Source organism: Streptomyces hygroscopicus subsp. hygroscopicus (assembly GCF_001553455.1).
GTDB classification, from domain to species: domain Bacteria; phylum Actinomycetota; class Actinomycetes; order Streptomycetales; family Streptomycetaceae; genus Streptomyces; species Streptomyces hygroscopicus.
The window spans coordinates 1-40,619 of the sequence record NZ_BBOX01000244.1 but is presented as its reverse complement, the minus strand read 5'-3'; the positions used below and the strand labels follow the sequence as shown (position 1 = coordinate 40,619).

The 40,619-nt window shown below is 72.0% G+C and carries 32 protein-coding genes and 2 pseudogenes; 20 read left to right on the top strand and 14 right to left on the bottom strand.

The genetic code is table 11. The features are described 5' to 3' along the window. The 5 genes from AXW62_RS23975 to AXW62_RS23965 all read left to right on the top strand — a co-directional run. Positions 1 to 1,617, top strand: a 1,617-nt coding sequence (locus AXW62_RS23975) for an acyl--CoA ligase family protein (protein ID WP_306305068.1), incomplete at its 5' end; no start/stop codon positions are given. Between the two features lie 88 nt (positions 1,618 to 1,705). Then, positions 1,706 to 1,912: a transketolase-like TK C-terminal-containing protein gene (locus AXW62_RS47480; RefSeq protein WP_060946322.1), complete on the top strand. Its 207-nt coding sequence runs from the start codon at positions 1,706 to 1,708 to the stop codon at positions 1,910 to 1,912. A gap of 69 nt (positions 1,913 to 1,981) precedes the next feature. Beyond that, positions 1,982 to 2,131: a hypothetical protein gene (locus tag AXW62_RS47475; RefSeq protein ID WP_208972936.1), complete on the top strand. Its 150-nt coding sequence runs from the start codon at positions 1,982 to 1,984 to the stop codon at positions 2,129 to 2,131. Between the two features lie 528 nt (positions 2,132 to 2,659). Next, entirely contained in the window at positions 2,660 to 2,782 is a 123-nt protein-coding gene (locus tag AXW62_RS46735) for a hypothetical protein (protein WP_289306022.1), read from the top strand. Between the two features lie 11 nt (positions 2,783 to 2,793). After that, positions 2,794 to 3,456: an adenylate kinase gene (locus AXW62_RS23965; protein WP_060946328.1), complete on the top strand. Its 663-nt coding sequence runs from the start codon at positions 2,794 to 2,796 to the stop codon at positions 3,454 to 3,456. 320 nt (positions 3,457 to 3,776) lie between these two features. On the opposite strand, the gene AXW62_RS23960 is transcribed toward AXW62_RS23965, so the two are convergent. Together AXW62_RS23960 and AXW62_RS23955 are read right to left on the bottom strand one after the other, a co-directional pair. Next, positions 3,777 to 4,604: an SDR family oxidoreductase gene (locus tag AXW62_RS23960; protein ID WP_060946321.1), complete on the bottom strand. Its 828-nt coding sequence runs from the start codon at positions 4,602 to 4,604 to the stop codon at positions 3,777 to 3,779. 72 nt (positions 4,605 to 4,676) lie between these two features. Further along, positions 4,677 to 5,151, bottom strand: a pseudogene (locus AXW62_RS23955) (hypothetical protein). 235 nt (positions 5,152 to 5,386) lie between these two features. On the opposite strand from AXW62_RS23955, the gene AXW62_RS23950 reads away from it, so the two are divergent. The 3 genes and pseudogenes from AXW62_RS23950 (at position 5,387) to AXW62_RS23940 (ending at position 9,094) form a co-directional block, all read left to right on the top strand. Then, complete coding sequence (locus AXW62_RS23950; RefSeq protein WP_060946320.1) at positions 5,387 to 6,154, top strand: hypothetical protein; 768 nt, start codon at positions 5,387 to 5,389, stop codon at positions 6,152 to 6,154. Between the two features lie 245 nt (positions 6,155 to 6,399). Beyond that, positions 6,400 to 7,119 (top strand): annotated as a pseudogene (locus AXW62_RS23945) (MMPL family transporter); the annotation flags it as partial. 205 nt (positions 7,120 to 7,324) lie between these two features. Next, positions 7,325 to 9,094 carry a multicopper oxidase family protein gene (locus tag AXW62_RS23940; protein ID WP_252368704.1) on the top strand — a complete coding sequence of 590 codons (1,770 nt, stop codon included), beginning with the start codon at positions 7,325 to 7,327 and terminating at the stop codon, positions 9,092 to 9,094. Positions 9,095 to 9,321: 227 nt separating this feature from the next. Here the strand turns inward: AXW62_RS23940 and AXW62_RS23935 are convergent, their stop codons facing one another. The 4 genes from AXW62_RS23935 to AXW62_RS47210 all read right to left on the bottom strand — a co-directional run bounded on the left by AXW62_RS23935 (position 9,322) and on the right by AXW62_RS47210 (position 14,553). Further along, on the bottom strand, positions 9,322 to 11,220 hold the full coding sequence (locus AXW62_RS23935; protein WP_479685798.1) for a tetratricopeptide repeat protein: 1,899 nt from the start codon (positions 11,218 to 11,220) through the stop codon (positions 9,322 to 9,324). A 740-nt stretch (positions 11,221 to 11,960) separates the two neighbouring features. After that, on the bottom strand, positions 11,961 to 13,118 hold the full coding sequence (locus tag AXW62_RS23930) for an LLM class flavin-dependent oxidoreductase (RefSeq protein WP_060946317.1): 1,158 nt from the start codon (positions 13,116 to 13,118) through the stop codon (positions 11,961 to 11,963). Positions 13,119 to 13,361: 243 nt separating this feature from the next. Further along, entirely contained in the window at positions 13,362 to 13,922 is a 561-nt protein-coding gene (ssuE, locus tag AXW62_RS23925) for an NADPH-dependent FMN reductase (RefSeq protein ID WP_030843416.1), read from the bottom strand. A 550-nt stretch (positions 13,923 to 14,472) separates the two neighbouring features. Further along, positions 14,473 to 14,553 carry a putative leader peptide gene (locus tag AXW62_RS47210; protein ID WP_354671515.1) on the bottom strand — a complete coding sequence of 27 codons (81 nt, stop codon included), beginning with the start codon at positions 14,551 to 14,553 and terminating at the stop codon, positions 14,473 to 14,475. A 206-nt stretch (positions 14,554 to 14,759) separates the two neighbouring features. Here AXW62_RS47210 and AXW62_RS23920 point away from each other — a divergent pair, with 206 nt between their 5' ends. Next, positions 14,760 to 15,680 (top strand): LysR family transcriptional regulator, encoded by a 921-nt coding sequence (locus tag AXW62_RS23920; protein ID WP_060946326.1) that lies wholly within the window; start codon positions 14,760 to 14,762, stop codon positions 15,678 to 15,680. On the opposite strand, the gene AXW62_RS23915 is transcribed toward AXW62_RS23920, so the two are convergent. From AXW62_RS23915 to AXW62_RS46730, 4 genes are all read right to left on the bottom strand, one after another. After that, positions 15,667 to 16,632 carry an LLM class F420-dependent oxidoreductase gene (locus AXW62_RS23915; protein WP_030843421.1) on the bottom strand — a complete coding sequence of 322 codons (966 nt, stop codon included), beginning with the start codon at positions 16,630 to 16,632 and terminating at the stop codon, positions 15,667 to 15,669. The two genes, AXW62_RS23920 and AXW62_RS23915, sit on opposite strands and share 14 nt — an antisense overlap. A 385-nt stretch (positions 16,633 to 17,017) precedes the next feature. Further along, positions 17,018 to 18,568 carry a GMC family oxidoreductase gene (locus AXW62_RS23910; RefSeq protein WP_060946316.1) on the bottom strand — a complete coding sequence of 517 codons (1,551 nt, stop codon included), beginning with the start codon at positions 18,566 to 18,568 and terminating at the stop codon, positions 17,018 to 17,020. Positions 18,569 to 18,947: 379 nt separating this feature from the next. Then, the gene (locus AXW62_RS23905; RefSeq protein WP_060946315.1) at positions 18,948 to 20,417 is read right to left on the bottom strand and encodes an aldehyde dehydrogenase family protein; all 1,470 of its coding nucleotides are present in this window, start codon (positions 20,415 to 20,417) and stop codon (positions 18,948 to 18,950) included. A gap of 334 nt (positions 20,418 to 20,751) precedes the next feature. Further along, positions 20,752 to 22,914, bottom strand: a complete 2,163-nt coding sequence (locus AXW62_RS46730) for a transcriptional regulator (protein WP_060946314.1) — start codon at positions 22,912 to 22,914, stop codon at positions 20,752 to 20,754. 243 nt (positions 22,915 to 23,157) lie between these two features. Here AXW62_RS46730 and AXW62_RS23895 point away from each other — a divergent pair, with 243 nt between their 5' ends. Together AXW62_RS23895 and AXW62_RS23885 are read left to right on the top strand one after the other, a co-directional pair. After that, the gene (locus AXW62_RS23895; protein ID WP_060946313.1) at positions 23,158 to 23,841 is read left to right on the top strand and encodes a hypothetical protein; all 684 of its coding nucleotides are present in this window, start codon (positions 23,158 to 23,160) and stop codon (positions 23,839 to 23,841) included. Positions 23,842 to 24,510: 669 nt separating this feature from the next. Beyond that, positions 24,511 to 25,191, top strand: coding sequence for a GOLPH3/VPS74 family protein (locus tag AXW62_RS23885; RefSeq protein ID WP_060946311.1), 681 nt, complete (start codon positions 24,511 to 24,513; stop codon positions 25,189 to 25,191). 213 nt (positions 25,192 to 25,404) lie between these two features. Here AXW62_RS23885 and ssgD read toward each other — a convergent pair whose 3' ends face one another. Further along, on the bottom strand, positions 25,405 to 25,818 hold the full coding sequence (ssgD, locus tag AXW62_RS23880; RefSeq protein ID WP_030840558.1) for a spore wall synthesis regulator SsgD: 414 nt from the start codon (positions 25,816 to 25,818) through the stop codon (positions 25,405 to 25,407). A gap of 228 nt (positions 25,819 to 26,046) precedes the next feature. Here ssgD and AXW62_RS44570 point away from each other — a divergent pair, with 228 nt between their 5' ends. Next, positions 26,047 to 27,549 carry a hypothetical protein gene (locus tag AXW62_RS44570; protein WP_169808171.1) on the top strand — a complete coding sequence of 501 codons (1,503 nt, stop codon included), beginning with the start codon at positions 26,047 to 26,049 and terminating at the stop codon, positions 27,547 to 27,549. Positions 27,550 to 27,683: 134 nt separating this feature from the next. After that, on the top strand, positions 27,684 to 28,406 hold the full coding sequence (locus AXW62_RS23870; RefSeq protein WP_060946325.1) for an endonuclease V: 723 nt from the start codon (positions 27,684 to 27,686) through the stop codon (positions 28,404 to 28,406). Positions 28,407 to 28,548: 142 nt separating this feature from the next. Here the strand turns inward: AXW62_RS23870 and AXW62_RS23865 are convergent, their stop codons facing one another. Next, positions 28,549 to 29,040: a DUF1203 domain-containing protein gene (locus AXW62_RS23865; protein WP_060946309.1), complete on the bottom strand. Its 492-nt coding sequence runs from the start codon at positions 29,038 to 29,040 to the stop codon at positions 28,549 to 28,551. Here AXW62_RS23865 and AXW62_RS44085 point away from each other — a divergent pair. From AXW62_RS44085 to AXW62_RS23850, 4 genes are all read left to right on the top strand, one after another. Next, the gene (locus AXW62_RS44085; protein ID WP_159060946.1) at positions 29,039 to 29,176 is read left to right on the top strand and encodes a hypothetical protein; all 138 of its coding nucleotides are present in this window, start codon (positions 29,039 to 29,041) and stop codon (positions 29,174 to 29,176) included. The genes AXW62_RS23865 and AXW62_RS44085 overlap by 2 nt on opposite strands. 497 nt (positions 29,177 to 29,673) lie before the next feature. Then, positions 29,674 to 30,822, top strand: coding sequence for a CaiB/BaiF CoA transferase family protein (locus AXW62_RS23860; protein ID WP_174556422.1), 1,149 nt, complete (start codon positions 29,674 to 29,676; stop codon positions 30,820 to 30,822). Positions 30,823 to 30,925: 103 nt separating this feature from the next. Next, positions 30,926 to 32,143, top strand: a complete 1,218-nt coding sequence (locus AXW62_RS23855) for an acetyl-CoA C-acetyltransferase (protein ID WP_030840545.1) — start codon at positions 30,926 to 30,928, stop codon at positions 32,141 to 32,143. Between the two features lie 74 nt (positions 32,144 to 32,217). After that, positions 32,218 to 34,533: a 3-hydroxyacyl-CoA dehydrogenase NAD-binding domain-containing protein gene (locus AXW62_RS23850; protein ID WP_060946308.1), complete on the top strand. Its 2,316-nt coding sequence runs from the start codon at positions 32,218 to 32,220 to the stop codon at positions 34,531 to 34,533. A gap of 126 nt (positions 34,534 to 34,659) precedes the next feature. Here AXW62_RS23850 and AXW62_RS23845 read toward each other — a convergent pair whose 3' ends face one another. Next, a complete protein-coding gene (locus AXW62_RS23845) occupies positions 34,660 to 35,403 on the bottom strand; it encodes a MerR family transcriptional regulator (RefSeq protein ID WP_060946307.1) in 744 nt (247 codons plus the stop codon). 251 nt (positions 35,404 to 35,654) lie between these two features. On the opposite strand from AXW62_RS23845, the gene AXW62_RS46725 reads away from it, so the two are divergent. Together AXW62_RS46725 and AXW62_RS23840 are read left to right on the top strand one after the other, a co-directional pair. Further along, positions 35,655 to 35,783: a hypothetical protein gene (locus AXW62_RS46725; RefSeq protein WP_280142967.1), complete on the top strand. Its 129-nt coding sequence runs from the start codon at positions 35,655 to 35,657 to the stop codon at positions 35,781 to 35,783. A 19-nt stretch (positions 35,784 to 35,802) separates the two neighbouring features. After that, entirely contained in the window at positions 35,803 to 36,663 is an 861-nt protein-coding gene (locus AXW62_RS23840; RefSeq protein WP_060946306.1) for an oxygenase MpaB family protein, read from the top strand. A gap of 381 nt (positions 36,664 to 37,044) precedes the next feature. Here the strand turns inward: AXW62_RS23840 and AXW62_RS23835 are convergent, their stop codons facing one another. Continuing rightward, positions 37,045 to 38,535 carry a M1 family metallopeptidase gene (locus AXW62_RS23835; protein WP_060946305.1) on the bottom strand — a complete coding sequence of 497 codons (1,491 nt, stop codon included), beginning with the start codon at positions 38,533 to 38,535 and terminating at the stop codon, positions 37,045 to 37,047. Between the two features lie 266 nt (positions 38,536 to 38,801). On the opposite strand from AXW62_RS23835, the gene AXW62_RS23830 reads away from it, so the two are divergent. Continuing rightward, the coding region (locus AXW62_RS23830; protein WP_060946323.1) for a Xaa-Pro dipeptidyl-peptidase at positions 38,802 to 40,619 on the top strand (1,818 nt) is incomplete at its 3' end.

Sequence of the window (40,619 nt, the reverse complement as noted above, 5' to 3'; positions counted from 1 at the left end):
ACTCCGCCAGTTCCAGATCACGGCCGGCGTCCCGGCACCCGGAGCGGTGCGGTGACCCGCGACCTGGACTCCCTGTCCTTCGAGCCGTTGACTCCGACGTCGTATCTGGACCGTGCGGCGGCGGCGCATGGGGATCGGGTCGCGGTGGTGGACGGGCGGTCCCGGTGGACCTATGCGGAGCTGCGTGACCGGTGTCAGCGGTTGGCGGGCGGGCTGGCCCCGTTGGCCGGCGGGCGACCGGTGGCGGTGCTGGCACCGAACACGCATGTGTCGCTGGAGGCGCACTACGGGGTGCCGTGGGCGGGGGTGCCGCTGGTCGCGGTGAACACCCGGCTGTCGGTGGGCGAGGTCGCCTACATCCTGGAGCACTCCAAGGTGTCCGTGCTGATCCACGACCCGTCGTTCGACGCGTTGGTGGACGAGGCCCTCGCCCGGCTGGCCGCCCCACCGCACCGCATCAGGGCGGGGCGGGAATACGAGGATCTGCTGGCCGCGTCGGAGCCACTGCACCTGACCCCGACCGACGAACGGGCGCTGCTGTCGATCAACTACACCTCGGGGACCACGGGCCGCCCGAAGGGCGTGATGTACCACCACCGGGGCGCGTTCCTCCAGGCCGTGGCGATGGTGGGACACACCGGCCTGACGCCGTCGAGCGTGCACCTGTGGACGCTGCCGATGTTCCACTGCAACGGATGGACGTTCCCGTGGGCGGTGACCGCGGCGGCGGGGACGCACATCTGTCTGCCGAAGGTGAATCCGGCGGAGATCTGGCGGCTGCTCCGGGAGGAGGGCGTCACACACCTCAACGGGGCGCCGACGGTGCTGTCGATGATCGCCTACGCCCAGGAGGCCGCACCACTGGACCGCACGGTGCGGATCGCCACCGGTGGGGCGCCGCCGTCGCCGGCGATCCTGCGGCGGATGGCGGAGCTGGGGTTCGAGGTCACGCACCTGTACGGGCTGACCGAGACGTACGGCCCAGCGATGCTGTGCGACTGGCGTCCGGAGTGGAACGACCGCGACACCGCGGCACAAGCGCGGCTCAAGGCGCGCCAGGGCGTCGGGAACATGATCTCGTGTGTGCCGCGGGTGATCGCGGACGACGGCACGGACGTCCCCGCGGACGGTGTCACCCCGGGCCAGATCGCGTTGCGGGGCAACAACCTCATGCTCGGCTACCTCGACGACCCGGAGGCCACCCTGGCAGCGGTGCCGGACGGATGGTTCCGGACCGGGGACATCGGCATCCTGCACCCCGACGGGTACGTGGAGCTGCGTGACCGCTCGAAGGACGTGATCATCTCGGGCGGGGAGAACATCGCGTCGGTCGAGGTGGAGCAGGCGATCATGGACCATCCGGCGGTACTGGAGGCGGCGGTGATCGCGGTGCCGGACGAGCACTGGGGGGAGGTCCCTGCCGCCTATGTGAGCCTGCGGGAAGGTGCCACGGCCACCGAGGCGGAGATCATCGAGCATGTGAAGGGCAGGCTGGCCCGGTTCAAAGCGCCGAAGACGGTCACGTTCGCCGAGTTGCCGAAGACCTCCACCGGGAAGATCCAGAAGTTCGTGTTGCGGGACAAGGCATGGGCCGGGAGCGAGAGCCGCATCCGGTGAACGCCGTGAACGGACCGGCCGACCCATCGACCAGTCGACAGCCGCGGTGCCCAGCGACCCGGCCGCTCGCGAACGCCGTCGCCGACATGTGACCGCCGGGGCCTACCGGCTGCGGCAGCACGAGAAGCCCATGGTGACACTCGCCGCGATGGGCGCTTTGGTCCCGGAGGCCCTGGCCGCCGCCGACCGGCTCGCCACCCTCGGGCACGGCGCCGACGTGGTGTGCGTGACCAGCCCGGACCTGCTCTTCCGCACACTCCAGGCCCGTCGCGGCCTGTCGCAGGACCCCGCCTGAATCCTCGACCAGTCTTCCCCCTCGACCGGGCCACCCGCTGGTCACCGGCTGGACGGGCATCCCCACACCTTGGCTTTCCTGAGCACGATCCAGAACGTCCCCGTCAGCACCCTCGGCGTGACCCGGTTCGGCCAGTCCGGGGCGATCGAGGACGTCTACCGCTACCACCGCATCGACACGGACAGCATCGTCACCACCGCCCTTGACCTCATCGATTGAGCGAGAACCCGGCGGCCTCTGCGTGTGAGGGCCGGTACAGAAGAGCACACCGCACCCACCGTCCGCGCCGGCCGCGTCCCACACCATCGACGTCGCCCCTCGACCACACCGTGCTGGGTCGCACCAGGAGTTGACCGCGGCAGCCACCATGCGCAACCGGTCCGCCGCACCGTCCCCTCGCCGGGGATTCGCCTCTCATACCCCGTCCGGCGGCACGCCCCTGTCCTGCCGAACAGACGTACCGCCGGACGGTCCCGGCGCAGCCGACCCGCGCCACCCTCCATGGGGCGACAGTGCCCCACCCACTCCGTCCGGCGGCACGGCGCGGCACCCGTCCTGACAAGCCGCGCCGTGCCGCTGGACGGTCGCGACCAACCTGTCCGCCCTTTCCACGGCGAGCCGAGCAGACACTCCACCCAGACGATTGGACATGTGATGAAGGCTCTGAGCGGAATCGAACGAAAGTGGTCCGGGGCTCCGGCCATCCCCCGACCAGCCGCACCGTCGGCCAGTCGTCGGCATCTGGCCGTGGGTGGCAGGATCGGCGAGGTCGTCTCCAAGCCGTCCGCGAGCGCCTCCGTCGCCGATGAACTCCAGCAGCGCGATGCCGATGAACTCCAGCAGCGCGATGACGAAGGGGGCCTCCGCTGATGCCTCCGCTGATGCGCATCGTGCTCGTCGGGCCGCCGGGTGCCGGCAAGGGCACTCAGGCCACACGCCTGGCCGGGAAGCTGTCGGTCCCGCACATCTCTACGGGCGATCTGTTCCGGGCCAACATCAGCCGGCAGACCGAGCTCGGGAAACGCGCGAAGGTCTTCATGGACGCCGGCCATCTCGTCCCCGACGAGCTCACCATCGAGATGGCGAAGGACCGCATGCGACAGCCGGATGCCGAGAACGGCTTCCTGCTCGACGGTTTCCCGCGCAACGTCTCGCAGGCAGAGGCGCTCGACGAGCTACTGAAGACCGAGGCCATCAAGCTGGATGCGGTGCTTGACCTCGAAATCCCCGAGGGGGAGATCATCAAGCGCATCGCCGGCCGGCGCATCTGCCGCAGCCGGTCGGCACACGTGTTCCACGTGTCGTACAGCCCGCCGAAGAAGCAGGGCGTGTGCGACGTCTGCGGCGATCAGCTCTACCAGCGCGACGACGACTCCGAGGAGACCGTCCGCAAGCGGCTCGAGGTCTACTCCACGCAGACCGAGCCGATCATCGAGTACTACAAGACGCAGGGCCTCGCGGTCACGATCTCCTCCCTGGGCTCTGTGGACGAGGTCACGCGGCGGGCGTTGGAAGCCCTCAAGCGCGAAGACGACGACGAGTAGCCGCCGGCACGTCTTCCAACACACATGGCGGCGGCGGGCGTATGCCCAGAGCGGAGTGCTCCTTGACGTCCGGGGAGACCTGACCGGCAAGAACGTCGCCCAGCATCCATCGATGACATGGTGTGCGCGACAGGATCTACGGGCTTTATGAGAATGCTGGTCGAGTCTCATCCCGGCCAGCACTTTGCGTTGCCTATCCGGCCCGCCACTTCTTGTCGCTCGTCCAGGACCACAGCGGGGCGGCTCAATATCCCCGTCCGCTCCAAGAGCGGTGATCAGGGCCGGATGCCTGGCTCTGCGAGCCGCCGGGCGGTGGGCGTTCAAGCCGCCGGGGTAAGGAACTCGTGACCGCCGCGCAGCCTGGTACGCAGTGTGCGCTGGGTCGCGCGGCTGTCGAGGCGTACGTCGAGGGCCCCGGGGAGCGCGCTGTCTGCCCGTAGACCCGTGGGCAGCCGGGAGACGTCGAGCCTGTCGCGCCTGGCGATGAGGATGCCGAGCTCGTGACGGCTCAGGGCCTCGTTTCCACCGAGGTGGTGGATGCCGCTCGCATCTCCCGACGCGAGTTCCATGAGTGCTGCGGCCAGATCGGCCACATGCACCGGGCAGCGGATGTCGTCTGTGAACAGGACGCCGGTGCGGGTCCCGGCGGCGAGTTCGTGCACCGCGCGTTCGTGTACGGACTTTCCGTGGCCGATGATCAGCGAGGTACGGGCGACCACGGCGTTCGGGTGCACGAGAAGGACCCCTGTCTCCGCTGCGGCCTTCGCCGCCCCGTACGGGGTAACGGGATCAGGCAGGCAGGACTCGTCGTAGTGGACACGGGCGCCGGAGAACACGGCGTCACTGGAGACATGGATCAGACGGCTGCCGGACTTCGCCGCCGCCATCGCCAGACGGACAGGCCCCTCGGCCGTGACCGCCCAGTCCGCTCCGCCGCTCGAGACGTTGACGATGACACGAGGGTTGACCTCGGCCACGACCGTTTCCACACTTCCAGGATCCCGCAGGTCGAGGGCGTGCCACGCGACTTCTCGAGTGCGCCCGGGCCTGGTCGCGTAGGTCGCGGCCGTCGTGTGCCCGGCCACTGCCGCTTGCCGGACCAGTTCGGCACCCAAGAATCCGGAACCACCCACGATCAAAATTGTCACGACGCGGCCCCCTGGACCGGCCCGGACGAGAGGAAGCACCACGACAGTTGAGCCGGAGCCCGAGTCGGCGCGTTACTGATCACCGCGGGATGCCTGCCGGGCAAGGAACTCCTCGAACGCCGCCTTCTGCTTGGGGTCCATGAAGCCTTGGCGGACGTTGCGGGCCTTCTCCTGGAGCCAGCGGGCCTCGTCGGGGTTCAGGAGCTCGGCGACCACCACGCCTTCGCGGGCAACCGCCGTGCGCCCCCCCTACGCGACGACGAAAGAGGGTGAACGGGCCGAATTCCGCTGGGTGAGCCAGGTCCGGCTCCTCCGCCACAGCACGGTTCTCTTCCCCAGCGCCACTCGTCGGGTAGGCGCTGGGGGCCCAATGCTCCCAGAGCGCCAGCGTGGCCGCGGGCACGAGCACCGCGCGTTCCACCTCTTTATGCCCCTCCCATATGAACGTGACAGTGACAGGCTCGCCGACCGCCTCGGCCAACCCGAGCACCCTCTCCACCTCATCGTTGACCGGGTAATCCACCACTACATCGATCTGAATGCCCATGGCGCCTGAGGCTACTGGCTGCCCCCGACATGCCAGCCCCAAGCTCCTGCGCCTCGTCGACCACCGCGCACCAGGGGACCGTCCGAAAGTGCCTCTCGACGGACAGCGGGTGCATCAGACGGGAGAGCTATCACCCCGACAAGACCGGAACTCACGCGTACGCTGATGCTATGCAGCAGGCGATCCGAAGTCTGCGCGGGGCGAGTGAGACCCCGGACAGCAGAAGGCAACGCCGTTGAAGCGTGATCCCAGGACGGGGCGCACCGCACCGTGGGCCAAGGCGCTCGGTGCGGTCTGCACCCTCGCACTCATCGGCATCGTCAGCCTGTACGTCGGACAGGAAAGGAAGGCCAACCACAACAAGCAGGTGGCCGTGCAGGCGTCCAACGATCTGGCTCATGCGTTCGGCCGCGCTCTCCGTCAGAGCGGAAGCACACCGTTCCCCTCCTCCGCACGCGTTCACTTCATGCTGTGGCAGATCGCGCGGACGGCGAACCTGGATTCCTACACGGTCCACGACACCGTAGCCGAGGTAATGGCCACCTTCACCTCCTCCTATGACGACGGCAACCCGATCGCGGGAGGACGTGGGCAGGTCACCCGCTGCTACTCCTACACCGTCACTCGCATGCGCGCCCTGAGCGCATCGACAACGACGCGCCCGCTGAAGGCTTGCCCCCGCCAGGGGCCAGACCTCAGAGAGCGGGAACTGGATACCGTCTACCGGAAGGCTTTCAAGGCGGGGGAGCAGCTGGCCGGCGAGGCCGGTGGAGGCGAGTTGACGTCCGGGGAGATAGCGCACGCCGTCGGCCCCCGGGCCCTGGTTGACCGGCATCGGCGGCGTGTCGGTATCACCCAAAGGTTCACCAACAGTCCGCTGGGCGACTCCCCTCATGTCGCGGCGTGTTTTCGGTTCGAGGTAACCCTGATCCCGGGCCGACCGGTCGTGGTGTCGTCCCAGGACGTGTCGGAGGCAGCTTGCCCTCCGCTGCGCAGCCGCTAGCCGCTAGCCGCTAGCCGCTAGCCGCTAGCCGCTAGCCGCTAGCCGCTAGCCGCTAGCCGCTAGCCGCTGGGGCGATGGGCTCCTCCTCGGTCGTTACCGCGGCCGTTGACCCGTACGGTGACGTGCGTCGGCCGTGGGTCGCTCCTGGGTGGAGCCATGTAGCCCGGCGCATGGTACCGACGCCCGCCAGTCGCGCAGCCGGAAGTCTCCGGCAGATCGCCACCTGTTGATCACTCCAGACACCGTTGGGCAGGGCTCGCCGGGGTGTTCTTCGAGAGCCCGCAGGAACAGATCCTTCGACCTTTCTTTACCGGATCGGGCGGTGGGCCTTCCGGCGGCGCCGGCTCGTGAGCGGTGTGTGGCTGGGTGTCCTGATGGTGGCCGTGGTCGCCGCCGCCATGGCGCCGGAGGGGAAGGAAGAGGACCTCTCCATGCCCGGCACCGAGTCCCAGAAGGCGTTCGACCTGCTGGACGAGCGCTTCCCGCAGAGCAACTCCCCGGGCGCCGAGGCCCGGTTGGTGTTCCGCGCCCCGGACGGGCAGCGGGTGACGGCCAGGGAGAACAGGGCGGCCGTCGAGGACGCGCTCGGCTCGCTGGACGGGGGCGATCAGGTCGCGTCGACCACCGACCCCTATGAGACCGGCGACGTCAGCGAGGACGGCACCATCGCCTACTCCACGATTACCTGCACCGCGGACGCCGTCGACCTGACCGAGCCGACGAAGAGCGTCCTCGAGGACGCCGCGAGCCAGGCCCGGGAGGCCGGGCTGACCGTGGAGATCGGCGGCTCGGCCCTGGACGCCGAAGAGGAACCGGGCGGTACGACGGAGATCATCGGTGTGGTGGTGGCGGCCGTGGTGCTGGTCCTCGCCCTCGGGTCGGTGGTCGCGGCCGGACTGTCGCTGCTGACCGCCTTCGTGGGCGTGGCCATCGCCTTCGGCCTGGTCTCCGCGCGCCTGGTGCCTACGCACCACGCCCCGACGCGCGCCGGGGCGGGCTCGACCTGGACTTCAGCGGCCCCGGCCACCGGAGGCACAACCGGTCGTGTGCGGAAGACCGTGGCTGCCCGCCGCCGGCCAGAACCGAGTCGGCTGCGGCGTCTCTTGCCCCCTTCATCCCATTTCTCATGATATGTATCCGATGGCTCGGAGTCGCGGCGAAAGGGGAACAGTGGACAGAAGACGCTTCATCCAAGCCGGTTCGGTCGTGGGCAGCAGCATGCTCCTTCCGGGCCTCGACGTGGTCACGGCGGCCCAGGCCGCCCCGCGGCAGACGCTCCCGCCGGTCACGGACCCGCTGTATCTGAACCCGATCGCCGATCCCCAGGCCATCCCGCGTTTCGTGAACGCGCTGCCGCGGCCGTCGCGCATCGACGTGACGGCGGGCGGCACCCGGACCCTGCGGGCGAGCCCGGTCGTCCAGGATGTGCTCGGCGGCGGGCTGGGACTCACCACCCCCGTCTGGGGCTTCGGGCAGAACGGGAGCCGGCGCGGCTCCGGGACGTCCGTGAGCTACCCCGGCCCGACCTTCGTGGCCTTCAAGGACCGTCCGGTCCATGTGCACTGGGTCAACGAACTGCCCTTCCGCCACCTGCTGCCGGTGGACACCACGATCCACTGGGCCTTTCAGCACACCGACTACACCATCGCGCGGAACGGCGTGCCGTCCGTGGTGCACCTGCACGGCGGACACACCGACCCCCAAAGCGACGGCCATCCCGACGCCTGGTACACCGTCACCGGCACCCACGGCCCGCGCTTCGCGGGCACGCGGTTCTCCTACGGGAACACCCAGGAAGCCGCCACTTTGTGGTACCACGACCACGCACTGGGCATCACCCGGCTCAATGTGTACGCGGGTCTGGCCGGCTTCTACTTCCTGCGCGATCGTCATGAGCTCTCGCTCATCGAGGACCACAAGCTGCCCAGCGGGCCCTACGAGATCGAGCTCGCCATCCAGGACCGGATGTTCTACCCGGACGGGCGGCTGGCCTACCCGGACATCCCCGCCGATTCCCCCGACTGGCCCGGCGGACCGTCCGTCCAGCCCGAGTTCTTCGGCCAGGTCATCCTCGTCAACGGAAAGGCGTGGCCCCATCTGGACGTGGAGCCCCGCCAGTACCGGCTGCGCCTGCTCAACGGCTCGAACTCACGCTTCTACCGGCTCTCGGTCGACGGGTCATGGCCCTTCCCCGTCACCCAGATCGCCACCGAGGACGGTTTCCTGTACCGGCCGCTCCCCCTGGACGCACCACTGGTGATCTCTCCGGGGGAGCGGGTGGAACTGGTCGTCGACTTCCGTGGCCTGCGGGGATCACAGTTCACGGTCACCAACGACGCCCCGACCCCGTTCCCCGATGGAACCCCGGTCGCCCCGCCCGCCGACCAGGTCCTTCAGCTGCGCGTCAGCCGGCCGCTGGACCAGAAGGTGCCCGAGCCGCGACTGCCGGGCACGCTGCGCAAGGCGCCGTTCACGGTCGACAAACCGCCGGCGCGCACCCGTCAGCTGCTGCTGTTCGAAGGAACCGACAGCTTCGGACGGCCCCGCCCGCTGCTGGGCACCGTGGAGAAGGGCGGGCTGGCGTGGTCGGACCCGATCACGGAGGACCCCGCGCTGAACACGGCGGAGATCTGGGAGGTCTTCAACACCACCCCCGACACCCACCCGATCCACCTGCATCTGGTGCGGTTCCAGGTGCTGGACCGGGCGCCCTTCACCGCGGACCAGGACCCGCGGACCGGCGCGCTGACGAACATCCAGGTCGGCGAGGCCCAGCCCCCCGGCCCCGGCGAGCAGGGCCCGAAGGACACGGTGCAGATGCCGCCCGGTCAGGTCACCCGGATCAAGGCCCTGTTCGACAAGCGCGGGCTCTACGTCTGGCACTGCCACATCCTCGAACACGAGGACAACGAGATGATGCGGAACTACCAGGTCACCTGAGCGCGGCGGCGCCCGAACAACTCCTCCCGCCGACGCCCACGGTCGCCCACCGGGCCCACGGTCTCGCGCCGCGGGCCCGGCGGGAGACACAGCACGGCCGCGACGCCTCCCGGCCGAGCGGGACCGCGGCGCGTACGGCCGCTCGTGCTGAGGCGGGGAGCCTGAAGAAGCGGACACGAGACGTGGTCACTTAACGGGGCGAGCACTCCTGCTGGGCAGGGGTGCGCTCACCCCGTCTCCGTCTGCCTGCGCTCGATGTCGCCCCGTAGCGTCACTGCCCGCGGATCGTCATAGTCGGCCAGGAGCCTCAGCGCCGTCACCCGGTGCTGGCGGGCCGCCTCCGGATCCTCGTCGTGCAGAGCCGTGCCCAGGCCGTCGAGTGCTTGGGCCTCGTGCCAGTGGTCGCCGAGGTCATGATGAGTGGCCGCGGCCCGGCGGTGGAAGTCGGCGGCCTCACGGTTCCGGCCGAGCCGGTGGTACGTGTCTCCCGTACCGTTCCAGGCAAGCGCCTGCCTGCTGCGGTCACCGAGGCGTTGGTGCAGCGTCGCGGCCCGTTGGTAGGAGATCAGGGCGTCGCCGAATTCGCCGATGTCTCGCTGGGCGTCTCCCAAGGCGATGAGCCAGAACCCCTCGAGCCGGTGGTCGCGCAGATCGAGGGCGATGTCGAGCGCCTGCTGAGCGGAGCTCAGCGCTGCCTGGCGGTCGCCTTGTTCGCGCTGGATACCGCTCAGGAGACGCAGCGCATTGCCCTCGCCACGCTCGTTGTTCAGGGAGCGGTGCGCCGCCAGCGCCTGTCCGGTCACGGTCGTGGCCTCGGACAGGCGTCCCGCGCTGTAGTGGGTGCTGGCGAGGTTGGACAGTGCAGTGGCCTCCCAGTGCGCGGCGTCCTGTTCTCGGAAGGCGGAAATGGCCTGCTCGAAGTGGTGTGCGGCCACGTCGAGGTGTCTGGTGCGCAGATGGATCAGGCCGATCAGGTTGAGGGCGTGGGCCTCGCCGAGGCGGTCACCCCGTCCCTGTGCGATGGCCAACGCCCTCTGATGGCATTCCAGGCTCTCCACCAGCTTATTGATCCGAGTGTGGGCCATGCCGAGATCTGTGAGCAGATGCCCTTGCGCGGCTCGATCACCGAGCCGTTCCGCCGCTTCCAGACCGATGCGCCCCACGGCCGGCCAGTCGGTGCCGGGTGCGGAGGGAGACTGCGCGTCCCACAGGGCGGCGGACAACTGCCAGGCCAGCCGGTCGTGCCCGGTGGCCGCCGCCGCGCGGACACTCTCCAGGAGATTGTCGTGGTCGCGCTCGGCCCAGTCCACCGCGGCGTCACGGTCGGAGAAGACCAGGGGGCGCACACCCTCCGTCGGCGGGTCGAGACGCAGGCGATCCTCGGCCGGGCTGATCCAGCTCTGTGCCGCGTCCGCGGTGTGCAGATACCACTCCAGCACACGGCGCAGCGCGGCTTCCCGTTCCGGACCCGGCTCCTCGTACTGCGCCTGGTCGACGGCGTACGCCCGCAGCAGGTCGTGAAACTGATAGCGGTCCGGGGCGGTCTGCTCCAGCAGATGGGCGCCCACCAGGGAGTCCACCAGTTGCCGGGTCCGGCCGGTGCTCAGCCCTGCGAGAGCGGCGGCCGCGTGGAGGCCGAACTCGGGACCGGGGTGCAGACCGAGGAGGCGGAAGAGACGGGCGGCCTGATCGGGTAAGGCCCGGTAGGACCACGCGAACACGGTACGAACGGCCTCGACGTCCTCGTCCTCGCCCGTGCTCAGCGCATCCCAGAGGGCGGATTCGTCCCGCAGGTCGGTGATCAGGTCCTCCAGTCGCAGATGGGGCCGACCGGCGGCGCGCTCCGCGGCGATCCGCAGGGCGAGCGGCAGCCCGGCGCACAGCCGGGCGAGCTCCACGAGCCTTTCCGGCTCGTCGTCGGGCCGGTATCCGGAGGTGACGGTGCGCAGCAGCGCAACGGACTCCTGCTCGGGCAGCACGCCCAAGGTCAGCCGACGCGCCCCGTCCCGCACGGCAAGGCCGGACAGACGGCTGCGGCTGGTGACGACGACCGGGCTGGCGGAGCTTCCGGGCAACAGCGGACGCACCTGACTCACCGTGGCCGCGTTGTCCAGCACCACGAGCATGCGGCGGTTCGCCAGCAGTGACCGGTAGAGCGCGGAGGCCGCGTCGGTATCCCGTGGCACGGAACCGGGCTCGACGCCGAGAGCGATCAGAAACCGGTGCAGGGCCTGATGAGCGGTGACCGGTTCCCCAGGGTCGTAACCCCGCAGGTTGACGTAGAGCTGCCCGTCCGGGAAGCGCCCTTGGACCTCATGGGCCCAGCGGAGCGCGAGGGATGTCTTCCCCGCACCCGGGGTCCCGGCTATGACGCATACCGAGATGACCGGCGGAGCACCGCCCTCGCCGCCCAGAACGGCGTTCAACTGAGCGAGTTCATCGATGCGGTTGACGAAGCCGCGCACATCGGCCGGGAGCTGCCGGGGGACGGGCCTCGATGAGTCGCCCTGGCCCGGTTTCTCCTGCCCGTGGAAGTGAATGCCTCCGCTGATGTCTCGGGCCTGTACAATATCGCGGGCCGTGCCCGACAGCTCGGAGCGCGTACCCTCGGGCCGTTCACGGCCTCCGCTGGACTCTGTGATCGCCTACTCCGTCCGTGCCTGGGGCGGGGATGGACGCGTCGCGCTCGATGTCCGGTGCCACGCCGTCCCTGCCGTTTCCCCGCGATGTGATGGGCGCAGTCGTTACCCAGTGTATCGGCGCGGCAACCTGGGACAAGCGGGATGGCGCAACATGAGTGTGCGGGCCCGTCGGCCGGGCCCGCACACCTCCCGCTGTTCAGCGGCTTCCGCGGCACACCGCGCCGTCAGGGCCTCCCCGATGTCGCGAACCGCGCCTGGACGGTGGGGGGTTGTGTGGAGGTGCGGAAGGGGTGGGACCACAGGCCCCGGTCGCGCAGGAGGGGGAGGACGCCCTCGCCGAACCAGTAGGCCTCCTCCAGGTGGGGATAGCCGGAGAAGACGAATTCGTCGATGCCGACGCTGTGGTACTCGGCGATCCGCTCGGCGACCTCGGCGTGGCTGCCCACCAGGGCGGTGCCCGCGCCGCCGCGGACCAGGCCGATGCCGGCCCACAGGTTGGGGTGGATCTCCAGGTTGTCCAGGCTGCCGCCGTGGAGGGCGAGCATGCGCTGCTGGCCCTCGGACTCGCTGCGGCCCAGGCCCGTCTGGACGGCGCGTACGGTCTCCGGGTCGAAGCCGTCGAGCAGGCGCCGTGCCTCCGCCCATGCCTGGTCGGAGGTGTCGCGGGTGATGACGTGCAGCCGGATGCCGAAGCGGACCGTGCGGCCCTGTTCGGCGGCGAGGGAGCGGATCCAGGCGATCTTCCGGGCGACCTGGGCGGGTGGTTCGCCCCAGGTGAGGTAGACCTCGGCGTGGCGGGCGGCGACCTGGCCGGCGGCGGGGGAGGAGCCGCCGAAGTAGATCTGCGGGACCGGGTCGGGGAGCCGGGTCAGCTTGGCGTCCTCGACGCGGAGGTGTTCGCCGGCCAGGTCGACGGTCTTGCCGTCCCACAGGTCGCGGACGATGCTCAGGAACTCGCCGGTGCGGGCGTAGCGGGCGTCCTTGTCGAGGAAGTCGCCGTAGCCGCGCTGCTCGTGGCTCTCCCCGCCGGTGACCACGTTGAGCAGCAGCCGGCCGCCGGTCTGCCGCTGGTAGGTGGAGGCCATCTGGGCGGCGAGGGTGGGGGAGACGAAGCCGGGACGGAAGGCGACCAGGAACTTCAGCCGCTCGGTGTTCTGGCTGACCATCGCGGTGGTCAGCCAGGCGTCCTCGCACCACGCGCCGGTCGGCGTGAGCGCGCCCACGAAGCCGAGGTGTTCGGCGGCGCGGGCGATCTGGGTGAGATAGCCGACGGTCGGCGGGCGGTCTCCGCCGGCCGCCGTGACCGGCGCGCCGTGGCCGCCGCCGACGACATGGCGGCTGTCGCCGTTGGTGGGCAGGAACCAGTGGAAGGTGAGGGACACGGTGCTCACTCCGTTCGGGGGGCTACCGGAGCCCGTGGCGGGGTGGTGTCGTTCCGTCCGGCACGTGGTGGCCGACGCGCTGGACCTTCCAGCGGGCCGGGTCGTGCGGGGTGCGCGTACGGGCGTTCCGCCAGTGGCGGTGGCGGGTGCGGGGTGTCCGGGGCCGGGCGGGTGCCGGTGGCGGGCTTGGGGTGTCCGGGGCCGAGCCGGTGCCGGTGGCGGGCTCGGGCACAGACAGCACGGTCAGCTCGCCGCGGCCAGCACGGTGGTGCGGGGGTGGCCGAGCGCCGCCGAGAACTGGTCGACGACCTGCTCCAGCGCCTCGGCGGCCCCGGCCGCCACGCTCACCCCGCCGTCCGGCTCCACCGTGATGTCCTTGTCGAGGGTGAACCAGCCCTGGACGATATGGGCCGCGCCCATGGAGGACAGCACCGGCCGCAGCGCGTAGTCGATGGCCAGCACATGGGCGACGCTGCCGCCGGTGGCCAGCGGCAGCACGGTCTTGCCCGTGAGCGCGTACTGCGGCAGCAGGTCCAGCAGGGACTTCAGCAGCCCGGAGTAGGCGGCCTTGTAGACCGGAGTCCCCACGACGACCCCGTCTGCCTGCTCGACCAGGGCCTTGGCCCGGACGATGGCCGGGTGCGAGAAGTCCGCGCCGAGCAGGGCGGCGGCGGGGAGGGTACGGACATCGAGCGGTATCACCTCATGGCCCTGGGCGGTCAGCCGCGCGTCCAGATGGCGCAGCAGCCGGGCGGTGCGGGAGGTGGCGGAGGGGGAGCCGGAGAGGGACAGGACGGTGGCCATGGGCAACCCTTCGTGGTGCGGTCGATGCGTGGGAACGGGGGGCGGCGGTCAGGAAAGCGCGGGCTCGGACTCCGGCCGGTCCGCCTCCGGCTCTTCGGACGACGGTCTCGCGGAGGGTGCCGGCGGCCTCGGTACCGGTGTCACGGGCGACGGGAAAGCCGTCGAGGGCGAAGCCGGGCGCCGGGCGGCCGGCGGTGGCGGCGGAGGCACGGACGTCCCTGGTCCGCTCGGTGACGCCGTCGAAGTCCTGACAAGGGAACTCCCGGGAGAACGGGTAGAACGAATACGGGCATGGTGAATCGGCGCCCGGCGCCGACCGGAATTCCTCAACGGGCGCGGACGCGGAAGCGAAAAGGCCGGGTGGCGCGAATGGCACCGGGGCGGGGCAGTATGGCCGGCCGCATTTCCTCCGGTGGCGGGGCCGGGCCTTTCCGACGGATCCCCGTGGGAGGAGGATCTCCGAGGATCTAGAAGCCTTTCCCGATCATGTGAGGCGGCGGGAAGTGCGGCGGAGGCGATTCCTCAGTGCTTGCTCGGACCCGGCGGCAGGTCAGGCCGGACAGCAACAGAACGCGCTGCAGACACGCGCGAGGTCGACATGGCGTCGCCGCGTGAGGTCCTGTCCGTTCATGTCACCGATCCAACCAGGGGGAAGTCCTGCCGGTCAAGAACGCCCGGGGTGCGTTCCATATCCCGGACGAAGCGGCGGGCCGCGGAAATTCCACGACGCCTGCTTCGAGATTACCCGGGAGACGGGCCGGAGAGTGAGTCGGTATTCATGAGACCGTGATAGGGATCCCCTTGAACGGCGCGGCGCGGGCGGGCACTCTGCGGCATGTGCGTATCGAACAGCTGGAATACATCGCCGCGGTCACCCGCCTCGGCTCGCTCCGCCGCGCCGCCGAGGAACTGCATCTGTCCCAGCCGGCACTCAGCGAGACGGTGCGCAATCTGGAACGCGAACTCGGCGTGGACCTGCTGGAGCGCAAGCGCTCCGGAACGACGATCAGCGCCGAGGGACGGGAGTTGCTGCCGCATATCGTCAGCGTCATCGAGGCCGTCGACCGGCTCCGCGGCGCCGCCGGTGACCAGCACCGCGTCAGCCGGATGATCCGGCTGGGCACGGCCAACACCGCGACGGTCCCGCTGCTGATCCCGGCCGTCCGGGAGTTCCGCGCGACCCATCCGGTGACCCAGGTCGAGGTGGTGGGCGCACAGCAGAGCGAGATCCACCGGGCGCTGCTGGAGGGGAGCTTCGACCTGGGCCTGGTCAACTACCTGCGGGGGGACGACGTTCCGCCCTCGTTGGAGACCACCGAGCTGCTGCGCGGCCGCCCGGTGGTCTGTCTGCGCCCCGACAGCCCGCTGGCCGCCCGGCCGACGGTGAGCGCGGCGGATCTGCTGGATGAGCGGGAGCCGCTGATCGTCATGCGCTCCGGCTATCTCATGCACCGCTTCATCCACCGGCTGCTGGCCGGGCGCGCCCCCTCCTTCTCGTACGCCACCGACGGTGCCGAGATGGGCAAGCTGATGGTCGCCGAGGGGCTCGGCGTCACCGTGCTCCCCGACTTCAGCGTCATCGGCGACCCCCTGGAGCGCGGTGGCGCGATCACCTACCGGCCGCTCGCGGACGGCGGGGCCACCGAGGTGCTGCTGGTGATCCAGCGCCGTCGCTCGGGCTCCGTGCCGCGCGCCGTACGCGATCTGCACGAGCTGTTCGTACGGCGCGCGGGTGCCCCCGCGGCTACAACTCCCTGAGCGCGGGCAGCAGTTGCTTCTCGGCCCAGTCCAGGAACGGCCGCTGGTGGTCGCCGCCGATCTGGACCAGGGCGACGTCCGTGAAGCCCGCGTCGACGAAGGGCCGGATCAGCTGCGTGAACTCCTCGACGTCGTCGCCGCACGGAATGGACGCGGCCACGTCCTCGGGCCGTACGAACTGGGTGGCGCCCGCGAAGGAGGCGGGCCCCGGCAGCTCGGAGTTGACCTTCCAGCCGCTGCCGAACCAGCGGAACTGGTCATGGGCACGGGCGATGGCCGCGTCCCGGTCGGGGTCGTAGCAGACCGGGATCTGCCCGATCCGTGGCTTTCCGCTGCCGCCGTTGCGCTCGAACTCCTGGACCAGCTCGGACTTCGGCTCCGTCGCGATCAGGATGTCGGCCAGCTGCCCGGCCAGCCGGCAGGACTGCCGTCCGGAGACGGCCACGCCGATGGGCGGCGGCTGGTCCGGCAGATCCCACAGCTTCGCCGAATCCACGTCGTAGTGGGTGCCGTGGTGAGTGACGTAGCCGCCGCCGAACAGCGCCCGGATGATCTCGATCGCCTCTTCCAGCATCTCCTGCCGCACATCGGCCGACGGCCAGCCCTGGCCGACCACATGCTCGTTCAGGTTCTCGCCGGACCCCAGCCCCAGCCGGAACCGCCCCTCGGACAGCAGCTGGAGCGTGGCCGCCTTCTGCGCGACCACCGCCGGGTGGTAGCGCACGGTGGGGCAGGTGACATACGTCGTCAGCGGGATCGAGGAGGTGGCCTGCGCGGCGGCGCCCAGCACGCTCCAGGCGTACGGCGCGTGCCCCTGGGAGTCCAGCCACGGGAAGTAGTGGTCGGAGGTCACCGAGAAGTCGAACCCGACCTGCTCGGCCCGGACCACGTCGTCGACGAGCTGACGTGGACCGGCCTGCTCGGTCATCATCGTGTATCCCCATCGAACCATGGCCCCCGAGTACCGCCCCGCCCGGCCCCCAAACCTCCCAAACCGGCCACCGAGCCCGGGAAGTGGCTGGTCACGGGGTGCGGCGGCGGCTCACCTGGCGTAGTCGCCACCACCCGGGCTCGGCGGCGACGGCGGCCGGGGACAGGGGGCGGTGGGCGGACCTGGTGTGCCCGGCCGCTGTCTGGGGGCGCCGGGCCTGGTGTGTCCGGCTGCTGTCTGGGAGTGCCGGGCCTGGTGCGTCTGGCTGCTGTGCTGTCTGGGGGCGTCGGGCCTGGTGTGTCCGGCCGCCGTCTGGGAGTGCTCCCCGGACGTGGCGGTCCCACGGCGCTCCTTGCTCATGTCCGCCGCTCTCGGGGAGGGCGCTCCCTGGTCCACCCCGCCGCCCTCAGCGGTGGCGCCGCTTGATCATGTCCGCGCACTTCTCGCCGATCATCATCGTCGTGATGCACGGATCCACGGTGGTGAGATACGGCATGGCCGAGCCGTCCGCGACCCGCAACCCCGTTACGCCCTTGACCCTCAACTGCGGATCGAGCGGCGCGTCCGGGTCGTCGGGCGCGCCCATCCGCACGGTGCATGCCGGGTGGTAGACGGTGTTGTGGGTTTCGCGGATGTAGGCGGCCAGCTCGTCGCCGGTGTGGACATCGGGGCCGGGGGCCAGTTCGACGCCCGCCCACAGGGCCAGCGCGGGCCCGGCGGCGATCTTGCGGGCGAGCACCAGTCCGCGGGTCATGACGGTCATGTCGTAGGCGTCGGTGAAGTAGCGGGGGTCGACGCGCGGCTTGTCGCGGAAGTCGCGGGTGGCCAGCCGTACGGTGCCCCGGGAGCGGGCGCGGGTGACGTTCGGGGTGAGGCAGAAGGCGTTCTCCGAGGTGGGGTAGCCACGTCGGTAGGTGTTCAGGTCGAACGGCACGGCGCCGTAGTGGAACATCAGGTCGGGGCGGTCCAGGTCGGGCTCGGTGGCGGTGAAGATGCCGATCTCCCACCACTGGGTGGAGGTGGCGACCATGGGCTGCTCGGCGTTCCACATGATGATGCCCTCGGGGTGGTCCTGGAGGTTCCCGCCGACACCGGGGGAGTCCACCAGCACCTCCACCCCCGTCTCCCGCAGATGCCCGGCGGGGCCGATACCGGAGAGCATCAGCAGCTTGGGGGTGTCGATGGCGCCGCAGGAGACGATGACCTCGCGCCGGGCGTGCACCCGCAGGGTGCGGACCAGGCCGGGGGCGAGGTAGTCGGCCCCGGAACAGCGCAGGTTCTCGTCCAGGACCAGCCGTGTGGCCCGTAGTCCGGTGCGCACCCGCAGATTCGGCCGGGAGTCCATGACGGGGTGGAGGTAGCCGACCGAGGCCGAGCAGCGGGTGCCGTCCTCGCGGGCGTTGATCTGGAACCAGTTGGCGCCGTTCACCACCGTCGTACCGGTGTTGAACGGGGTGATCGGGATGCCCGCCTCCGCGCAGGCCGTCAGCACCGCCCGGCCGCACGGGTCCTCCGGCGGTACGGTGCGGATCCTGACCGGGCCGCCGCGGCCGTGGTGGTCGCCGGGCGCGTCGTTGTCCTCCAGGCGCTGGAAGAGCGGGAAGCAGTCGGCCGCCGACCAGCCGTCCAGCCCCATGGACGCCCAGTCGTCGAGGTCCTCGGCGGGGGCCCAGAAGGCAATGCAGGGGTTGGACGAGGAGCAGCCGCCGAGCACCTTGGCGCGGGCGTGGCGCAGGAAACTGTTGCCCTTCGCCTGCGGTACGACCGGGTAGTCCCAGTCGTAGCCGGACCCCAGCAGCCACATCCAGCGGTTCAGCCGCAGGACGTGGTCGTCCCCGAGGTCCGACGGGCCCGCCTCCAGCAGGCACACGCTCACCGAGGGGTCCTCGGACAGCCGTGAGGCCACCACCGACCCGGCCGTACCGCCGCCCACCACCACGTAGTCGAACTCGTCCACTGGCCTCTCGCCTCTCTTCGCGGGGTGGTGGGGGTGGCGGGGTGCTTGGCGGCACGCCGTTACGGGCCTGCTGGGCGAACCCGCTGGAGGGACCCGCCGGACGAACCAGCTGGACAACCAGCAGGAGGCGAAGCCGCCCGGCGCGACCACGCCGACGAACAGTCGGGCGAACCGCCCGGCCGTGGCTTCGGCGGGGGCTTCGGCGGTGGCCCCGGCCGTGGCTTCGGCGGTTCCGGCGGTGGCTCGGACCGTGGCTTCGGCGGGCCCCGGCGGTGGCAGCGGTGGTGGTCCGGACCGTGGCTTCGGCGGGGGTCCGGCGGGGGTCCGGACCGGGGCCCGGACCGTCGCTTCGGCGGTGGCCCGGGCGGCTCTCCCACCGTCACTCGAACCACCGCTGCGGGCGGGGCGCGGTGTTGCGCCAGATGTGTTTCGGCTCCTGGTACTCGCGCAGCCCCGACGGGCCCAGCTCACGGCCCGTACCGGACTGCTTGACCCCGCCCCACTCGGCCTGCGGGACGTACGGATGGAAGTCGTTGATCCATACGGTCCCGGCCCGCAGCCGGAACGCCACCCGGTGCGCCTTCTCCGCGTCCTGGGTCCACACCCCGCCCGCCAGGCCGTAGATCGTGTCGTTGCCGAGCGCGACCGCCTCGTCCTCGTCCCGGAACCGCTCCACGGTGAGCACCGGGCCGAAGGACTCCTCCTGCACCACGGACATGTCCGGGGTGCAGTCGTCCAGGACGGTCGGCAGGTAGTAGTAGCCCTTCGCCAGGGCGGGATCGTCGGGCGGTGCCCCGCCGCAGCGCAGCACCGCGCCCTCGTCGATCCCCGCCGCCACATAGTCGGCGATCTTCTGGCGGTGCTCGGCGGAGATCAGCGGACCGGCGCGGGCGGTCTCGTCGAACGGTCCGCCCAGCCGGATGTTCCTGGCCCGATGGACGATCTCGTCGACGAACGCGTCGTGCAGCTGCTGCTGGACCAGCAGCCGGGCACCGGCCGAGCAGACCTGCCCGGAGTGCAGGAACACCGCGGTGAGCGCGTAGTCGACGGCCGTGTCGAAATCGCAGTCGGTGAAGACGATGTTGGGGTTCTTGCCGCCCAGTTCCAGGGCGAGCTTCTTCACCGTGGGCGCGACCGCCGCCATGATCCAGCGTCCGGTGGCCACCCCGCCGGTGAAGGACACCATGTCCACCCGCTCGTCCGTGACCAGCGGGGCACCCGCGGTGGCGCCCGAGCCGAGGACCAGATTGGCGGCGCCGCCCGGCAGCCCGGCCTCCGTCAGCAGCCGCATCAGATGGATCGCGGAGTGCGGGGTCAGCTCGCTGGGCTTGAGGACGAGGGTGTTCCCGGCGGCGAGCGCGGGCGCCACCTTCCAGGCCGTCTGGAGCAGCGGATAGTTCCACGGCGTGATCAGCGCGCACACCCCGACCGGTTCCCGGACCACCCTGCTGTCGATCTCCGGACTGCCCACGTCCACCACCCGGCCGGCCCCGTCGGAGGAGACGAGGTTGCCGAACCAGCGGAAGCAGTTCGCGATGTCGTCCAGGTCGAACTCGCTCTCGGCCAGCCGTTTTCCGGTGTCCATCGACTCGGCGCGGGCGAGCGTCGGTTTCTCGCGCTCCAGCAGATCGGCCACCCGCAGCAGCAGCCCGCCCCGCTCGGCGGCCGGGGTGCCGGGCCACGATCCGCGGTCGAAGGCGTCCCGGGCGGCCGCCACCGCGGCGGCGGCGTCCTTGGGCCCCGCCTCGTCGACCACGGCGACGAGCGAGCCGTCCGCGGGACAGCGGACCTCACGGGTGTGTCCGTCGAGGGCGGTCGTCCAGTGGCCGCCGATGAACAGCTCCGGCATGGGTTCCTCCGGGCTCGGACGACAGTGGCCGGCCCCGGGGTGGATCCGTCGACGCACCCGGCCGGCCCACACACCGAGCCTAAGTGGCACAGGACACCCTCGCACGGTGTACCGGCAGGCCCGGGGCGCGCTGGGGCCCGGCGGGACGGGGGGCGGGGGGCGGGGGACGGGGGACGGGCGGCAAGGAGCGCGGGCGGGAGGGGAGGGCGTCGGGCGGGGACGGGAGGCACTGGGCAGGGTGGGCGGACGTCGTCGGATGGGGCGGGCAGGCCCGACGACGATGGAGCGAGTGCGCGGGCGCGTGGCGGGGCGAGCGGGCCCCGCCGCCGGGCGCTCAGCCGTTCTCGTGCCAGGTGCCGTCGGTGTAGTCGTAGCCGTACTCGGGGCGCCCGTTCACGCTGCTGGTACGGAACGGCGAGCCGTGGTCGTCGATCCGCAGCGTCCCCGACCGGCCGCCGCTCGTCCAGTCCAGCTCCAGGTACCAGCTGCAGTCGCAACCGGACGTCCGGGCGTTGACCAGCAGCACCTCCGGATCGGAGGCCGCGACGCGGTAGGGGAAGCGGACGGCGGGGATCGGCTCGCCCCCGTCGTTGCCGTCAGTGGGGCGGGCCAACGGACGCGAGGCGTCCAGGTTCACCGAGAAGGCGCGCGGGGTGAGGGAGCCCCCACAGCCGTTCTCCATGGCGAACGACGACCACGCGAGCGGGGTGCGACGGCCCACCACCCGTACGTGCAGGGCCCGCAGGACGACGGCCGACGAGGCACGGCCCTGCACCGTGACCTCCACATTGGTGGTCCCGCCGTGCACCGCGCCATGCGCGGCGGCCCATGTCGGGGCGTCCTGCTCGGTGGGCGGCGGGGCGACCTGGGACGGGGGCCGGTCGATGAGGTAGCGGTGGTCGCAGCCGTTCTCCCAGACGTGGGAACGGGTGGAGAGGGTGAGCGGGGCCCGGGTGGAGCCGCCGTCCCCCGGCTCCTCGGTCGTGCGGGGGGAGGCGGCGCCGGCGGCGCCGCCTCCGTCCTTCCGCTGCTCGTCGTGTCGGCCCTTGCCATCGGTGCGTGGGGTGGCGGACGCCTCGTCGCGGTCCGTCTGCTGACGGTCCAGATGCCCTCGGGCGGTCGGCCCGGCGGGCGGGGCGGACGAGGGGGCGGCGGTGGTGGAGGGTGAGGCGGCCGTCTCCTTCCGCCCGTCCTCACCGGGTGGCCGTACCTCGACCGCCGTCACGGCGAGCACGACGACGGCGGCGGCCCCGGCCAGCAACGCCCACGGCCGCCGCACGCGTGACACGACGGCACTTTCCCCGCCACTCCCCGGCACGGCGCGCAACCGCCGCCGCCCGGCGGGCGCGGACCCGGCCGTGCTCCCGGAGGGCTCCCCGGCGGCGTGGGGCGGTCGGGTCCGCCCGGCCGACGCCGACCGGGCCCGGCCGCCGACAGTCCGCTCGGCGGCGTCGGCGTCCCCGCGGTGGTGCCCGGCCCCGTTCCGAGGTGTGGTGTGGGTGGTCGGGCCGGGGGCGGGGGCGTCGGGTGTGGCGTTGGCGGTCGTGATGTCGATGGTTGGGGCGTTGGCGGTTTTGGCGGTTGTGGTGTCGGTCGTGGTCGTGGTCGTGGTCGTGTTGGCCGTCGTGGTGTCGGCTTCGTGCGCGGGCGTGCGGGTGGCGGCGGTCCGTGCGGGGGCCGGGGTGATGACTTCGGTGGCCTCGTCCGGAGGAGGGGCCGTCCCCGGGCCCCGGCCGGACGTGGCGTCGCGCCCCTGAGAACGGTCTGCGGTGGCTGGGCGCACGTTGGGCGTGGCGTCGGTCTCGGAGGCGTTCGACGGGGCTGACGGATCCGGCGGGTTGGAAGGGGCTGAGGGGTCTGGCGGGCCTGACGGGCCTGACGGGGTCAATGGGTCCGACAGGTCCGGCGGGTCTAACGAGGCCGGTTGGTCCGACGCGTTCGACTGGCCGTCGGCGCCTTCTCGTGCGTCGGCGGACCGCCGCGGCTCACCGTCAGCGGACCGCACGTCCGTGGACCGCGGGTCCGTGGACTGCGGGTCCGTGGGCCGCGCGTCCGGGTCTCGCGCGTCCGGGTCCCAGGCGTCCGGGTCCCGCGCGTCGGCGGACTCGACCTCCGCCTTCCGTGCGGTGCCGTCCACGGCCGGGCGGCCCTCTGCCCCCTCGCCGCCCGAGACCGGGCGTGTGGTGTCGGCCTCGCCGCCGCGCGGGGCCGACGACGTGCCCTCGCGGTCGGCCCCGCGGGGGCGACGCCTGGAGGCGTCCGCGAGCATCCAGCGGCGGTGGAGGGCGACCAGTTCCTCCGGAGTGGCGCCGCACAGCCGGGCGAAGCGCTCCACGGGGGCGTAGTCGGCCGGGACCGCGTCGCCGTTGCAATAGCGGTGCACCGTGGACGTGCTGACGTGCAGTCGGGTGGCCAATGAGCCATAGCTGCGGCCCGAGCGCTCCTTCAGCGCCCGCAAGCGCTCGGCGAAGTCCTCGATCTCCCTGGCGTTTCCCACGCCCCACCCCCCTGTTCGTCCCCGGTACCGCGGCATCGTTCCACGGGCTTTCCGCGCACGCGTTCCAGGGTGTTGTCATATCCCCAAGTCAGCGTACGTGCAGGTGTTCCAGCGTCCCGAATGCCACGCCAGCCGTAGCGGCCACGGCCAGATGGCGCACAGGCTTGTCCCGTCACCGCGACCTCCCGGTGCGGCGGCGACATGCTGAGATCTGGAGATCAGGAAGAGACGAGGGAACACCTCATGCGCAAGCCCACACGCTCACTACGCGGTGCCGTGCTCGGCCTCGTGGCCACGGCCACGGCCGCGGTCGTGGCCATGGCCGCCACCGGGCCGGCCCAGGCCCAGACCCAGGCCCACGCACAGGAGACCCAGGCACGGGCCACGGCGCAGGCCGTGCCCCGGAGCACCCCCGGCCACCTCGTGCCGAGGGAGCTCCCGCCGCACCCGAGTTCGGATTGGTACGCGAGTGACGTCACTCAGGGCCTGCCCGAGACCGCTCCGTTCTGCGTCGAGAAGACCCTGCCGTCGGCCGGGGCGACCCACCGCACCTTCTGGACCGAGTACGACACCGGCGCCACCCAGATCGTGGTCAGGACCGGCACCGTGGCAGCCGCCCGCCAGCTCGCCGCCGCGGCCGAGCAGAAGATCCGGAACTGCGCCGCCGACTGGCAGCGCACCTACCCGCAGGGCACTGCCTCATGGCGGGACTACGGCGCGCTGGCGGTCGAGGACGGTGCCCACGTCTATGGCGTCCACACCTCGTACCCGGACTCGGAGCCCGGCATCCACCTCTTCGGGGTGGGGCGCGACGGCCGGACCGTCACCATCGTGACGTGGGGTCAGATGGGCGACTACGACCAGGCGCCGCTGGCCGACTTCCAGCGGACCATCACCACGGCGGTGGTCAAGCTGTACCACCCGTGACCCGGGGGCGGAGGGGACGCGGACAAGGCCCGAGGGGGTCCAGGCTCGAGGGGGGCTCAGGCGCGAGGGGCGAGGGCTTCTTGGGGGAGGGAGAGCCGACGACGGCCCAGAGCCTGTCTGACGGGGGCTGAGGGGGCCGGAGAGGGCTGACGGGGGCCGGGCCCGGCGGGAGCGGGCCCGACAGCGGGGATGTTGGGGCCCGACGGGGGTGGGCCCTGACAAGGGGCCCGACACGGGGGCCCGACACCGGGGACGGGCCCGGGGCCTGCGGAGGGTCGACGGGGGATGGGGACTGGTGGCGGCTACGCGCACACACGGGGGTGCGCGTCGCTGCCACCTCTCCAGGTGCGCCACCATCACAGGTCCGGTCACCCCTCCAGGTCCGCCACCATCCCCAGGCCCCGCCACCATCCCCAGGCCCGCCACCACCCCAGGCCCGCCACCACCCCAGGCCCGCCACCACCCCAGGCCCGCCACCACCCCAGGCCCCGTCGCCACCCCAGGTCCGTCATCACCCCCAGGCCCCGTCGCCACCCCCAGATCCGCCACCGGCACACGTCCCGGCGGCTGTCGAGGCTCCCGGCGGCGGTGGGTCGATCATGCGGCATGTGGCCGATATGGTCGAAGGACGCCGCCCCCACCGGACGCCCGACCGTCGGAGGTTTCCTCGTGCCGAACGGCTCGCTCTCCCTCGCCGCCTCGCTCTACCTGCTCTCCTACGACCCCGAGACCGGCCGTCCCACCGGTGCTCACACCGCCCTCCTCGTACGCGCCGCCGCCCTCACCGAACTCGTACAGCGGGGCACGCTCACCGACACGGACGGCAGCCCCTGTCCGGTGGCCGACGCCCTCACCGGGGATCAGGCGCTCGACGGGCTGCTGGAACTGATCGGTGAATCCCGGCCACGGAGCTGGCAGATCTGGGTGGGGCACCAGCCACGGCTGACCGAGCAAGCGGTCCGCGACCAGATGGTGGCGGCCGGGTATGTGCGGGCGAAGGGGAGGCGGGTGCTGGGGCTGTTCCCGGCCAAGGAGTACACGCTGGAACGCCCCGAGCCGGTGGCCGCGATGCGGGCGGCCGCGGTGCGCGCCCTGCACGGCGGGCAGCCGGTGGCGGAGGTGTCCGAACGGGACGCGGCGCTGGTCAGCCTGGCTGCCGCGGGCGAGCTGAGGACCGTGGTGACGGCCACGGACGCCAAGGTCCGCAAGGACCGGATCCTCGAACTGGGGGCACGTTGCGGGGGGATGGGCCCGGTGCTGGAGAAGGTGATCGCCCAGGTGCGGACGGCGCTCGCCGCCGCCGTCGTCACGACCATGCTGGCGACGACCACCGCCGCGACCACCACCTGACGCCTCACCGCCAGGGCCCGAGCTGAAGCGCCTGGGCCGGGCTGAAGCGCCCGGGGCGGGCTCGCGTATCCGTCCGTACAGGCTCGAGCGATTCATGCCGGTTCAGGTGATTCGCACTGGCTCGGTTGTTCTTACCGGATCAGGCGATTCATATCGGATCAGTGGTTTGTGCGGCTAGGGTGATTCGTTCCGGATCAGGCGATTCATGGTGGCTCAGGCGTCCTTCAGTAGTGACGCCAGCCCCTGGTCCAGGTCCAGTTCCCCCGCCTCGTGGCCCTCGGGGACGACGTCGTACGAGCGGCCCAGGAACCTGCGGAGGTCGCCGGTGTCGAACTGGACCATGGCCATGCCCTCGGGGGCGTGGAACTCCAGGACCGTCCGCCGTGGTCCGCACGGCCACATCTGCACGTCCCCGCTGCCCGCCGGGCCCCGCAGTCCGGCCGCGAGCAGCTCCCGTCCGAACGTCCACTCCACCGCCGAGCCGTCGAGGGAGGCGGAGGGCGGAAAGGAGACGCGGACGGCGAACGGGTCGTCCCGCTCGTAGCGCAGGCATGCCGGGATCGCGCGTGACTCGGGCGTGGACGCGATGAGCTGTGCCTGGACGGCCTGGTCGATGACAGTGATCACGTCGGCTCCCTTGCGATCGGTGCGGGGCGCGTCGCCCTTACGACCGTTAAGACGTTTGGGCGATCAGGGCAGTGCACCCGCTTTCGACGTGACGTGTGTCACGACTGATTTTTCGTGGGGACATAGGGCATTTAGGCTTGCCAAAGCCATGCAAGGTCTCGGGCGCCGTGCGGACCTGTTACAGAACGTCGGCAGTGACGAGGCACCCACCCCAGGGGTTGTTCCACCATGACCGAAGGTCCCGCGGCGCTCGACGCGGCCGCCTGCACCCGTATCTACGAAGCCGAATATCCGCGTCTGTGCGGATATGCCCGAACTCTTACCGGAAATCCCTGGGTTGCGGGGGACCTGGTGGCCGAGGCGCACTACAGCGTCTGGCGGCGGCTGCGCGCCGGACACCCCCTCGGTGCCGACGCCGTCCCGGCCGAGCTGACGAGCGCCGTAAGGGCGCTTTCGGCCGCGGTGGGGAGCTGGGGGCCGCCGCAGCAGGCGTCGTATCTCGAACCGCTCGTGGAGATCCTCGGTGAGCTTCCGCAGCGCTGGGTCAAGGTGCTGTGGCTCACCGAGGTGGACGGGCTTCCGCCGGAGGAGGTGGCGCGGCGCACCGGGATGGCCCCGGATGGCGCGGCGGCCCTGGTGGAGCGCGTCCGGGAGAGCGTGCGCCAGGAGTTCCTGCGCGCCCAGCCCGGCTATCCGGCGAGCGCCGCGTGCGGTGAGCACTGGGAGCGGCTGCCCGGCCATGTGCGGGGCACCGACACCCCGCAGCAGGCCGAGCAGATCGCGGTGCACATCGAGAGCTGCCGGGACTGCCGGGGCCGGATGGAGCAGCTGATCGCGGCCGACGACCGGCTGCCCGCACTGACCGGCCCGGCCCTGCTGACGCTGTACGACCGGGACATGGCGCGCTTCCTGGCGCCGCTGGCGGCGGCCGGTGCGGCGGGTGCGGCCGGTGCCGCGGGCGCCGTGGGGGCCGCCGGGGTGAGTGCCGCGGCGGCCGGTGGTGCGCATGCGGCGCCCTCGAACGGGCCGCTGGTCTCCACCCGCCGGTCCATGCGTCATCTGGTCCGCGGACAGGTGCGTCAGGCGGGGCCGGTGGCGGTCGCGGCGGCCGGGGCCGGGGTGGTGCTGGTCGCGGGGGCGGCGATCATGACGGGGCTGGCGCTGACGGACGGCGGCGCGGCGGAGGCGCAGCAGCCGACGGCGGTGTCGACGCCGTCCATATCGGATGCCTCCAGCTCTTCTGCTTCGTCCGGCTCTTCCGGTCCGTCCGGCTCCTCGGGCTCGGGCGCGTCGTCCGACAGGTCTGCCACGTCCGACACGTCCGGCGCCTCGCGGCATCCGGGCGGATCGCGGGCGGACGGTCCGGGGGAGGCGTCCCGGAACCGGCCGTCCACGTCGAGCGCGCCCACGGGGCACTCCCCGGCGGATGTGCCGTCCAGCGCCGTCTCGCCCTCGCGGAAGGCGCCGTCGTCCTCTTCCTCCGCTGCACCCTCGTCGCGGCCGTCTTCGCCCGCTTCGACGCATTCGTCCGCTTCTTCCTCCCCGTCGAGCCGCCCCTCGGACGAGCCGACCGGTGCACCGACCCGGAAGCCGACGGATGGCGGTACGAAGGATCGGCAGAACACCCCGAGCGAGGGGCCGACGCGGCAGCCCACGGCGAAGCCGACCGGCCACGGCTCCGACGGCTCCCGGAACTGCGTCTCGCTCCTGGTCCGGCTCTGCGTGGGCTGACCTCGCCCCTGTGACCGTGCGCGGCCACCGGGGTTCCCTTCGCCCAGTGTCAATGACGGACTGTGCCGAGAGCCTTGCCCTCCGAAGGGCAAGGCGTCGAACATCATCGGCGCGCTCGTAATGTGGTCCGCATGATGACCAGTGCCGTTGACCCGCGATACGAACCGCCCCGCGACTGGCCCACCACCGAGGCCGAGGCGATCGCCGTCCAGGAGCGGACGCGGGCGTCCGTGGTGATCGGCGGGGAGGTGCCCGAGCCGGGCACCGGCACCGGCGCGGTCGTCGGAGTGGACGTGGCGTACGACGACGAGCGCGACGTCGTCGCGGCCGCCGCCGTCGCGCTGGACGCCCGTGACCTCACCGTCGTCGCGGAGGCGACCGCGGTCGGCCGGGTCACCTTCCCGTACGTCCCCGGACTGCTGGCATTCCGTGAGATCCCGGCCGTCCTCGGCGCGCTCGGCGACCTCCACCGGCGGCTCGGCCGCCGCCCCGACCTGGTGGTGTGCGACGGCTACGGCCTCGCGCACCCCCGCCGGTTCGGGCTGGCCAGCCATCTCGGGGTGCTCACCGGGCTGCCCACCATAGGTGTCGCCAAGAACCCCTTCGGCTTCCGGCACGCCGATCCGGGCCCGCGCCGCGGCGACTGGTCGCCGCTGCTCGACGGGGGCGAGGAGGTGGGCCGGGCGCTGCGCACCCGCGACGGTGTGAAGCCGCTCTTCGTCTCGGTCGGCCACCGGGTGACCATCGCGGACGCCTGCGCCTACACCCTGCACCTGGCCCGCGACTACCGTCTGCCCGAGACGACACGGCGCGCGGACGCGCTGTGCCGCCGGGCCCTGAAAGACGCCGGTATGTGACGGCGTCTTCCGGTATGTGACGGTATCTCTGGTGTGCGACAGAACCACCGGTGCGTGACGGAATCACCGGTGCGTGACGGAATCACCGGTCGGTGACAGAACCACCGGCATGTGGGACACCCTCCGGTGCGTTCCGGGTCCGTCATACCCGCCGCGTCTCGGCCAGGAAGCAGCCGAACTCGACGGCGCGCACATGCACCGCCGCCACCCTCGGGTCCCGGTACAGCTCGGCCAGCCCCGCCTCGATCGTCGGTTCGCCCCCGTTCAGCAGCAGGCCGCCGAGTATGTGGCCCTCGGCCGAGTACGCCCGCAGCACCCGCCGTTCGCCCCGGATACCGTCCGCGACACCGGGGCCGGTCCAGCCGTCGCACCCCTCGGGGTGGATGAAGACCGGGCCGACCTCGTCGTACGGGCCGGGCGTGGCGCCCGTCTCCGCCGACCAGCGGCGCAGCGGGGCGTAGGAGACGAGCGCGATCGTCTCGTGCGGCCGGCTCCGGCCCAGGCAGCAGCGCAGCGGGCTGCCGCCCTCCTCGCCCTCCACCACCAGGCGCGGCGGACGTCCCGCGTCGTCGGTGGTCCGCAGCAGTTTCAGCGCCTCGGGCGCGATGGCCCGCATCTCGTAGGTCTCGTGCATGCGTTCCAGGCTGGCCGGTGGGCTCCCGGGGCGCTGGCGGGAATCGGACGAGGCGCTGAGGTGGGCGATGTACGGGACGGACCACCTCGTGCCGAAGCCGCCGCTGTCGGCGGGGGTCGACCCGGACCGGTTCTGACCGCCCGGACCGGTTCTGACCGCCCGGACCGGTTCTGACCGTCCGGACTGGCCCTGACCGTCCGGACCGGCCTTGACCGTCCGGACCGGTTCTGACCGTCCGGACTGGCCCTGACCGCCCGGATCGGCCTTGACCGTCCGGACCGGTTCTGACCGTCCGGACTGGCCCTGACCGCCCGGATCGGCCTTGACCGTCCGGACTGGCTCTACCGCCCTGACCGACCCTGACCGCTCGGACCGGCCCTGACCGCCCTGGCCGCTCGGACCGCGGCCCCTTGACCGCTCGGACCGCGGCCCTGACCGCCCTGACCGGCCCGACCGGCCCTGGCCGGGGCCTACCGGCGCCACTCCCGGACCGCCGCGCGTCCGCTCGGGCCAACCCCGCCGTCGGCCAAGGGCTTTGGTTGTCCACAGGGTCCCGAGGGGACTTGTGGAATGCGGGGCGCGTTCTTAGCATCGGCGGTGTTACAGCGGTAGTGTCACACGGTTGGGGACGGGATGACGGCGATAGAGGAGGGGGCGACGGCGGTCGGCCCGCTGACCGGCGTGCGCGTGGTGGAGCTCGCGGGGATCGGACCGGGCCCGTTCGCCGCCATGGTCCTCGCCGACCTCGGTGCCGATGTCGTCCGCGTCGACCGCCCCGGAAGCCCCGGGGGCTTGCGCATCGACCCGGACCACGACCTCGCCAACCGCAACAAGCGCTCGGTGCTGCTCGACCTGAAGTCCGAGGCGGGCGTGGCCGCCGTGCTCGACCTCGTGGAGCGCGCCGACATCCTCATCGAGGGCTACCGACCCGGGGTCGCCGAGCGGCTGGGGGTGGGCCCGGACGCCTGCCTGGCCCGTAACCCCCGGCTCGTCTACGGCCGGATGACCGGCTGGGGGCAGGAGGGCCCGCTCGCCCAGTCCGCCGGCCATGACATCGGCTATATCGCCGTCACCGGCGCCCTCAGCATGATCGGCGCCGCCGACGGCCCGCCCGTCGCCCCCGCCAATCTCCTGGGGGACTACGCGGGGGGTTCGCTCTATCTCGTCATCGGCGTCCTCGCCGCCCTGCAGCACGCCCGCGCGGGCGGCACCGGCCAGGTCGTGGACGCCGCGATCGTCGACGGCACCGCCCATCTGACCTCCGTCATCCACGGCATGATGGCCGCCGGGGGCTGGCGGGACCAGCGCGGCACCAACCTCCTCGACGGCGGCTGCCCCTTCTACGGCACCTATGAGACCGCCGATGGCGGCCATATGGCGGTCGGCCCCCTGGAGCGCAAGTTCTACGCGGAGTTCATCGCGCTGCTGGGGATCGCCGACCGGGCCCCCGCCCGCGATGACTTCGACAGCTGGGCCGCGCTGCGCACCGCCATCGCCGACCGCTTCAAGCAGCGCACCCGCGAGGAGTGGACCGCCGTCTTCGGCACCTCGGACGCCTGCGTCGCCCCCGTGCTGTCGCTGCGGGAGGCCCCCGCCCACCCGCATCTCGCGGCCCGTTCCACCTTCCTCGACCACGGCGGGATCACCCAGCCCGCGCCCGCCCCGCGCTTCTCCGCCACCCCGGGCGCGGTGCGCCGCGCGCCCGCCCGGCCCGGGGCGGACACCGCCGAGGTGGCCCGCGACTGGGGTGTCACCTCCCTCGGCGAGGGAAGCCCGTCATGAACCCCGCGTCAGCGGTCGCGTGTTCCGCTCGTGGCCGCGCCGCTGAGCCGTTTCCGAGCCACCGGGCCGTCCCCGCCCCGCCCTTCCCTGAAAGGCCGATGACGTGAGCACCGAAGCGTATGTGTACGACGCCATCCGCACCCCGCGCGGGCGCGGGAAGGCCGACGGCGCCCTGCACGGCACCAAACCCGTCGACCTGGTGGTGGGCCTCATCCAGGAGATCCGCGGGCGGTTCCCCGACCTGGACCCGGCGGCGATCGACGATGTGGTCCTCGGCGTCGTCAGCCCGCTCGGCGACCAGGGCTCCGACATCGCCAAGATCGCGGCCATCGCGGCCGGGCTCCCGGACACGGTCGCGGGCGTCCAGGAGAACCGCTTCTGTGCCTCGGGCCTGGAGGCCGTCAACCTGGCGGCGGCCAAGGTCCGCTCCGGCTGGGAGGACCTGGTGCTCGCGGGCGGGGTCGAGTCGATGTCGCGCGTGAAGATGGGCTCCGACGGCGGGGCCTGGTTCGCCGACCCGATGACCAACTACGAGACCGGTTTCGTACCGCAGGGCATCGGCGCCGACCTCATCGCCACCCTCGGCGGCTACAGCCGCCATGACGTGGACAGCTTCGCCGCGCTCTCCCAGGAGCGGGCCGCGCGGGCGTGGAAGGAGGGGCGCTTCGACCGCTCCGTGGTGCCGGTCCGCGACCGCGTCGGGCTGACCGTCCTCGACCGGGACGAGCACATCCGCCCCGGCACCACCCCCGAGACCCTGGCGGGCCTGAAGCCGTCGTTCGCCGCCATCGGCGAAGCGGGCGGCTTCGACGCGGTGGCGCTGCAGAAGTACCACTGGCTCGAGGCGATCGACCACGTCCACCACGCGGGGAACTCCTCGGGCATCGTGGACGGCGCCGCCCTGGTCGCCATCGGCAACCGCGAGGTCGGCGAGCGCTTCGGGCTGACCCCGCGCGCCCGGATCGTCTCCGCCGCCGTCTCCGGCGCCGACCCCACCATCATGCTCACCGGCCCGGCTCCCGCCACCCGTAAGGCGCTCGCCAAGGCCGGGCTGACCATCGACGACATCGATCTGGTGGAGATCAACGAGGCGTTCGCGGCGGTGGTGCTGCGCTTCGTGGACGACATGGGGCTGAGCCTGGACAAGGTCAATGTCAACGGCGGCGCGATCGCCATGGGCCATCCACTGGGCGCCACCGGCGCGATGATCCTCGGCACGGTGATCGACGAACTGGAGCGGCGCGGCGGGCGGTACGGGCTGGTGACGCTGTGCGTGGGAGGTGGGATGGGCATCGCGACGGTGGTCGAGCGGCTCCAGTGAGCCGAGGCCGCTGACGCCCCTCCTCGTCCCCGTCCTTCTCCCCGCGCCCTTCCCCTTCGCCCAGGAGACCTCAGATGACCCACCCCACCACCGCCTCGACCATCCGCTGGGAGCAGGACGACGAGGGCGTCGTCACCCTGGTGCTCGACGACCCCGGCCAGTCCGCCAACACCATGAACGCCGCGTTCATCGACTCCCTCGACGCGATCGCCGACCGCGCCCTGGCCGAGCGGGAGTCCATCCGCGGCATCATCGTCACCTCCGCCAAGAAGACCTTCTTCGCCGGCGGCGACCTCAACGACCTCCTCGAGGCCGGGCCCGGCCAGGCCCGGGAGGTCTACGAGAAGAACCTGCGCATCAAGCGCGGGCTGCGCCGGATCGAGACCCTCGGCAAGCCCGTGGTCGCCGCGATCAACGGCGCGGCGCTCGGCGGCGGGCTGGAGATCGCGCTCGCCTGCCACCACCGCGTCGCCCTCGACGCCCCCGGCTCCCGCATCGGCTTCCCCGAGGTCACCCTGGGCCTGCTCCCGGGCGGCGGTGGCGTCGCCCGGACGGTACGGCTGCTCGGCGTCACCGACGCGCTGCTCACATGGCTGCTCCAGGGGACGCGGTACAGCCCCCGGCGCGCCCAGGAGGCGGGGCTGGTGGACGAGGTGGCGGCCACCCCCGAGGAGATGCTGACCCGGGCGCGGAGGTTCATCGCCGACCACCCCGAGTCGGCGCAGCCCTGGGACGAGAAGGGGTACCGGATCCCGGGCGGCACCCCGGCGCAGCCGAAGTTCGCGGTCAATCTGCCCGCCTTCCCCGCCAACCTGAGGAAGCAGCTGAACGGCGCCCCCTACCCGGCGCAGCGCAACATCCTGGCCGCCGCCGTCGAGGGCTCCCAGGTGGACTTCGAGACCGCGCAGACCATCGAGGCGCGGTACTTCACCGAGCTGGTCATCGGCCAGACCGCCAAGAACATGATCCAGGCTTTCTTCTTCGATCTGCAGGCGGTCAACTCCGGTGCCAACCGGCCCAAGGGGATCGAGCCCGGTCGGGTCCGCAAGGTCGCGGTGCTGGGCGCCGGGATGATGGGCGCGGGCATCGCGTACTCCTGTGCCAAGGCGGGCATCGAGGTCGTCCTCAAGGACGTCTCCGTGGAGGCCGCCGCCAAGGGCAAGGGCCATGCGGAAGGGCTGCTGGCCAAGGCGCTCGCCAAGGGCCGTACCACCGAGGCCGAGCGGGACGAGCTGCTGGCCCGGATCACCCCGACCGCCGATCCGCGCGATCTCGAGGGCTGTGACGCGGTCATCGAGGCGGTCTTCGAGGACCCGGCGCTCAAGCACAAGGTGTTCCAGGAGGCCGAGGGCATCGTCGCCCCGGACGCTCCCCCCATCTCCGGCCGGAGGTACCCCCTGCTGTGCTCCAACACCTCCACCCTCCCCATCACCCTGCTCGCCGAGGGGGTGCAGCGGCCCGACCACTTCATCGGACTGCACTTCTTCTCACCCGTCGACAAGATGCCGCTGGTCGAGATCATCAAGGGCGAGCGCACCGGCGACGAGGCGCTGGCCCGCGCCTTCGATCTGGTGCGGCAGATCAACAAGACCCCGATCGTGGTCAATGACTCCCGCGGCTTCTTCACCTCCCGCGTCATCGGCCAGTTCCTCAACGAGGGCGTGGCCATGGTGGGGGAGGGCATCGATCCGGCCACCGTGGAACAGGCCGCGGCCCAGGCAGGCTACCCGGCCAAGGTGCTCTCCCTGATGGACGAGCTGACCCTGACCCTGCCGCGCAAGATCCGGGAGGAGACGCGCCGGGCGACGGAACAGGCGGGCGGCGAGTGGCGGCCGCATCCGGCCGACGCGGTCATCGACCGCATGGTGGAGGAGTTCGGGCGCACCGGCCGCAGCGGCGGCGCGGGCTTCTACGACTACGACGGGACGACCGGCAAGCGCCTCCGGCTGTGGCCGGGGCTGCGGGAGCACTTCGGCTCGGGCGGATCTGGTGGGTCGGGCGGGCCTGGCGGTTCGGGCGGATCTGGCGGCTCGGGTGGGCCTGGCGGCTCGGGCGGGCCTGGTGGGTCCGGCGGCTCCGGCGCCGAGGGTGCCCGTGTCCCCTTCGAGGACATGAAGGAGCGGATGCTCTTCAGCGAGGCCATCGACACGGTGCGGCTGCTCGAGGAAGGCGTGCTGACCTCCGTGGCCGACGCCAACATCGGCTCCATCCTCGGCATCGGCTTCCCCGGCTGGACGGGCGGGGTGCTGCAATACATCAACGGATACGAGGGCGGCGTGGCCGGTTTCGTGGCCCGCGCCCGGGAACTGGAGGCGGCCTACGGGGAGCGGTTCGCCCCGCCCGCGCTGCTGCTGGAGAAGGCGGAGCGCGGAGAGCGCTTCGCGGACTAGCGGGCGGCGTACGGGGCCCGGGGGCTGGCGGGCCGTCCGTCCCGGCCCGCCAGCACGCGCCGGGACGCCGTGGGTCCGGGCCGGGTGGGTCCGGGCCGGGCCTTCCGTCCCTCCGGCCCGGGCCGCTCAGTCGGCGTCCTGCCCGTACCAGGCCCGTAGCTCGTGCTTCATCGACCGCTGGAACGCGATCACCAGCGCCTCCACCACCAGCGGCTGCATATGGGCCGACAGCGACTTCTTCGCCCGCATCCGCTCCGGCCCGCTGCCGGACTCGTGATCGCGCTCGGGCCCCCACACCTCGTCCCGGAACAACCGGCTGAGCTCCCGCGCCGCCGAGCGGGTGTGCTCCAGCACGACCGCATGGGCCGTGCGTATCGTCTCCAGCTCGATCGGCACGTCCAGCAGCCGCAGCCCCAGGTGGAGCACCTTGGGATCGATCCGGAAGCGGTCCGGGTCGTCGGTGCGCTCCAGCGCGTCCAGCGCGGCCAGCCGGTCGATGTCCTCCTCCGCGAGCTCCCGTCCGGCCCGCCGGTCCAGCTGCTCTCGGGTGGCCTCCTCGCGGGCGTCCGGGCCCCAGGAGGCGACCAGGGCCCGGTGGATCGCCAGATCGTCCTCGCTCAGATCCTGCGGCAACTGGCTCAGATAGCGCTCTATGGCGGACAGGGTCATGCCGTGGCGCTGCAACTGTTCGATCAGCGCGAGCCGGGAGAGGTGCTCGGGGCCGTAGTGGCCGACCCGGCGCGGGCCGATCACCGGTGGCGGCAGCAGCCCGCGGGTGCTGTAGAAGCGGATGGTGCGCACGGTCACCCCGGCGCGGGCCGCCAGTTCGTCGACGGTGAGGGTGGGTTCCTCGGTGCCGGGGGTGGTCATCGGCCGTGCCTCGCTCTCCGCGTCGTCCTGTTCCGCCGTGCTGCTTGCCCGCTCGGGTCCATCAGTATTGCTGTCGCATCACTACTGTGAAACCTTCCGCGTTGCTGTGGCATCGCGGCGTGCAGGGTGTTCCAGCCGTCGCTCGTCGTACGCGCTCGCCCCCGCCTCCAGGTCTCCGGAGACCAGCAGTCCGGCACCGCCGCGGTCGGTGAGGGACGCCCAGCGCACATCGTGACCACGCGGTCACCGGCGTGGGCGACACCCCCAACCCGGTCCGCGACCAGTACCGGGTGAAGGCCGACCGGCCCTACGACTACTCGCTCACCCTGCGCCCGCTCCTCAACGGCGCGAGCGCGCACACTGGGACAGGAGAGGAGTAATCGCGCCACCGCTGGTCCCATGAGCACGCAGAGCCCCCGCCACACCGCCGAAGGCCACGGTCCGCCCCCTGCGGGCGGCATCCTGTGGGCGATCGCGGGGGAGCTGCGCAGCGTGCTCGCCCTGCCGGCCGCGATGACCATGCAGGTGGCGCATCCCGCCGTCGGGGCGGGCGTGGACCAGCACTCCGTCTTCCGTACCGACCCCTGGGGGCGCGGGGAGCGCTCGCTGCGCTCGGTGCAGCTGTGGGTGTACGGCGGGGCGGAGGCCGAGGCGGAGGGCCGCCGGCTGCGTACGCTCCACGCGTCCATCCGGGGCGTGGACGCGCACGGCCGCCCTTACCGGGCGCTCGACCCGCCCGTCTACGCCTGGGTGCACGCCACCGGCTACCCGGTCTATCTGCGGGCCCAGCGCTATCTGGGGACCCGTCCCTTCACCGAGGACGAGGAGCGGCAGCTGTACGCGGAGTGGCTGCGGATCGGGCGGGTGCTGGGCATCGACGACCGCGACATGCCGGGGTCCGTCGAGGAGTTCTGGCCCTACTACCGCGCGATGGTGCGGGAACGGCTGGAGCCGACCGTCGTCGCCCGGGAGCTGGCCGCGCCCGACGCGTCCGTGCCTCCGCCGGGCCCGCTGCCGCCGCGTCTGCTGTGGCCACTGCTGCGCCCGCTGTTCACCCGGTTCCGCGCGTTCCTCACCGTGGGGCTGATGCCGCCGGACGCGCGGGAGGCGATCGGGCTGGTGTGGACCCGGGGGCAGGAGCGGCGGCTGCGGTGGTTCGGGAGGGGCGTCCGGGTGGTGGTTCCGCTGCTGCCCGAGCGGCTGCGCTATCTCCCCCTCGCGTACCAGGCCCGGCGCCGAGCCCGTGCCGGACGGCCGTGACCGGCGGCTTCGTGCCGGGTCTTCCGGGGCCGTGACCGGCGGCTTCGTGCCTGGTCTCCGCCGCCGTGCCGGGCGGCTTTGTGCCTGGACTTCCTCGGCTGTGCCCGGCCGCGTATCCCGGCCTGTCCCCGCCGTGACCGGCCTCGTGGCCTGGGCTTCCCCGTCTTTGACCGGCCTTCCGGCCTGCCACGGCCGACGCCGGGCCCGCGCCGGGCCGCGCGGGGGTGCCCCAGCAGCGCCGTGGGCGGTCCGGGCCGCGCGAGGGCGCCCCAGCGGTGCCGTGGACAGTCCCGCGGCGCCATGGACGGCGCGGCGCCGCACCCGGGTACGCGCGAGGCCCCGGCCCGGGGTGGGGGACCACCCGGCCGGGGCCCGGGAGGATTAGTGCCGGTGGGCGCTGTGCGTGTCCTGGATCCGCTGCCACGACTTCGGCCGCACCGGAGCCTTGGCCGGGCTCAGCTCCGCGGCCCGCGCCTGCGAGGCGGCCGGCTTCGACGGGGTGAACAGCCAGGTGTCGAAGAGCGAGGCCAGCGGCTTGCCCGACACCTTCTCCGCGTAGGCCACGAAGTCCTTGACCGAGGCGTTCCCGTACCGGTGCGCCGTCGGCCAGCCCTTGAGGATCGCGAAGAAGTCCTCGTCGCCGATCTCGTTCCGCAGCGCCTGGAGGGCCAGCGCGCCCCGGTCGTAGACCGCGTTGTGGAACTGGTTCTCCGGCCCCGGGTCGCCCGGCTCGACCGTCCAGAAGGGGTCGTCGGCCGGGTGGGAGGCGTAGGTGTAGTCCGCCAGTTCCTGTGCGGTGCCCTCGCCCTCCTTCTCCGACCACAGCCACTGCGCGTAGGTGGCGAAGCCCTCGTTGATCCAGATGTCGCGCCAGTCCTTCAGCGAGACGCTGTCGCCGAACCACTGGTGGGCCAGCTCATGCACGACCACCGAGGTGTTCGCGCCCTTGGCGAACTGCTTCGGGCTGTAGAACGGCCGGGTCTGGGTCTCCAGCGCGTACCCCGTGGGCACATTGGGCACATAGCCGCCCAGCGCGTCGAAGGGGTACGGGCCGAAGACCGTGGACTCCCAGTCCACGATCTCCGCCGACCGCTCCACGCTCGCCCGCGCCGCCCCCGCGTTGCCCCCGAGGTCCTTGCTGTAGGCGTTGATCACCGGCAGGCCGTTCGCGGTCGTGTCCGTCGTGATGTCGAACTTGCCGACCGCCAGCGTGGCCAGGTACGGGGCCTGCGGCTTGCTGGAGCGCCAGTTGTAGCGGGTCCAGCCCAGCTTGGAGCTGGTCGACTGGAGGGTGCCGTTGCTGATCGCCTGCGTCCCGTCCGGCACCGCCACCGACACGTCGTACGTCGCCTTGTCGAGCGGGTGGTCATTGCTCGGGAACCACCACCAGGCCGACTCCGGCTCATTCGCCGCGACGCCGCCGTCCGGGGTGCGCAGCCAGGAGGTGAAACCGCCCGCCACGACCTTCGAGGGCGTACCGCTGTAGCGCACGACCACGGTGAACGGGCGGCCGGAGGTGAGCGGCGCGGCCGGGGTGACCTCCAGTTCATGGTCGCCGGTCGCGGCGAACGCGGCCTTCTTGCCGCCCACCAGCACCTCGCTCACATCGAGCGCGAAGTCCAGGTTGAACCGGGACAGGTTCTGCCGGGCGTCGGCCAGGATCGTCGCCGTGCCCTCCAGCCGGTCCGTCGTCGGCTGGTACTTCAGCCGAAGGTCGTAATGCGAGACGTCGTACCCGCCGTTGCCGTACGAGGGGTAGTAGGAGTCCCCGATGCCGGGGGCGCCCGGCGTGGCGTCGGCCGCCGACGCCGGGACCGCCAGCAGCAGGCAGGCCGCGGCCGCGCCCGGGACGAGAAGTCTGTGGTGACGCACGAGTCCTCCAACTCGTAGGGGAGAACGATCACTCGCGAGCCTATGTACTCCCGCCACACACTCCGCGTCCCTCACACCATCCGACATCCAATCGACATCCGGCCGCAACGCGCATCGACCCGGACGCACTCCGACACGCATCGCCCTCTTCTGTACAGGAGTTGACTCGCGCTACCGTCCGGGCCGTGCTGCTACAGAGGCGTACCTCCCGCATCCACTGGACCACGCTCTCGCTGTCGGCGGTCACCGCGCTGCTCGCCGTCGCCATGTCGCTGCTGCCACCGCTCGGCGTCCCGGCCGCCCACGCCGCTTCCGCCGTCTCGCCCGCTTCCGCCGCGTCCACGGCCTCCACCGGAGAGAACGGACCGGAGAGCAGACCCGTCTACTCCTACGAGAACGCCATCCGGGAGTCCGTATGGGTGGACACGAGGGTCGACGGCGACACGGACGGGCGCACCGACCGGGTCGCCGTCGACATCGTGCGGCCGCGCGAACCCGCGCGACAGGGCCACCGCGTCCCCGTCATCATGGACGCGAGCCCCTACTACTCGTGCTGCGGACGCGGCAACGAGAGCCAGACCAAGACCTATGACGCCGCCGGGAACCCGGTCCGCTTCCCGCTCTTCTACGACAACTACTTCGTGCCGCGCGGCTACGCCACCGTCCTGGTCGACCTCGCCGGAACCAACCGCTCCGACGGCTGTGCGGACATCGGCGGCCGCTCCGACATCCAGTCCGCCAAGGCCGTCGTCGACTGGCTGAACGGCCGGGCGACCGCGTACACCACCCGCACCGGCACCCGGACGGTCAGGGCGAGCTGGTCCAACGGCGCCACCGGAATGATCGGCAAGAGCTACGACGGCACCATCGCGGGCGGCGTCGCCGCCACCGGTGTCAAGGGCCTCAAGACCATCGTGCCCATCGGCGCCATCTCCTCCTGGTACGACTACTACTTCGCCAAGGGCGCCGCGCTCTTCGACTCCGGCCCGGACGGACTCGCGGACGCCGTCGAGAGCGATGACGCGCACGCCCGCTGCGCCGCCGTACAGCGGCGTCTGGTCGAGGGCGCCCCGCGCAGCGGCGACTGGACCGGTCTGTGGAGCGCCCGCAATTACGTACCGGACGCCGGCAAGGTGCGGGCCAGCGTCTTCGCCGTCCACGGGGCGCAGGACCTCAACGTCCGCACCAAGCACCTCGGACAGTGGTGGAACGCGCTCGCCGACGCGGGCGTCGAGCGCAAGATCTGGCTCTCCCAGACCGGACACGTCGACCCGTTCGACTTCCGGCGCGAGGAGTGGGTGCGCACCCTGCACCGCTGGTTCGACCACTACCTCCTCGGCCTCGACAACGGCATCGAGCGCGAGCCGATGGCCGATGTCGAGCGCGCCCCCGACCAGTGGTCCACCGACCGCGTCTGGCCCCCGTCCGGCACCCGGCAGACCACCCTGCGCCCGCGCGGCGGCGCCACGGCCGGGGTGGGAGTGCTCGGCACCGAGCGGGCCGAGCCCGGCGCGACCGAGACCTTCACCGACGACCCCGCGCTGAGCGAGGCCGACTGGTCCGCGGCGATCGACACCTCGACGCCCGGCAAGGCGGGCTTCACCACCGGCCCGCTGACGAAGGACCTGCGGCTGTCCGGCTCCGGCACGGTCACCGTCACCGCCACGCCCTCCACCACCAGCGCCCATCTCTCCGCGGTCCTGGTCGACCTCGGCCCGGCCACCATCCGGGACTACACGGCGGCCGGCGAGGGGATCACCACCCTCGACCGGCGCAGCTGCTGGGGCAGCAGCACGACGGGCGACAGCGCCTGCTTCAAGGAGACCGCCGCGGACCTGGCGAGCGTCGACTACACGGTCTTCAGCCGCGGCTGGGCCGACCTCGGCCACGCCGCGGCCGACGGCAAGGGCCGCCCGCTGACCCCGGGCAAGGCGTACACCATCACCCTCGACCTCGCGGCGACCGACCATGTCGTCCCGGCCGGCCACCGCCTCGGCCTGATCATCGCGGGCACCGACGCGGGCCTTCTCGAACCGCCGTCCACCACCCCGCGGCTGACCCTGGACCTGCCCCGCACCTCGGCC

Bases quoted from the DNA above. Each gene is read 5' to 3' on its own strand.
- AXW62_RS23840 (WP_060946306.1), top strand. From the start codon at position 35,803: ATGAGCACGCAGAGCCCCCGCCACACCGCCGAAGGCCACGGTCCGCCC.
- AXW62_RS23915 (WP_030843421.1), bottom strand. From the start codon at position 16,632: ATGGTTCGATGGGGATACACGATGATGACCGAGCAGGCCGGTCCACGT.
- AXW62_RS44085 (WP_159060946.1), top strand. From the start codon at position 29,039: ATGCGTTCCAGGCTGGCCGGTGGGCTCCCGGGGCGCTGGCGGGAATCG.
- AXW62_RS23905 (WP_060946315.1), bottom strand. From the start codon at position 20,417: ATGCCGGAGCTGTTCATCGGCGGCCACTGGACGACCGCCCTCGACGGA.
- AXW62_RS44570 (WP_169808171.1), top strand. From the start codon at position 26,047: ATGACCGAAGGTCCCGCGGCGCTCGACGCGGCCGCCTGCACCCGTATC.
- AXW62_RS23865 (WP_060946309.1), bottom strand. From the start codon at position 29,040: ATGCACGAGACCTACGAGATGCGGGCCATCGCGCCCGAGGCGCTGAAA.
- ssuE (WP_030843416.1), bottom strand. From the start codon at position 13,922: ATGGCCACCGTCCTGTCCCTCTCCGGCTCCCCCTCCGCCACCTCCCGC.
- AXW62_RS23895 (WP_060946313.1), top strand. From the start codon at position 23,158: ATGCGCAAGCCCACACGCTCACTACGCGGTGCCGTGCTCGGCCTCGTG.
- AXW62_RS23965 (WP_060946328.1), top strand. From the start codon at position 2,794: ATGCGCATCGTGCTCGTCGGGCCGCCGGGTGCCGGCAAGGGCACTCAG.
- AXW62_RS23935 (WP_479685798.1), bottom strand. From the start codon at position 11,220: ATGCTCGTGGTGCTGGACAACGCGGCCACGGTGAGTCAGGTGCGTCCG.
- AXW62_RS23860 (WP_174556422.1), top strand. From the start codon at position 29,674: ATGACGGCGATAGAGGAGGGGGCGACGGCGGTCGGCCCGCTGACCGGC.
- AXW62_RS23870 (WP_060946325.1), top strand. From the start codon at position 27,684: ATGACCAGTGCCGTTGACCCGCGATACGAACCGCCCCGCGACTGGCCC.
- AXW62_RS23850 (WP_060946308.1), top strand. From the start codon at position 32,218: ATGACCCACCCCACCACCGCCTCGACCATCCGCTGGGAGCAGGACGAC.
- AXW62_RS23845 (WP_060946307.1), bottom strand. From the start codon at position 35,403: ATGACCACCCCCGGCACCGAGGAACCCACCCTCACCGTCGACGAACTG.
- AXW62_RS47210 (WP_354671515.1), bottom strand. From the start codon at position 14,553: ATGAACGGACAGGACCTCACGCGGCGACGCCATGTCGACCTCGCGCGT.